General features: G+C 58.1%; 52 protein-coding genes and 1 tRNA gene (2 of these 53 cut by a window edge). 28 read left to right on the top strand and 25 right to left on the bottom strand.

The annotated features are described in order from the left end of the window. Nucleotides 1-117 carry the start of a class I SAM-dependent RNA methyltransferase gene (locus tag R2940_09855; GenBank protein MEZ4600074.1) on the bottom strand. 996 nt of this gene lie to the left of the window's left edge, so 117 of the gene's 1,113 nt are visible here — the first part of the coding sequence; it begins with the start codon at nt 115-117; the stop codon falls past the left edge of the window. A gap of 109 nt (nt 118-226) precedes the next feature. Here R2940_09855 and R2940_09850 point away from each other — a divergent pair, with 109 nt between their 5' ends. Together R2940_09850 and R2940_09845 are read left to right on the top strand one after the other, a co-directional pair. Beyond that, entirely contained in the window at nt 227-1,135 is a 909-nt protein-coding gene (locus R2940_09850) for an ATP-binding protein (protein ID MEZ4600073.1), read from the top strand. A 186-nt stretch (nt 1,136-1,321) separates the two neighbouring features. After that, a complete protein-coding gene (locus tag R2940_09845) occupies nt 1,322-2,053 on the top strand; it encodes a PilZ domain-containing protein (GenBank protein ID MEZ4600072.1) in 732 nt (243 codons plus the stop codon). A gap of 488 nt (nt 2,054-2,541) precedes the next feature. On the opposite strand, the gene aat is transcribed toward R2940_09845, so the two are convergent. From aat to clpS, 3 genes are all read right to left on the bottom strand, one after another. Then, entirely contained in the window at nt 2,542-3,231 is a 690-nt protein-coding gene (aat, locus tag R2940_09840) for a leucyl/phenylalanyl-tRNA--protein transferase (protein MEZ4600071.1), read from the bottom strand. Nucleotides 3,232-3,353: 122 nt separating this feature from the next. Beyond that, nucleotides 3,354-5,597: an ATP-dependent Clp protease ATP-binding subunit ClpA gene (gene clpA / locus R2940_09835; GenBank protein MEZ4600070.1), complete on the bottom strand. Its 2,244-nt coding sequence runs from the start codon at nt 5,595-5,597 to the stop codon at nt 3,354-3,356. Between the two features lie 11 nt (nt 5,598-5,608). After that, nucleotides 5,609-5,923: an ATP-dependent Clp protease adapter ClpS gene (gene clpS / locus R2940_09830; GenBank protein MEZ4600069.1), complete on the bottom strand. Its 315-nt coding sequence runs from the start codon at nt 5,921-5,923 to the stop codon at nt 5,609-5,611. 181 nt (nt 5,924-6,104) lie between these two features. Here clpS and hflK point away from each other — a divergent pair, with 181 nt between their 5' ends. Further along, entirely contained in the window at nt 6,105-7,127 is a 1,023-nt protein-coding gene (hflK, locus tag R2940_09825; GenBank protein MEZ4600068.1) for an FtsH protease activity modulator HflK, read from the top strand. Continuing rightward, complete coding sequence (gene hflC, locus R2940_09820) at nt 7,124-8,056, top strand: protease modulator HflC (protein ID MEZ4600067.1); 933 nt, start codon at nt 7,124-7,126, stop codon at nt 8,054-8,056. Before hflK ends, hflC begins: the two co-directional genes overlap by 4 nt. A 140-nt stretch (nt 8,057-8,196) precedes the next feature. On the opposite strand, the gene R2940_09815 is transcribed toward hflC, so the two are convergent. Then, complete coding sequence (locus R2940_09815) at nt 8,197-8,808, bottom strand: DUF502 domain-containing protein (protein ID MEZ4600066.1); 612 nt, start codon at nt 8,806-8,808, stop codon at nt 8,197-8,199. A gap of 288 nt (nt 8,809-9,096) precedes the next feature. Here R2940_09815 and R2940_09810 point away from each other — a divergent pair, with 288 nt between their 5' ends. Further along, nucleotides 9,097-9,744, top strand: a complete 648-nt coding sequence (locus tag R2940_09810) for a sugar transferase (protein ID MEZ4600065.1) — start codon at nt 9,097-9,099, stop codon at nt 9,742-9,744. Nucleotides 9,745-9,746: 2 nt separating this feature from the next. Then, a complete protein-coding gene (locus R2940_09805) occupies nt 9,747-10,967 on the top strand; it encodes an endonuclease/exonuclease/phosphatase family protein (protein ID MEZ4600064.1) in 1,221 nt (406 codons plus the stop codon). On the opposite strand, the gene R2940_09800 is transcribed toward R2940_09805, so the two are convergent. Further along, nucleotides 10,913-11,764: a rhodanese-like domain-containing protein gene (locus tag R2940_09800; GenBank protein MEZ4600063.1), complete on the bottom strand. Its 852-nt coding sequence runs from the start codon at nt 11,762-11,764 to the stop codon at nt 10,913-10,915. The genes R2940_09805 and R2940_09800 overlap by 55 nt on opposite strands. 66 nt (nt 11,765-11,830) lie before the next feature. Then, complete coding sequence (locus R2940_09795; GenBank protein ID MEZ4600062.1) at nt 11,831-12,964, bottom strand: FAD-dependent oxidoreductase; 1,134 nt, start codon at nt 12,962-12,964, stop codon at nt 11,831-11,833. A 290-nt stretch (nt 12,965-13,254) separates the two neighbouring features. Between R2940_09795 and R2940_09790 the strand changes: the two genes are divergently transcribed. From R2940_09790 to R2940_09780, 3 genes are read left to right on the top strand one after another with little or no spacing between them, the layout of a single operon-like run. Then, nucleotides 13,255-13,845, top strand: a complete 591-nt coding sequence (locus R2940_09790) for a LemA family protein (GenBank protein ID MEZ4600061.1) — start codon at nt 13,255-13,257, stop codon at nt 13,843-13,845. Nucleotide 13,846: 1 nt separating this feature from the next. Continuing rightward, nucleotides 13,847-14,569 carry a TPM domain-containing protein gene (locus R2940_09785; protein MEZ4600060.1) on the top strand — a complete coding sequence of 241 codons (723 nt, stop codon included), beginning with the start codon at nt 13,847-13,849 and terminating at the stop codon, nt 14,567-14,569. A gap of 34 nt (nt 14,570-14,603) precedes the next feature. Next, nucleotides 14,604-15,233: a hypothetical protein gene (locus tag R2940_09780; protein MEZ4600059.1), complete on the top strand. Its 630-nt coding sequence runs from the start codon at nt 14,604-14,606 to the stop codon at nt 15,231-15,233. Between the two features lie 62 nt (nt 15,234-15,295). Here R2940_09780 and R2940_09775 read toward each other — a convergent pair whose 3' ends face one another. The 13 genes from R2940_09775 to R2940_09715 all read right to left on the bottom strand — a co-directional run bounded on the left by R2940_09775 (nt 15,296) and on the right by R2940_09715 (nt 28,895). After that, nucleotides 15,296-16,543, bottom strand: coding sequence for a nucleotidyltransferase (locus R2940_09775; GenBank protein MEZ4600058.1), 1,248 nt, complete (start codon nt 16,541-16,543; stop codon nt 15,296-15,298). Next, nucleotides 16,525-16,698: a hypothetical protein gene (locus R2940_09770; GenBank protein ID MEZ4600057.1), complete on the bottom strand. Its 174-nt coding sequence runs from the start codon at nt 16,696-16,698 to the stop codon at nt 16,525-16,527. Before R2940_09770 ends, R2940_09775 begins: the two co-directional genes overlap by 19 nt. Nucleotides 16,699-16,710: 12 nt before the next feature. Then, on the bottom strand, nt 16,711-17,403 hold the full coding sequence (gene sfsA, locus R2940_09765; protein MEZ4600056.1) for a DNA/RNA nuclease SfsA: 693 nt from the start codon (nt 17,401-17,403) through the stop codon (nt 16,711-16,713). Next, on the bottom strand, nt 17,400-18,599 hold the full coding sequence (serB, locus tag R2940_09760) for a phosphoserine phosphatase SerB (GenBank protein MEZ4600055.1): 1,200 nt from the start codon (nt 18,597-18,599) through the stop codon (nt 17,400-17,402). The genes sfsA and serB overlap by 4 nt, the downstream gene beginning before the upstream one ends. 341 nt (nt 18,600-18,940) lie before the next feature. Next, entirely contained in the window at nt 18,941-19,591 is a 651-nt protein-coding gene (locus R2940_09755) for a DUF5666 domain-containing protein (protein MEZ4600054.1), read from the bottom strand. Between the two features lie 234 nt (nt 19,592-19,825). After that, on the bottom strand, nt 19,826-20,395 hold the full coding sequence (locus R2940_09750) for a phosphatase PAP2 family protein (GenBank protein MEZ4600053.1): 570 nt from the start codon (nt 20,393-20,395) through the stop codon (nt 19,826-19,828). 264 nt (nt 20,396-20,659) lie between these two features. Then, nucleotides 20,660-21,841, bottom strand: a complete 1,182-nt coding sequence (locus R2940_09745) for a glycosyltransferase family 1 protein (GenBank protein MEZ4600052.1) — start codon at nt 21,839-21,841, stop codon at nt 20,660-20,662. 26 nt (nt 21,842-21,867) lie between these two features. Then, nucleotides 21,868-22,002 (bottom strand): hypothetical protein, encoded by a 135-nt coding sequence (locus R2940_09740; protein MEZ4600051.1) that lies wholly within the window; start codon nt 22,000-22,002, stop codon nt 21,868-21,870. 119 nt (nt 22,003-22,121) lie between these two features. Continuing rightward, nucleotides 22,122-23,171, bottom strand: coding sequence for a prolipoprotein diacylglyceryl transferase (locus R2940_09735; GenBank protein MEZ4600050.1), 1,050 nt, complete (start codon nt 23,169-23,171; stop codon nt 22,122-22,124). 145 nt (nt 23,172-23,316) lie between these two features. Continuing rightward, nucleotides 23,317-24,345: a phosphatidylserine decarboxylase gene (locus R2940_09730; GenBank protein ID MEZ4600049.1), complete on the bottom strand. Its 1,029-nt coding sequence runs from the start codon at nt 24,343-24,345 to the stop codon at nt 23,317-23,319. Beyond that, nucleotides 24,320-26,764 carry a hypothetical protein gene (locus R2940_09725; GenBank protein MEZ4600048.1) on the bottom strand — a complete coding sequence of 815 codons (2,445 nt, stop codon included), beginning with the start codon at nt 26,762-26,764 and terminating at the stop codon, nt 24,320-24,322. Before R2940_09725 ends, R2940_09730 begins: the two co-directional genes overlap by 26 nt. A 27-nt stretch (nt 26,765-26,791) precedes the next feature. Continuing rightward, the gene (locus R2940_09720; protein ID MEZ4600047.1) at nt 26,792-26,977 is read right to left on the bottom strand and encodes a hypothetical protein; all 186 of its coding nucleotides are present in this window, start codon (nt 26,975-26,977) and stop codon (nt 26,792-26,794) included. Between the two features lie 61 nt (nt 26,978-27,038). After that, nucleotides 27,039-28,895 (bottom strand): lysophospholipid acyltransferase family protein, encoded by a 1,857-nt coding sequence (locus tag R2940_09715; GenBank protein ID MEZ4600046.1) that lies wholly within the window; start codon nt 28,893-28,895, stop codon nt 27,039-27,041. 229 nt (nt 28,896-29,124) lie between these two features. Between R2940_09715 and ppk1 the strand changes: the two genes are divergently transcribed. Next, on the top strand, nt 29,125-31,206 hold the full coding sequence (ppk1, locus tag R2940_09710; GenBank protein ID MEZ4600045.1) for a polyphosphate kinase 1: 2,082 nt from the start codon (nt 29,125-29,127) through the stop codon (nt 31,204-31,206). Continuing rightward, a complete protein-coding gene (locus R2940_09705) occupies nt 31,196-32,107 on the top strand; it encodes a hypothetical protein (protein ID MEZ4600044.1) in 912 nt (303 codons plus the stop codon). Before ppk1 ends, R2940_09705 begins: the two co-directional genes overlap by 11 nt. A gap of 173 nt (nt 32,108-32,280) precedes the next feature. On the opposite strand, the gene R2940_09700 is transcribed toward R2940_09705, so the two are convergent. Further along, nucleotides 32,281-32,871, bottom strand: a complete 591-nt coding sequence (locus R2940_09700) for a peptidoglycan-binding domain-containing protein (protein ID MEZ4600043.1) — start codon at nt 32,869-32,871, stop codon at nt 32,281-32,283. Between the two features lie 426 nt (nt 32,872-33,297). Here R2940_09700 and R2940_09695 point away from each other — a divergent pair, with 426 nt between their 5' ends. Further along, a complete protein-coding gene (locus tag R2940_09695) occupies nt 33,298-34,233 on the top strand; it encodes a hypothetical protein (protein ID MEZ4600042.1) in 936 nt (311 codons plus the stop codon). Between the two features lie 176 nt (nt 34,234-34,409). Continuing rightward, complete coding sequence (locus tag R2940_09690; GenBank protein ID MEZ4600041.1) at nt 34,410-35,606, top strand: hypothetical protein; 1,197 nt, start codon at nt 34,410-34,412, stop codon at nt 35,604-35,606. Here the strand turns inward: R2940_09690 and R2940_09685 are convergent. Then, on the bottom strand, nt 35,581-36,516 hold the full coding sequence (locus tag R2940_09685; protein MEZ4600040.1) for a DMT family transporter: 936 nt from the start codon (nt 36,514-36,516) through the stop codon (nt 35,581-35,583). The genes R2940_09690 and R2940_09685 overlap by 26 nt on opposite strands. Before the next feature lie 227 nt (nt 36,517-36,743). Between R2940_09685 and R2940_09680 the strand changes: the two genes are divergently transcribed. From R2940_09680 to hcp, 14 genes are all read left to right on the top strand, one after another. Beyond that, nucleotides 36,744-37,823, top strand: coding sequence for a calcium/sodium antiporter (locus R2940_09680; GenBank protein MEZ4600039.1), 1,080 nt, complete (start codon nt 36,744-36,746; stop codon nt 37,821-37,823). Nucleotides 37,824-38,035: 212 nt separating this feature from the next. Further along, nucleotides 38,036-39,928 (top strand): anaerobic carbon-monoxide dehydrogenase catalytic subunit, encoded by a 1,893-nt coding sequence (gene cooS / locus R2940_09675; protein MEZ4600038.1) that lies wholly within the window; start codon nt 38,036-38,038, stop codon nt 39,926-39,928. Further along, nucleotides 39,925-40,431, top strand: a complete 507-nt coding sequence (locus R2940_09670) for a 4Fe-4S dicluster domain-containing protein (GenBank protein MEZ4600037.1) — start codon at nt 39,925-39,927, stop codon at nt 40,429-40,431. Before cooS ends, R2940_09670 begins: the two co-directional genes overlap by 4 nt. Further along, nucleotides 40,428-41,669, top strand: a complete 1,242-nt coding sequence (locus tag R2940_09665; protein MEZ4600036.1) for an FAD-dependent oxidoreductase — start codon at nt 40,428-40,430, stop codon at nt 41,667-41,669. The genes R2940_09670 and R2940_09665 overlap by 4 nt, the downstream gene beginning before the upstream one ends. Nucleotides 41,670-42,019: 350 nt before the next feature. Next, nucleotides 42,020-42,916 carry a M28 family peptidase gene (locus tag R2940_09660; protein MEZ4600035.1) on the top strand — a complete coding sequence of 299 codons (897 nt, stop codon included), beginning with the start codon at nt 42,020-42,022 and terminating at the stop codon, nt 42,914-42,916. A gap of 211 nt (nt 42,917-43,127) precedes the next feature. After that, complete coding sequence (gene dmeF, locus R2940_09655; GenBank protein MEZ4600034.1) at nt 43,128-44,096, top strand: CDF family Co(II)/Ni(II) efflux transporter DmeF; 969 nt, start codon at nt 43,128-43,130, stop codon at nt 44,094-44,096. Between the two features lies 1 nt (nt 44,097). Then, a complete protein-coding gene (locus R2940_09650; GenBank protein MEZ4600033.1) occupies nt 44,098-44,511 on the top strand; it encodes a MarR family transcriptional regulator in 414 nt (137 codons plus the stop codon). A gap of 57 nt (nt 44,512-44,568) precedes the next feature. After that, entirely contained in the window at nt 44,569-47,055 is a 2,487-nt protein-coding gene (locus R2940_09645) for a heavy metal translocating P-type ATPase (GenBank protein ID MEZ4600032.1), read from the top strand. A gap of 254 nt (nt 47,056-47,309) precedes the next feature. Then, the gene (locus R2940_09640; protein ID MEZ4600031.1) at nt 47,310-47,546 is read left to right on the top strand and encodes a FeoA family protein; all 237 of its coding nucleotides are present in this window, start codon (nt 47,310-47,312) and stop codon (nt 47,544-47,546) included. Nucleotides 47,547-47,548: 2 nt separating this feature from the next. Next, entirely contained in the window at nt 47,549-49,711 is a 2,163-nt protein-coding gene (gene feoB / locus R2940_09635) for a ferrous iron transport protein B (protein ID MEZ4600030.1), read from the top strand. 6 nt (nt 49,712-49,717) lie between these two features. Next, entirely contained in the window at nt 49,718-49,870 is a 153-nt protein-coding gene (locus R2940_09630; GenBank protein ID MEZ4600029.1) for a FeoB-associated Cys-rich membrane protein, read from the top strand. A gap of 25 nt (nt 49,871-49,895) precedes the next feature. Next, on the top strand, nt 49,896-51,014 hold the full coding sequence (locus R2940_09625) for an LbtU family siderophore porin (GenBank protein MEZ4600028.1): 1,119 nt from the start codon (nt 49,896-49,898) through the stop codon (nt 51,012-51,014). Between the two features lie 308 nt (nt 51,015-51,322). Beyond that, nucleotides 51,323-52,045 (top strand): N-formylglutamate amidohydrolase, encoded by a 723-nt coding sequence (locus R2940_09620; GenBank protein MEZ4600027.1) that lies wholly within the window; start codon nt 51,323-51,325, stop codon nt 52,043-52,045. A 189-nt stretch (nt 52,046-52,234) separates the two neighbouring features. After that, nucleotides 52,235-53,905, top strand: a complete 1,671-nt coding sequence (hcp, locus tag R2940_09615) for a hydroxylamine reductase (GenBank protein MEZ4600026.1) — start codon at nt 52,235-52,237, stop codon at nt 53,903-53,905. 93 nt (nt 53,906-53,998) lie between these two features. On the opposite strand, the gene R2940_09610 is transcribed toward hcp, so the two are convergent. Next, nucleotides 53,999-56,275, bottom strand: coding sequence for an EAL domain-containing protein (locus tag R2940_09610; GenBank protein MEZ4600025.1), 2,277 nt, complete (start codon nt 56,273-56,275; stop codon nt 53,999-54,001). A 284-nt stretch (nt 56,276-56,559) separates the two neighbouring features. Here R2940_09610 and R2940_09605 point away from each other — a divergent pair. Then, a tRNA-Thr gene (locus R2940_09605) sits at nt 56,560-56,635 on the top strand. A gap of 349 nt (nt 56,636-56,984) precedes the next feature. Here R2940_09605 and R2940_09600 read toward each other — a convergent pair. Then, nucleotides 56,985-57,377, bottom strand: coding sequence for a group II intron maturase-specific domain-containing protein (locus R2940_09600; GenBank protein ID MEZ4600024.1), 393 nt, complete (start codon nt 57,375-57,377; stop codon nt 56,985-56,987). Beyond that, on the bottom strand, nt 57,353-57,671 hold the 3' end of the coding sequence (locus R2940_09595; protein MEZ4600023.1) for a reverse transcriptase domain-containing protein. 341 nt of this gene lie beyond the right edge of the window; only the last 319 of its 660 coding nucleotides appear in the window; the start codon falls outside the window, past its right edge — the gene reads right to left on this strand; its stop codon occupies nt 57,353-57,355. Before R2940_09595 ends, R2940_09600 begins: the two co-directional genes overlap by 25 nt.

Genomic DNA, 57,671 nt, shown 5'->3' with positions numbered 1-57,671 from the left:
TTCCACGCCGCCCGGAACAATCCGGTTTGTCAGACCCAAAAGGGCAAGCTCCTCGGCACAGACCGATTCCAGGCCGGGCGCCGTGACAGCAAAAAGTTGGTCAATTCGATTTTTCAAGTTCAGCTTGCCTCTTAAAAAGGACAGCAGGGACACAAAGGGCAATTTTCCACAGGGACCTTTTCTGCTATCATTGGCTCTCTTAATCTGCGAAAGGAGCCGCCGTTTTATGACACTCGACAATCTGGACATCGATTGGGAATACCTTTTGGAACGACTTGATCATCTCATGGAGCTCGGGGTGGAATATCTTTCCCGCCAATTGGCAGAATTCCATTTCGATCCTCTCCTTTTCGAAAAACATATGGCCTTCCGCTGGCGCCGCCAGGGGGAGGCGGGGTTCCTGGCCGAAGTCCCCTATCCCGATCTACCCGACCACGGGGATCTGCTGGGGATAGATCGTACCTTGAACCGGCTGCGCGACAATACGGAACAGTTTGTCCACGGCTTTCCAGCCAACAACGTCCTGCTTTGGGGAGAACGGGGAAATGGCAAATCCTCCGCCATCAAGGGACTTCTTCTGCCTTTGGCCCCCCTCGGGCTCAGGCTGGTGGAGGTACAGAAGGAAGACCTGTTCCAACTTCCCGAGATAACTGGCCTGCTAAGGCCCCTTCCCTACCGTTTCATCCTGTTCTGCGATGACCTCTCGTTCAGTGAAAACGACCCGGGTTACCGGGAGCTCAAAGCCCTTCTGGAAGGCAGCATCGAGGCGAGGGCTGACAACATTCTGGTCTATGCAACCAGCAACCGGCGTCACCTGTTGCCGGAACATCTGGCCGAAAACACTGGAGAACAGGAGATACACCCGGAAGAGGCGGTTGCGGAAAAGCTTTCCCTTTCCGACCGGTTCGGCATCACGCTGGGTTTCTACCCCATGTCCCAGGATACGTTCCTTGCCATTGTCCGGCATCTGGCGACCTCCCGCGGACTCGCCATCCAACAGCAGTCGCTGGAATCGGCAGCCCTGCAGTGGGCCATGGAACGTGGCGCCCGCTCCGGGCGGGTTGCCCGACAATTCATCGATGACCTTTCCGGAAAACTGGCCCTGAGGCAGCTGAGCCGAAAAGAGGGCCGTTGACGCAACTGGCTTCTGAGACTGGTGCAACGCGTCGTTGGCACAGAATCCCGGCGTCGGTATGCATCTTGCTCTGGAAAAGAGCCTGTGCAATAGGGGTTGTCAAAAGTCCTGGGGCCATCCCGGCCCTGCATCCGGCTATCACAATCGATTCCTTGGAAACAATCGATTCCTTGGGAGGTTCCATCAATGTACACCCGATATTTTCTGCCTGGCCAGAAAGTTCTGCTGAAAACGTTTCAACCCGATACGGATTCTCTCCGTATTGAATCGGTCAATACAAGACTTGTCAGCTATGATGATGGCAGGTTTGAGCTTTCCCTGGTTCATCCCTGGCAGATCAACGAACCTTTTTTCGCCTCTGAAAATCAGGAGATTGAAATCATTTCCGAACGCTTCGGCATAGGTCTACGTTCAACGGGGAGTTTTCGAGGGATTGCCAAGGGAAAATTGTTACGGCTGCAAGCCAACTACGATCTAAATCTTTTTCGTTTAAAGCCGAAACCGCGCATCAACACCCACATCGGTTTCCAGCAGTTTTCGGCCAAAACCGGTTCCAGTATCTTTTACAGGAAATGGATACAGCAGATCGAGAAAATGAAGGATCTTTCTGCCGCCCTCAGCGCCCCGATACTCCCCCTGGGCGAGGTCAACATCAGCAGTACCGGCCTTCGCGCTGCCCTGAAAACCCCTGTTGCCAACCACGACCTGTGCCTGATGATGCTGGAACTCCACCCCGATGAAAAGCCGATCTGTACCCTGGGTGAAGTCGTCTGGTCATCCCCCTTGACTGGAACCGAGCGCTATCTGGCCGGCCTGCAGTTTCTCAATATTCTTAAAAACGATCAGGAACGGATCGAGGAGTTCATTAAAAAAGACCTCGCTGCTGCAACCATGAAGTCAACTCCGGCCAGGGCATAACAAGCCAGGGGACCGCGTACCGGGACCGGATCGGCAATCCCTACAGACAGCCCCAGGCCCCTCGAGGAAATATTTGGAGAATAGACGTTTTTGGGCTGAAATCCCCGCCTTTTGACCACTTTCTAGAAAAAAGGTTTAATCTTTTTCGTCAACCTGACATATTCAACGTGACCTTCTGCGGCACCTCGCCGTCCTCTGATCAGAATCGGTAATCTTTTGAAAAATATAGCAAATTCGGCTCCATCCACAGCTTCGTGGAAAACCCTGTGGGGAACACCCCCAAGGCAGTTCGCATATGCCGACTGGACCTGGGGTTGTAGCTCATTGCCTAATTTTTAGGCAAAAAACACACCCTTTTTTATCCACATCTCCTTCCTGATTTCAACAATTTTTAACTGGAAAAACTGCTCGCAAGTCAGCTTCCTCATAGGTTCGGAGTCGGGATCGAAAAGACTGTTTCACCTCGACACGATCAGGAAAAAACTGTATCAGGCAGGAAAAACCCCGCGGGATGGATGCCGGCTCGGCCTGACCTCACCCTCAGCCAGCCTCCTCAGAAACTCCCGCCGGGTCACCCCTGCGGCCCCGAGCGAGAACAGATGTTGTGAAGAGATCTGGCAGTCGATCAGCCGATAGCCCAGTTCGGCAAGGCGCCGGGCCAAAGTGCAAAATACAACTTTTGATGCATTGGTGACACGAAAAAACATCGATTCGCCAAAGAAGCAGCGACCGAGGGCAACACCGTAGAGCCCACCGGCCAGGAAATCGTCCTGCCATGCTTCTACGGAGTGGGCATAACCGAGTTCATGCAAGCGGCCATACGCCTCCGCCATGGAGGCGGTGATCCAGGTACCCTGCCCCTGTCCGCGGCGCAGGTCGGCACAACTGCTGACAACCTGATGAAAGGCCTGGTCAAAGGTGATCCTGAAAGGATTGCTCTTCATGAACCTGGCCAACCGCCTGCTGACCCTCACTTCGCCCGGTTCGAGAATGCAACGGGGATCCGGGCTCCACCAGAGGATCGGTTCGCCCTCGTTGAACCAGGGGAAGATACCCATGGAATAAGCGAGCAGCAGTCTTTCTGGAGAAAGATCCCCGCCAACAGCCAGCAACCCCTCGGGCTCGGCCAGTTCAGGGTCGGGAAAAATCAGCCGGTCTGTCAGACGAAAGATGGGCATAAGAGAGTCGGGGATTCTGAAGCAGGGGCATGACCAACCATCCTCGCCATGAAGCGGCAGCGGAGCGGTCGTCGTTGCCGTCAATAGATGAGGCGGTTAACGGCAACGACGCCCGGCTTGGCTCAGCTGTAACGGAAGGTCAGTGTATCCTGGCGGCAGCCGACATTCACCGTCCCCCCCCTGGACAGATGGCCAAAGAGGATTTCGTTGGCGATGACATCGCTGATCTCGGTCTGGATGAGGCGCGCCAACGGCCGGGCGCCGTAAACGGGATCGAAGCCTCGGCGGGCCAGCAGGGTGCGCGCGGGAGCGGAAAGCTTGATCTCGACCTTCTGGTCTACCAGCCGCTTGCGCAACTCCTGAATAAATTTGTCCACGATCAGGAGCATGGTTTCCTCACTCAGGGCGCGGAAGGAAATCATGGCATCCAGCCGATTGCGGAATTCGGGGGAGAAAGTGCGCTCTACAGCATTCTTGTTGCTGCCCGTAATGCCTCCCTGCCCGAATCCGATCGGTTTCGCACTCAGGTCACGAGCGCCGACGTTGCTGGTCATGATCAGCACCACGTTGCGGAAATCGGCATGCTTGCCGTTATTGTCGGTCAGAGTACCGTGGTCCATGACCTGGAGCAGAATGTTGAACAGGTCGGGATGGGCCTTTTCGATTTCATCGAGAAGCAGTACGGCGTAAGGGTGCTTGACCACCGCATCGGTCAACAATCCTCCCTGCTCGAACCCGACATAACCGGGAGGAGCCCCGATCAGGCGGGCGACGGAGTGCTTTTCCATGTATTCGCTCATGTCGAAGCGCAAGAACTCCACGCCGAGTTGCTCCGCCAGCTGCCGGGCGACTTCGGTCTTGCCGACCCCCGTGGGTCCGGTGAAGAGGAAGGAACCGGTCGGCTTGTCGGGATGGCCCAATCCGGCCCTGGCCCTCAATACTGAACGGCACATGGCATCGATGGCTTCGTCCTGGCCGAAAACCTTACGCTTGAGATCCCGGGCGAGATATTTCAGCCGTCTCCGGTCGTTGGTGGAAACGGTCCGCTCGGGAATCCGCGCCATGGAGGCGACAACTTTTTCCACATCGGCGACGGTAACCGTCTGCTTCGGAACCGGGGCGAGGCGACAGGCCGCTCCGACTTCATCGATCACATCGATCGCCTTGTCCGGAAGATGGCGGTAATTGATATGGCGGGCGGACAGTTCAGCCGCGGCCCGCAAGGCGTCATCGGTGAATTGAACCTTGTGGAAGGCTTCATACTTGTCCCGCAACCCACTCAGGATAGCCACAGTCTCCTCGACGGTTGGCTCGACGATATCGATTTTTTGAAAACGTCGGGACAGGGCCCGGTCCTTGTCGAACAGGTTCTTGTATTCCTCATAAGTGGTGGAGCCTATGCAGCGCAATTCACCGCTGGCCAGCATCGGCTTGAGAATGTTGGACGCATCCAGAGAGCCCCCGCTGGTCGCTCCCGCTCCCACGATAGTATGGATCTCATCGATGAACAAAATGGCATCCCTGCGGTTTTCCAGGGATTTCAGAACCCCTTTGAGCCGCTCTTCGAAATCGCCGCGAAATTTGGTGCCGGCCAGCAGCGCACCCATGTCGAGCAGGTAAATGGTGACGCCCTGCAACAGGTCGGGGACCCGCCCTTCGTGGATCATCAATGCCAGGCCTTCAGCCATGGCGGTCTTGCCGACCCCCGGCTCGCCGACATAAATGGGGTTGTTCTTACGTCGCCGACAGAGGACCTGAACGGTGCGCTCCAGTTCAAGGCTTCGTCCGATCAGAGGATCGATGCGACCCTGGCGCGCTCTCGCCAGCAGATTCACGGTGAAAGCCTTCAGGGGATCGGTTTCCGGACCCTTCGGGGTTTCCTGTTCGGCCGGCTTGTTCTGCTCGTCGCCGGGCTTTTGCTGATTCTTTGCAGAAGCCTTGCTGATACCGTGGGATATGTAGTTGAGGACGTCAAGCCGGCTGATCCCCTGGGTCTCGAGAATATAGACGGCATGGGATTTCTTTTCCTCGAGCATGGCGGCAAGAACATCGCCGAGGGAAATCTCCTTCTTGCCTGCAGAATGAAGGTGGAGCACGGCTCGCTGCAGAACCCGCTGCAGGCTGATGGTCTGTTCCGGAATCACTTCCTGGTCGCCCGGCAAGCTGACCATCTGATCCACGAAAAACTCCTCGAGCAGATGCTTGAGAGACTCCAGATCTCCGCCGCAGGCCGCAATAATCTCCTGGCCATGCTGTTCGAGAAGCATGGCGTAAAGAATATGTTCCGTGGTCAGGTATTCATGGTGGCGCTTCTGCGCCTCACGAACAGCCAGCGAAAACGTGATCTGGACTTCCTGTGCAAACATAGGTTTTCCCTTCAAACCTCTTCCAGGCTGCATTTCAGGGGAAAGCCGGCCTGGCGGGCCAGGTTGTGCACTCTGGCCACCTTGGTTTCAGCGATCTCATGCGGATAGATACCGCAGATCCCCACTCCCTGGTTGTGAATGGTCAGCATGATGCGGTTTGCCTCTGCAGAGGGCTTGCGGAATACCGACTCGAGGGTGCTCACCACGAATTCCATGGTGGTGTAGTCATCGTTGTGCATGAGCACCTTGTAACGAACGGGCGGCGCCGTCCTGACGCCTGTTTTCCTTTCGACCCTTGCCCCTCCAGACGGAATCTTTTCGCTCACAGGTCCGTCCTCCTCAAATGCATGATTTTGAAATTATCCTAGCATAACTTTTCGTTATCTTCCAAGGGTTGAGACTGCAGGTTTTTTTCAAACGGGTTCTGACCGACCATGTGCTATAGTGCACAACTAGCAGCGATTTTTTCATGAAATGAGAGCCTAAAGAATCCCACAAGGAGGACTTATGAACCAGTCACGGGGACCCTCTTCCCCCCATTCGCTGGAACAGAAAGTCAGCAACATGGCCCGGCACTTCAAGGCCGGCAGATCGCATCGAAGCCTCTTCCTGTTCCTGCTCATCCTGCTGCTGCTGATCCTGATCCTCACCAGCTTCTTCAAGGTGGATACGGAGGAAACCGGGGTTTTGCTGCGCTTCGGCCGATACAGCGGCACCGCTGAACCGGGGCTGCATTTAAAAATCCCCTTCGGCGTCGACCGCGTCTACAAGGTGAAGACCGGGAGGGTCCTCAAGGAAGAGTTCGGCTTCCGGACGCTTGAGGCGGGCGTGCGCACCACCTACACCAAAAGGAATCTCGAGGACGAGTCCCTGACCTTGACCGGAGATCTCAACGTCAGCGATGTGGAATGGATCGTTCAGTACCAGATCGCCGATCCTTTCAAGTACCTCTTCCGGATCGTGAATCCCGAGGAAACGATCCGCGACCTATCCGAGGCCGTCGTGCGCAAGGTGGTGGGCAACTCCAACGTGACCGAGGTGTTGACCACCGAACGGGCAGTGCTGGCCGACAGAATCTACAAGGAGTTGCAGGAGATCCTCAATACCTACGACAGCGGCATCCGCATCGTGACCGTGAAGTTTCAGGACGTTAACCCGCCTGATCCGGTCAAGGCCGCCTTCAACGAAGTCAACGAGGCGGAGCAGCAGAAGGAAAGCCTGATCTTTCAGGCGCGGGAGCAGTACAATCGCGAGGTCCCCAAGGCCCGAGGCGTAGCGCGACGCACAATCCAGGAGGCAGAGGGGTATGCCGTTGAACGCACCAACAGGGCACTGGGCGAAACCAGCCGGTTTCTCGCCCTGCTCACCGAATACCGCAAGGCCCCGGAAGTGACCCGGCAGCGGCTCTACCTGGAAACCCTGGAAAAGATCCTGCCCCAGCTCGAAGAAGTCTATGTCATGGACCAGGCCGGCTCCGCGGCCCTGCCCCTCCTTCCCCTGAGGAGCGAAAAGAAAGGAGAGCAGCCATGAGATTGTTTCTGATCGTTCTGGTGGCCCTGTTGGTGGTCGTGGGTTACGTCAACTCGCCGCTGGTGGTCGTCCGGGAGGGCGAGCAGGCATTGGTCACCCAGTTCGGCAAACCGGTGGGCGGGGTGTTGACCCCCGGCCTGCACCTGAAGATCCCCTTCATCCAGACGGTGCACCGCTTTGAAAAACGGATCCTGAAATGGGACGGGGATCCGAACCAGATTCCGACCAAGGACAAGCGCTACATTTTTCTCGACACCACCGCCCGCTGGCGTATCGCAGACCCGCTGCTTTTCTTCAAGACCGTGGCAACCGAACAGGGCGCCCAGAGCCGTCTGGACGATATTATCGACTCGGTGGTGCGGGATGCGGTATCCGGCCACCTTCTGGTCGAACTGGTTCGGGGCAGAGACTACCGTCCCCCCGGTGGGGCAGCTGAAGAGATCGAAATCGAGGGGATCCCGGTCCCCACCGATCAACTGACCGGCCATGAACAGATCCTGACCGACATTCTCGAAAAAGCCCGGGTCAGCACACCTGAATACGGTATCGAACTGATCGACGTCCAGATCAAACGCATCAACTACGTGGAGCAGGTCCGTCAGCGAGTCTATGAGCGGATGATCTCCGAGCGGAAGAAGGTCGCTGCCGAGTTCCGTTCCGAAGGCGAAGGAGAAAAAGCCGATATTCTCGGCCAGATGGAAAGGGAGCTGAAAACCATCAACTCGGAGGCTTACCGCAAGGCGGAGGAAATCCGGGGCCGGGCCGATGCGGAAGCCGCCGCCATCTATGCTTCGGCCTACGGCAAGGACCGTGAATTTTACGCCTTTATGCGCACCCTCGAATCCTATCACAAATCCATCGGCAACAACGGCAGGCTGGTGATCTCCACCGACAGCGATTTCTATCGCTATCTGCAGAAAAGCCGATAGCTCTGGGGAAAATAGCAACAACGTGAAAAGCGGGGCCGTTCTCATTCGGCCCCGCTTTTCAATTTTCAGGAATGACAAAGTCAGGAGCAGGATTTTCCTCTATGCCCTCTGTGAGCTCTGTGGTGCAAGACATGACCCGGTTAGAGGTTTTGATCTTTCACCACCGCCGGGCCGCGCCCGACGCCTTTCTCGGCAATCATACCGCCGGTGAGGACGAATCCCATGGCGCGGTGCGTGGAAATATCAACCGGCTTGACCAATTCCTTTGAAAGAATCACCGTGTAACCGCCTATCTGGTAGCTCAGGGGAAGATAGACGGCAATCTCCCCGGGACCGCCGATTCCGGACGGAAGCCCTTCGAAATCACTGCGGGTAACGAACCCGAGCAGACGCATCGGGACTCCTCCAAACTCAAGTTCTACGGTTACTACCTGGTTGAATTCCCGCCGGCTCTGGGCAGCGAAAAACCCGATGAAATCCTTGACTGAGCCGTAAAGGGTTTTGATCAGAGGCACGCGGTTGAGAGCGCCTTCGGCGAACGAGACCAGCTTCCTGACCAAAAAGGCTCTCAGGCCGAGACCGACCAGAAAGGTCACGAAAAGTCCCGCCAGCAGTCCCATGCCCGGGATGTACCAGCCCTCCGGAAGCAGCGCAATAAAAACCGCCCCCAGCACCGTTTCCGCAGACCAGATCAGCCAATAGAGGATATAGAGGGTCAGCAGAGCCGGCAGCATTGCCAGCAGTCCTTGCATGAGAATCTTTCCAATTTGCTTCCATGCCGATGTCATGATTTTCCTCAGTTGAATGAAGATTGCAGGCATTTTACATCAACACAGCTCAGGCTAAAATCTTTTTCACTCGTCTCGCCCCGAGGATCTCCTCCAAACTTTTCAACTGGCAGAGATTGTAAGATGCCAGGTTTTTGTTATTCCTTTTGGCTGCACACAGATCGTTTGCCGAATCCATGGCCCCTTCCCGGGCGTCGGCAGAAAAAGGGATTTTTCGAAGCGTATCATCCTCACAAGGGATTGAGGTGTCGCATGATCGGCAGAAGCAGTGCTTTCAAGGTAAAGCGGGTCATGGATATTCTTCTGGCCCTGGTCGCCCTTGTGCTTGCCGGCCCGCTGATGGTAATTCTGGCCGGCCTGGTTCGTATCCATTTCGGGACTCCGATTTTTTTCCGGCAGGAGCGGCCCGGACTCCGGTGCCAGCCGTTCACGATCATCAAATTCCGCACCATGACGGACGCGAGGGATCTCCATGGCAATCTTTTGCCCGACGCGCAGCGCTTGACACAGTTCGGAAAATTCCTTCGCAGCAGCAGCCTGGATGAACTTCCGGAGCTCATCAATGTCATCCGAGGTGAAATGAGCCTGGTCGGGCCTCGGCCTCTCATGATGAAATATGTGAAGTATTTCCGCCCGAACGAGCAAAAACGTCAGGATGTCAGACCCGGCATGACCGGCTGGGCTCAGGTCCGGGGACGAAATTATCTTCCCTGGGACGAGAGATTGGCTTTGGATGCCTGGTATGTGGAAAACTGGTCGCTCTGGCTGGACATCAAAATTCTTGCTTTGACGGTTTGGAGAGTGTTAACCCGTGAAGGAGCCGTAGCGGACGCTATTACGGTTGAAACAGATCTGTCGCTGGAAAGGTCCGCAGACGATAGAATCACGGGCAAGCCTTGAAGATGTCCAAACGACCCTGGTCCCGCAAACCTTTCTCCGGCGACGGTGACCCGCCAACAGAGAAGCATGCCGGAGACGGAAATTCTGCTGACCGAATGCTATCCGGGATTCTTTGGCACGGGCTCTGGTTCTTTGCCCTGTCCATGACAGCCTTACTTTTTGCAGGGTGGGTCTGGGGGGACCGCCTGCTTGCGGTTCGTCTGACCCAATACCTGCTGCCATGGGTATTTTTCGGCCTTCTGGCCGCGATGGTCCCGTCCGTCCTCACTCGCCGGGGTTGGCTGGTGCTGGCTCTGGCGCTTCCGGCTCTGATCATTGCCTACCATTACCTGCCGGTTTTCCTCCCCAAAAAGATCCGTCCTTTTGAAAATCATCCCGAACTCAAGGTTATGAGCTTCAATGTCTGGTCGGAAAATCACTCTCTGCAGTCAGTGGCCGAACTGATCGAAAGGGAAAATCCCGACATCCTGCTGCTGCAGGAAATTGAACCTTTCCAGATGAAAGAGCTTCAGCAATTTTTGGCCGCTTCAACCGGCCTTGAAGACAGCCCCTGGGATTTCGCCTACGCTCCACTTATAATGCAGGCGACGGGCAGCCGTTATCCGGTCAGCGAGTTGGCGACCAACAGACGGAAAGGAAAGATGCAGGCCGTGAGGGTGGAAACGCCCGCCGGCGGGATTACCGTTTTCAACGTCCACCCCCTGCGGGGCAACTGGCAGCGGCGGCACCGGCAGATGCAGACCCTGTTGCGGGAAGATATTCTGGTAACCGATGAACCGGTCATTCTTGGCGGGGATTTTAACACCACTGACATGAGCGAAACCTACGCACTGCTGTCCCGATATTTGGACAATGCCCACTGGGAGGCCGGCTGGGGTTTCGGCTTTTCCTACCCGGCCGAACGCCACGCCTGGCAAAGGTTTCTGCCCTCATGGCCGCTGGTGCGTATCGATCATATTTTCTACAACTCGCACTTTGCCGCGCTCTGCGCAGAAACCCTGGACGAATCGGCAGGGTCCGATCATTTCCCGGTAGTGGCTAGGCTCGTGCTGACAAAAGGGCCGGGCTTGACTGCCATGACCCCTCGAACAATTCCTCCCCAACCGGCTGCAGCCGCAGAAAAAAGAGAGACGCTGCAGACCGGTTTTAATAGCTTTATCAAGCAGGTTCAAACCGGGTTTTCCAGAATTCTGTCAAGTCGGTCCGAAAGAAGCTGCAGGTGAATCTTTTCCTCCTCGGCCAGGTGATTGAAAATGGAGCGACTCTGCTCATCCCCAGCCTCACGCCGCATTAACAGGTAACGGTCATAGGCGTTGGCTTCAAGAGCAACGGCCAGCTGCAGCACCTGGTGCAGACTTTTCCCCTCCACCCATTGCAGGGCCTCGGTCAAGGGCACCCCGCCTTCAAGCATTGTCCGGGGCGGCAGTTCCGACACCACTGCTTCGGGAAATTTCCTGTGGGAATGGTTTTCGTGGAGTCCCTGGTAAAGGGTTCGCAAGGATGATTTGTGCTGCTCTTCGGCCGTCACCAGTTCCCGGAAAAAGCTTTTGAAGTCGTCATTTTCAGCCGTTTTTTCCAATTCCGCATAAAATTGCCGGGTGCCGTCTTCGAGCAGCCAGGAGAGACCGATATAATCTTCCGGAGAGCGCGCAGTGGAAAACCATGCCCTGTTCAGTTCCAATTCCCCCTCTGCCACCATCCCTTTCCAGCCATGGATTCCTCCGGACATGCTGACGACCTTTTCGAAGCCGGCGTTCTGCAGAATCGAGGTACCGGCGCGACTGCGCACTCCCGCAGCACAGTAGGTAATAGTCTGCTTTCCGGGGTCGAGCTCACCGAGACGGCCCTCCAGTTCCTTCACCGGGATCAGTTGTGCTCCCGGCAGGTGCCCTTCCCGGTACTCCCCGGGTTGGCGAACATCGACCAGATTGTAGTCCTGCGGCCTGTGGGTATCCAGATACTGCCGCACCTGTTCGGCACTCCAGGTTTGCACCGGCTTGAAATAATCCAGCAACCCCATAATATCCTCTCCTTCAATAACCTTTTCTCGGGAGCATTCGGGCATGCCGAGTCAATTGCAAAAACATCAATTCCTGTCGGCCTCGGTCAATTCTCCAACCCTTTGAAATCTGCCCATGAACCTTCGGTCGATCCAATCCTTCAAGGTGAAAGCCAGACGCCCCTGCCATACCCAGCGATTTTTTATGAAGAGCCCCTTTCCGTCACCCAGATTGAAAATCAGCATAAAATGCTTCTGGGGTTCGAAAGTCGTCAGGTTACGCCCTTCCAATGCTGCAAGCAGGTTGTGGAAAAGTATCGGATTCTGCCGCACCGCATAAACCCCGACCTTCTGCAGAGAGCGGTCCTGGAAGCTGATGCAATCCCCGCCGCCGAAGAGCTCCGGCCAGCTGACCGATTGCAGCCGGTCGTTCACCAGGAGGCCGCCGTCCTCCCCCACGGGAAGCCCGGATTCTCGAAATAGTGACCCCGGTTCGACACCCACGGCCACCAATGCCCTGTCGTAGGGGATTTCACTGCCATCGTCGAGATGGGCAAGGCCTCGGCTGACCTCAACGGCTCTCGCCCCTTCGATGACCCGAATCTCCCGTCTCGACAGCGACATCATGGCCATGCGTCTGGCTTTTTCCGGAAAACCGTTCAGCAGGTGACGTCCGGCCACCAGAGTAATCCGCGCCTCCCCTCCGGCCTGGCGTACCAGCCGCCAGAGGTTGCCAGCCAGTTCCACTCCGGCGGGGCCGCCCCCCACCACCAGCAGATCGAGAGAGCGAATCCGCATCTGATCGAGAATCCAACGGCGAATCCTGGAAAGATTGTGAATCGGCTTGACCGGAACGGCGTCATCCCCCAGAGCGCCGACCCTTTCCATGGGAACTCCGCTGCCGGTGTTGAAGGAGGCTACGTCGTACTCGAGATGTCTTCCGGATGCGAGCTCCAGCCGGTGTTCGGGAGCCAGAACCCTCGTCACCCGATCCTCGACAAATACCCCCCCACGCTTTTCGACCAGCTTTCGGATGTGAAACCGCACCTGCTGTGGACGGTAGAATCCTCCCAGCATGCCCGGGCCCATGCCGGAATAGTAATGATAGGGGCTTGGACTGACCAGGGTTACCTGATGGCCCCGCTCAACATACTCAGCCAGGCGCAGCATGACGGTCATGTGGGCATGGCCGCCTCCGACCAGCGCCAGACGCTTCCCCATGAAGATCCCTCCTTTCCATCAGGAAAGACAGGAGTCCTGAAACTAAAGCAAGGGGGCTGAGGCCCTTCCCGACTGCTCCTCCAGAACTGCGGTATCCAAATTCATACCGAAATCGAAATTCCGATGTGGAAATTTTCCATTCTGCTAAAGAGGATAGATTCAATCCGGGTCTTGTCAAATCTCACCTTCTGCCTGCAGGGCGGCGATGGAGAACGACCTTTACAAACCACCCGGTGTCCTCTAATATTTACGGGTACTTGACCTGTATCTGACACCCAGGAGATTCGATCATGCGAAAACAAAATCTGTTGGTCCTTTCCCTGCTCCTCATGCTTCTGTCTGCCCTTTCCGGCTGCGGCTATAACCAGATTCAGGAAAACGAGGAGGCGGTTTTCTCCGCCTGGGCCGATGTCGAAGCCACCTATCAGCGTCGCGCCGACCTGATCCCCAATCTGGTGGAAACGGTCAAGGCCTACGCCGCCCACGAAAAGGAAACCCTGCAGGCGGTCACGGAAGCCCGGTCGAAAATCGGCCAGGTGCAGGTCGATGCCGCACAGCTCGACGATCCGGCCGCCCTCGCCCGCTTTCAGCAGGCCCAGGAATCGATGTCGGGTGCCCTGTCGCGACTGCTGGTGGTTGCCGAACAGTACCCGGATCTCAAGGCCAATCAGAATTTCCGGGATCTGCAGCACCAGCTGGAAGGTACGGAAAACCGCATCAACGTCGCCCGGCAGCGCTACAATCAGGCCGTGCAGACTTTCAACAGCTCGATTCGCACCTTTCCCGGCAACCTGACCAACAAGTTTCTTTTGAACCTGGAGCGCAAAACTCCCTTCAAGGCCCAGCCGGGTGCCGAGCAGGCCCCTCAGGTACAATTCTGACATGGCCGTTTGCCGACTCATTGCACTTCTGCTTTTTCTTTGCACCGCCCTGCCGGTTTGGGCTCTCGAGGTGCCCAACCCGGACGGTTATGTGACCGACCGTGCAGGAATGATCAGCTCCGAAACCGAGGGACAGCTTGAGGATTTCCTGCGCTCTTTTGAAGCAAGCGATTCCACCCAACTCGTCGTTCTGACCATGCCGGCCCTGAATGGCGAAGTTGTGGAGGAATATGCCCTGCGGGTGGCGGAAACCTGGGGCGTCGGGCAGAAGGAGCACGACAACGGCGCTCTGCTGCTGGTCGTCCGGGACGACCGTCAGATTCGGATCGAGGTCGGATATGGCCTCGAAGGGCGCCTGACCGATCTGCTGGCGGGACGGATCATCGACGACGAGATCACACCCCGGTTCCGTCAGGGCGATTTTGATGGCGGCATCAGCGCCGGTGTTCAGGCCATGACGGAAGCGGTTCGAGGGGAATATCAGGGAAAACCCCAACGGAATGGGGAGAGAAAACGAAGCCCCTTCGGCCTGCTGTTTTTCCTGTTCTTCGTCGGCCCGACCCTGCTACGGCTCTTCCTGCCCCACTCCCGCTCGCGGCGCGGCGGCCTTTTCGGCGGCTATGGCGGAAGAGGGGGCGGCTTCGGCGGCGGGAGCTTCGGCGGAGGCGGATTCAGCGGAGGAGGAGGCGGCTTCGGCGGCGGCGGGGCTTCGGGGCGTTGGTGATGCAGGTGGCGAGGAGCCAGGAGCGAGGTGCAGCGTGAAACGAACGGGTGGTTTTTTTTCTGATGAAGAGAAACGCCGCATCGAGGAGGCGGTGGAAAAGGCGGAAACCCGCACCAGCGGCGAAATCGTGCCGATGGTGGTGGAAGCGGCCCATGATTACCCCCGTGCCGAGATTATCGGCGGCGGTTTCTTCGCCCTCGGGCTCGCCTCCCTCATCAGCTGGTACTGGTGGCACGCTTCTCTGTGGTCGTTCCTGCCTGCCTTTCTGCTACTCTATCTGCCCTGCAAATGGCTGATCCGCTATCTTCCTCACCTCAAACGCTGCTTCATTGCCAATGAGGAAATCGATGCAGAAGTCAGGGAACGGGCTCTGGTCGCTTTTGTCGAACAGGGCCTTCACCACACCAGGGACGAAACCGGCATCCTGATTTTGATCTGCCTCTTCGAGCACCGGGTGGAGGTGCTGGCCGATCGCGGCATAAACGCCGTCGTGCCGCAACAGACATGGCAGGAAATCGTCGATATGATCATTGACGGCCTGCACCAGGGCCAGGCCTGCGAGGCCCTCTGCCGGGCCATAGGCCGCTGCGGCGCCATCCTGGCGGAACAGTTTCCGTTGCAGGCAGGCGACCGCAATGAACTTCCCAATCTGATCATCGAATAAAAACGATGCCCTAAGGGCGATTCTCAGCGTACCGGCGATTCGCGTCGCCCCTTCCTCCCGCTTCAAACAGATAGAACTTCCCGGAAAAAATCGAGATTGCGGTTGCCGCCCTGCCATCCGCGCAGCATCAATGTATAGTTTCTGGTGGCCCGCAGATCGAGTTCCAGCATTTGCGAGGCCAGCCTGAAAAAGTGTGTGTCAGCCCCGAAAAACCTCTTCAGAATCGCCGGGACCCGGGAAAGGTTGTCGAGAATCGGCAGACTCCGCTTCTCGCGGGTTGCCGCCAGAAAACGCCGCCCCTGCTCGCCGGCACCCAGCAGGCGAAGATAGCGCGGACCCGCCTCGATGCACTCCTGCATGATCTGCCCGGATACATCGTTGAGGACATAGCAGAGGACCCGTTGAATCCGGGTGCGGGTCAACTGCCGGACCTTGAGGCGGTCGAGCAGATCCTCCCAACCGCTGCTTTCCACGGCGGCATCGACGAGTCTTCGGTCCAGGCCCTGTTCCACTTGATAGATGTTTTTCAGTGCATCGCGGCCGCGGAATATCTGGTTGAGCACCAGCCGATGCAAAAGATCGAAGTCGACAACCTGCCCCGCCGCCATGGCCTCCTGCAGCAGAGCCCCGCTCCCCTCAGGAAGAAAAGCCCTGACCGGCCGCCCCTCCGCCAGCATGCGGCGGATGCCCGTGGCGCTGGCAATTTCACCCGACGCCTCGGGGTCGTGATAACCGGGACCCAGTCTGCGGATGGTCAGGGGCTTGATCGGGCTGCCGATGTTCGTCAAAACGTGCAGATACTCCAGGCCGAGGATGTTGTTGGGCGAGCCGAGCAGGGAATCAGCGGCAGAATTGCCCGTCCATTCGGCCATCAGGTCGGCCCTGGCGGCGGGATAAGACACCCCTTTCCGCAGCCTGGCGGCCGTGCCCTGCCTGAGCTCAGGTTGTCGCCCGGCGATCATTGCCGCGGCTTGTTGCAATGAGGGCAGATCCCCGGCCTCGCTGCCGAAACAGAGGGCATCGACGCCCCCCAGGGCCTCCAGGCACTGCACCGCCCCCTTGGCGAAATAGGGCGCGCTCTGGCAGGCGAAGGCGAAAGGCAGCTCCAACACCAGATCAACCCCCGCCCCCAGCGCCATGGCCGTACGTCGCCATTTGTCGACCAGGGCCGGCTCCCCCCGCTGCAGAAAATGCCCGCTCATGACTGCAACGGCCACGTCTGCCCCGGCGATTTTTTTGCTCTCGCGAAGGTGGTGGAGATGGCCGTTGTGAAAAGGGTTGTACTCGGTGATCAGGCCGACGGCGCGCATAGAAAACCTTTGTGGACTTTGTGGACTTTGTGGACTTTGTGGACTTTGTGGACTTTGTGGATTTGGTGAACAACCCGGTCCACGCCGTCCACGCCGTCCACGCCGTCCACGCCGTCCATCACGTCCATCACGTCCATCACGTCCACATCGTCCACACCGTCCACTTTTCACAACACCACCGGCAGCCGCTTCCCCACCCGGTTCTCCTCGGGGGTGACCACGCTCCGGTAGGCCAGCACCTCCACCCCTGAGGCAGAGGCCTCTCTGAGCAACCGGCCGTAGATTGGGTCGATGGCGTCGGCCGGGGAGAAGGCGGTCGCTTCCCCCCGCTGCACGAGAAAAAAGATTACCGCCCGAAAACCCTTCCCTACGGCGGTCATCAATTCCCGCAGGTGCTTCTGCCCGCGGGTGGTGACGGCGTCGGGGAAACAGGCGGTTCGGGGGGGATCGCAGAGGGTGACGTTCTTGACTTCAACCAGAACACGCCCCTCTTCCTTTTCGAGCAGAAAATCGAGCCGGCTGTCGTTATAACGATACTCGGGCGTGACCCGGTACCCAGCCAAATCGGCAATCCATCCTTCCCGCAGCGCCTCCTCCACCACCCGGTTGGTGCGATGGGTATGGGTATCGACCCAGTGACCATTGACCTGGATCAGCTCCAGGGTATAGGCGAGTTTGCGCAGGGGGTTTTCGGCCCGGGAAAGGAGCACCCGGTGGCCTGGGACGGCGCACTGTTTCATGCTGCCGGTGTTGGGGGTATGGGCAGTGATCAGGGTGCCGTCCGACAGTTCGACATCGGCCAGAAAACGCTGATAGCGCCGGACCAGCCGGCCTTCGATCAGCGGCGACGGCAACTTCATGCCGACAACTCCGCCATCTCCCACTCGGCAATACCGAGCAGGTAGAGGATCGAGTCCAGACTATTTTGGCTGATGTGATAATCTGCCTGTTCCCGCACCCGGGCCTTGGCATTGAAGGCGATACCCAGGCCCGCCTTGCCCAGCATCGGCAGATCGTTGGCGCCGTCGCCGATGGCGATCACCTGACTGAGGGCGATGCCTTCGTTGGCAGCGATCTCCTCGAGCAGCTCAGCCTTGCGCAAACCGTCGACGATGCGCCCAGACACCTGGCCGCTGACCCGGCCATCGACGATCTCCAGGGCGTTGGCGAAGGCGTAGTCGAGACCCAGTTCGGCCTTGAGGCGATCGGTGAAGAAATCGAATCCTCCGGAAATGACCGCCGTCTTGAAACCGAGACGGCGCAGGATCGCAACCAGATTGCGGGCGCCGGGGGTGAAAGGAATCTCCCGGTAGACCTGCTCCAGGGTATCGGCCGGCAAGCCTTGCAGCAGGGCGACCCGCTCCCGCAGAGCCTGGCAGAAATCGATCTCCCCGTTCATGGCCCGGTGGGTGATGGCCGCCACCCGTTCGCCGACACCCGCCAGTCGCGCCAATTCGTCGATGACCTCGATCTGGATCAGGGTCGAATCCATATCCATCACCACCAGACGCTTGGCGCGCCGGTAGAGGTTTTCCTTCTGGACAGCGATATCGACCCTCAGCTCCCCACCGGCCTTCAGCAACTGCCGGGTCATCCCTTTGATGTCGGTACCGTGGGGCACGTTGAGAAAAAACTCGACGCAGCGCAGATGCCCTCGGGTCAGCTTGTTGATCCGTTCGATGTTGATCCCGCAATCCGCCAGCAGGGAGGCTACTTTGTACAGGGGGCCGGCATCGACCCGGTTGCCGAGCATGGTCAGCACGTAGCCGTAACGGGAGGACTGCAAGGCCTGATAGTCCTCTTCCTCGACCACCTCGAAATCGAGTTCGAGGCCGAGTTCCTTGGCCAGAAAAAGCAGGTCCTTGATCAGCGGTTTCTGATCGCTGCCCTGGGCGGAAAAATCGATCAGCAGTGACAGCAGCATCAGCCGGTGGGTCACGCTCTGTTCGATATCGCGAATGCAGGCGCCGGTAGCGGCGATGCAGCCGGTGACTGCGGCGAGAATCCCCGGCCGGTCAGGGCCGATCAGGGTGATGAGAACCAGTTTGTTGTTCATAGGGCCACTCTCCGAAAGCACGTTCGAAAAAAACGGCCCCATATTAACCTGAATCCTCAGCAGGCCACAACCATCTCCTTGCTCGGTCAAAATCCCTGTGACTTGTAATGACGGCTTTCAGCCGGGAGATCTGCCGGGCAGTCCGCCCGTAAAAGGATTTTTCAAGTTTTTTATCCAAATCGAAATCGGGATCGGGATCGAAATCGGCCTTTGGCTCTGAAAACCGGAAGGCTGACCCCCGATTTCGATTTCGATAACGATTTCGATTCGGAAAAACCATAAGTTTAATATGGGGCTGGCCCTTTTCAGCCCTGCCTGGTTCCCTCCAATTTGGCTGGACTCTAGTCCCTGAGTTCGATCACCGAGCCGGCCACCAGTTCCCGCCCCTCCAGAAAATCGTCATCGATATAGCCATTCACCCGCACGAAATCCCCCGGTTCCACTTTCTGATAACCTTCGTCATCCAGGGGATTGAAGGCCATCTCGTCCACCTCGACGGTGACCCTCCGCTCGCCGGTATTGATCATAAACTCTTCCCGGCCCACGGCGGTGACGGTCCCCTGAACTGTTATGCCGGTCAGGACGACGGGGTCGGCGTTGTGGGTCAGGTAATCCTCCTCGTCGGCGCTGCTGGCGAAAAAGATGGTGCCGAGCTTGACCACAAAGACGCTGCTGGCCTCTATGGTGGTCCTTTCGAAAAAATCATCGTCGATCTTGCCGTTGACCGTCACCTGGTCCCCCGCGACCAGTTTATAACCGTCGGCATCCCGGTCACCGTCGTCCATCTCCACCAGAATCGTCCCCTTGCCATAGTTCAAAGTGAAGGCATCGGACCTGACTTCCTCCACTGTTCCGCTGATACTGATCCAGCTTTCATCCGGTTTGCCATAGGGGTTTTGCGCGAAGGCGGGGATTGTGACGATCGCCATCAGGACGAAAAGCAGGCAGGCTGCCGGGAACCGACAACCTGTTATTCTTTGTGGCCGCTTCATACCTGCCTCCTTTGTGGTTGTCATTCATACCCGTACTCTTGATAGAAGAATAAAACCTTCCGCAAGCCCTTCAAGGCCTTCTAATATCCAGGGACGAGGGCTTTTGGAAAAAAACGGCCGACCTTGTTCGGTCGGCCAATTACAGAGTGGGAGGCGCTTTGGGTGGGGGGAAGCGCTATCCGGGGGTTACCCGGACCTTGGGACATCGGAAGAAAATTACGTTAGAAATCCCGATCAGTAGACCAGGAAAACCGTTACCAGGGCTACCGAGTGGCCGATGACGATGCCCAGCACCCCTCCGATAACCACGTCGCTGGGGTAATGGGCGCCGATAAATACCCGCGAAACCCCGATCAGCAGCGCCGGAGGGAAGAAATACCAACCGGAGCCGGGAAGGAGTGTGGCAAAGGTGCCGTACATGGAAAACGCCGTCATGGTATGACCCGAGGGAAAGGAGTAACGATCGGGGGGCTGCACCAGACAGGAGATATCCTTCCACAGTTCGCTCGGCCGCGGCCTTCGAATCAGCTTTTTCAGGCAGGTAAAGAGGGTGATCGACAGCAATGCCACCACCGCTGCGGCGGCCACGGCCAACCGCTCCCGACCCTGGCCGAAGAGCAGCAGAAACACACCCACCGCTCCCCAAAGGGGCCCGTCTCCCATCCGGCTGATCACCTTGAAAAGATTGGTCAGCCAGGGATAATGACGCAGCAGGCATATCTGCCGGATAAAAACGGCTTCACAGGCGGTCAATCTTTGAACATACCCTGGAGGAGCTTGCTTGAGCAGACAGGAATTATCCATCTCCGCCTCCTTTCGGCCTACTTAATGATGAATCCGTCTGAAGGCTAACCTCGGCTCGTTAGACCCAGGTTAAACGACCGTCAGATCTACATAAGAAAGTTGGTCGGCAGATCGGCTTCGGAGGGCGAGAAAAGCTTCAGGAAGATTGAAATTGGGCCGTTGTACCCTTCGGGCCATAACGGCGATCGACGAAAAGTCCATTGATGACTTTGAGGTGATCCACCAGAGGATCGACCTATAGGGAAATGGGATTTGCGTTGGCTATCATGCAAAATGTCGGTCAGCATGAGCGGATCGTTCCCGGCATCGGGTTCGACAAAGGGCGAAAGAGAGGTAATGCTCACGGATCTGCTCCATAATGTGGGACCAATTCTGATTCTCGGCAAAGACCCTCGCCTGGTGGCCCATTTCGCCAAGGAATTCGGGATTTTTCGCCAATTCGTCGATCGCCCGTGTCAGGGCCTGGGCGGTAATTTTCCGAACCAGGATGCCGGTCCGGCCGTCGGTCAGGACGTCTTTTGGTCCGGATACGTCAAAACCGAGGACGGGCAGACCGCAGGCCATGGCCTCGAGCATGACGTTGCCGAAGGTATCGGTCAGGGAAGGGAAAACCAGCAGATCACCGACTGCCAGCATGTTGGCGAGATCTTCCCCCTTGCGGTAACCGGCGAACACCGCCCTGTCTCCCGCCATCCTTTCCAGCCGCTCCCTCTGAGGCCCGTCCCCAATCACCAGCAGGCGAATGGGCGCCTTTTCGGGGAGCTGACGCCAGGCGTCCAGGAGCATGTCGATGTTTTTCTCCACAGCCAGGCGGCCGAGATAGACCAGCACGATGTCACGATCGTTGAAGCCCAGGGAACGGCGAAATTCCGGGCTCCGCCGGCGCGGATGAAACAGCCGGCTGTCGACCCCTCTGCTCCAGAGATCGACATTGCGGAACCCCTTCGCCTCGAGCATGTCCCGGATGGAAGGTGTAGGGCACAAGGTCATCAGGGTGGAATTGTGAAACCAGCGCAGATATTTCCAGGCGACAGGAGTCATCCAACCGGCCCGGTATTGGCCCAGATACTGTGGAAAGTTGGTGTGATAGGAGCTTATTACGGGAAGGCCGAGATTGGCGGCCGCCTGCAGCGCGGACCAACCGAGGGGTCCTTCGGTGGCGATATGCAGCAACTGACTGCCAAAGCCCTGCAGCCGGCGACGGATATTTCGCGGAGAAACCAGGGGCAGAATGATCTCTCGATAGAAAGGGAGACAGAACCCGCCCAGTTCGTTGCGCACTTCCCCGGGTCTCGATGGCCCGATCGGCTCATCGTAGTGCGGCACGATCAGCTGTACCTGGTCGCCCTGATCAAGACAGTGCCCAACCAGCTTGTCCAGAGTCCGGGAAACGCCGTTTATCTGCGGGAAATAAGTTTCTGAAACAATTGTCAGGCGTAAGTTCATGACGTCACTTCCCGGTCAGGCACCGCTTATTTTCCGGAAAGATTTTCCTTCTCGCAGATCTGCTGCAGATTCCGGGCGGACCGCAGGATGTGCCGGTAATTGAAATGGCCGAAGACAGCCAAACCGACCAGCAGCAGCAACAAGGCGGCGCTCTCCATCATCTCGCTCCCTGAAATTGAATGATGTGCAGATTAAAGTTGCAACCGGTTAGATTACGGTTAGCCGGATATGTGATCTTCGTCAGATTCCCGCCTTAGAGGGCCTTGTCGCTGGTGCTGCTTCAGATGCGATCATGCCTTATGAAAAAATTGAGATGGGCACCGGTCACTTCGCTGCGGCCGAATAGGGCGAACATGACCAGCCAGGTGGCCTGCAGGACCAACAGTACGGCAGGATGCCAGAAGGCAGAAAGGCCCGCGGCCAGATCGGGCAGGGCATGGACGGCGGAAAAGTGGAAGGCCAGCCAGACTGACCAGGGCACCAGCAGCAGCCCCATCACCTGGTAGGCCGACAGCTTGCGACCGCCCCGAAAGTCCGCCCGCAGGGTCTCTGAAAACACCCGCCAGAGCTGGGTCACAAGACTGGCCAGCAAAAAGGCAGCGGCATACCACCCGGAAAGGAACAGATACGCGCTAACCAGCCCGGTCAGACAGTAAATCACCGCTGTCAGCGCCTGGACGGGGACCACTTCCTCACCTTCCAGACCGGATGCATAGGCGATCTTTTTGGTCTCCCCCGAAAAAACGAAGTGACATCGACGAAAAATTTTTCTTACGCGCGGCCCGCAACCCCGCAGCGGTTTTCCATAGCAGCACCCATAGCTGATGCAGGCGAGGCGCCCGATCCCTTCACCGAAGGCATAACCGATCGCCAATGCCGCCAGGGTCGGCAGAACCGGCAGGGGATGATCGCCAAGGCCCGGCAGCAAGCGGCCCATGCCGAGGGCAATCCAGGGGGCCAGGAGAAAGCCGACGAAAACGGCGCCGCCCACGGTAAAAGTGTGGTTTTTGCCTTCGACCAGGCGGGCCGTCCAGCGGGCAGCGGGCACACAACCGGACAGCAGCAGGCAGGCCAGGGCCAGAATGGCGAGGGGGGAGATGCCGAGACTTCCCAGCAGACAGAAAACAACCCCCATCGCCACCAGATTGGCCGTAGCAGTGAGGACTCCGTACCAGGTCAGGTTGGTCCCCTGCCAGGTTTCCGAATGACGGTTGTAGCTCGGCACCGTAGCCCAGACCTGCCACTGACGGTCCGGCAGGTAACGGAACCCCCAGGCCAGCAGGATGGTGCAGAAGAGGGCCAGGGCCAGCAGAAAGATCACGTTTATCATCTGTTGCTCCTTTCAATATCGGGGTTGCCAATCCCTAAAATCCTGATTTTGGCCGCTGATAGAATCTGATGCTTCGCATTCGCTGATCAAAACCTGCAAATATAAACAAAGTTGGGTTTACAGGATGTCTTGTCCTTATCAGCGTTCATCTGCGTTCATCTGCGTCCGTTACGCAGGTACTTCTGGCGATCAGCGACCTCACCTGTACGTCCGTTTCCACCAGTGGGCGTCCGAAACCGCTGGAAAACCTGCTGTTGACGTCGCAACGAACCTGGTTGCGCAGCAGATCATCTGCGATACGCACCCTGTTCGGCTGGAAAATCAAAACGTCGGTGCTGCTGCCGGGGCGATACAGACTTTTCGGGCATCCCGCGCGGAGAAACTGTCCTGCACTCACCGGCACAGGATCGTCGTAGCGGTGTTCGCTGTAGCACTGGACGATTTCACCGATCATCAGCGCCACGATTTCGATCATGGCCACCAGGCCGACTCCGGTCCCTCCCGGCACGTCGGTGTCGATGACCGTGACCACCCGGCGGTTCTTGGAATAGGGGGTCACCTGGTGGACAATGGCGGAAGGATTGCAGCTGTGGAAAGTGCCGTCGATATCATAGAAATCGACCACCTTGCCGCTGACCGGGACATGATTGTAATGGTACTTGTCCGGCGTCAGGCGAAAGATGGCGAATTCCCCGTCGGTAAATGCTTCCAGCCAGTTCTCCCGATCACCGAGGAGTTCCTCGAGATCGAAGAATTTTCCCTTCAGAAACAGCTGGCGCTGGTTGCAGAAGCATCCGGTCAGCACCCGGGCGTCAGCCGGCGAATACACCCCACCCGATGCCTCCGGGAGGGGCCGGCAGTCCCAGTAGCGGATTTTCCGTTCGAAAACCTTGCGGGCCGTGTCGAGCTGCTCAGGGGGATCGAGACATTCACCGAGATCGACCCCGCATTCCTGCAGAAACCGGTCGTTACCAAGCAGACGCCGGCCGAGGGTCAGGTCGTAATTGAACAGGGCCAGAATTCGCGTGCTCCGTGCCCCGGTCAGGGCCCTGAAGAGCAGAGGAGCATTTTCGCGCACCGGGGCGTAAACCAGCCGGATGATGCGGTCGCCGAACAGGGTTTCGTTCCTCACGGCGCCGCTGGTCCGTTCAATATACTGATGCGGCTGCAGCATGGCAGGGTTGCTCCTCTCGCAGTTCTTCGGCAGCCCGCAGACTGTCCTGGTAAACCGAACACAACGTCAGACCTATGACCTGTCCGAGTGTTTCCCGGGGCAGCCTTTCGGCCAGCAGATCAGCCCTCACCGATTGCAGAAACCCGGCGGCATCCCGCCCCTGCAGCAACCGATCGAGGATCCCGCGCAGACGGCCGTCCCCGGCGGGCTGTCGTGCCGTCAAGATAAAATCCTCGCAGAGGATATCCAGCCCTTCACAAACATGCTTTCGACGAAGCTCGTCCCGGTAATAGTTTTCCGCCGCCATATTGAACTCCCCGGCGGACAGGTTCATCGGGGAGCGTGCGCCCGCCGATTCCAGAATGCCCTGCCGCAGTTTGGCAGCCGCCCCGTAATGTTCGGGGGCTTCCAGACGCAGCCGCAGATCGTTCAGCGTCTCCCGCACGTTCAGGCTTTCAACCAGATCGGCACCGTCCTCAAGCAGGGTTTTCAGCAGACCTTTACGGTACTCGGCTACCGGGACCCGCAGATAGCCGGGATAACGCCGGCTGGCCCGAATCCCTTCGGTCCGCTTGAGTATGCGGCTCAGCAACAGATTGCGGCTCCTTTTTTGAACGAAGAAGGTGGGAATACCGAGGGCCGCGCCGAAAAACATCTGCCGGCGTTCGCTTTCAATGAAGGGGTTGTCCGGAATGTGCCGATGACTCACTCGGCCCTGGGCCATGTACTTGAAAGCCAGAGCGGTGACGAGGGCCTGCAGGTCGGCCGCCCGCCCCATATCCTCTTGGAAATCGGCAAACAGACTGTAGTGTCTGGCTTCGAAACCGGTAAAACCGATACCGGCAAACTCCCGCAGCTTGATCAGGGTGTAAAGAGACATCCGCTGGTCGAATACCCCCATCTCCGCCAGATCCTGCTTGAGCTTGTCCTGATTGCCGATACGGCCGTTCCAGGCCGGGCTATGCCAGGTGCTCAGCAGCCAGGCAGGATAGTCCACCAGCCGAAAATCGGCGACGTAGTCACCCTTGAGCCCGAACAGCCCTGCAAAGAGCCGGTCGAACCAGGGAGGACCGAAAGGCGTTACCGAGCGGCCGAACATCGACAAACTGGCTTTTTTCCGCCAGCGGCGCCAGAGCATGCGAAGATGCGTGTAATCCAGTTCATGGGCCAGAAAACCGAGCGCCTTTTCAGGATGGAAATCTGCGAAGCCCAGCCGCTGGGGAGCGGCACTGTAGGTGCCGACAAACAGCGGCAGGAAATGCTCGCTGATCTTGACCGCCAGATCGCCGACATATTTTTCCTCGGCGGCACCGAAACCGCGCAAACCGGCAGAGCGCAGGGCAGTCAACATCCGGCTGCCAAGGCTGACATGGGTCCCGTTGTTGGCCAGGCTGGTATTGGAGACATTGGGCAGGACCACCAGGTTGTTGGCGATGATGCCCGCCTCCCGCAGTTTGGCCACGGCGTTGAGCTGACTGCGGCTCAGTACCTGGTGGCAGAGATGCATGTAGCGATGCTTGTCCTCGCCGCGATCCCATCCCGACAGGCAGGGGCTCATGAACAGGTCCCGGTACAGGGCATCGGGGATCAGCTCGTTAAGGGCCCTTTGCCGCAGGGGAGGCTGAGGGGCCGAGTAGATCATCGCCCTCTGGCCGGTGGCTGCCAGTGCAAAACGGTCGTTGGCGTACTGCACCAGCAGTTGGGTGAGGACAAAACGTTTGGCCGCTTCCCGCGCCGCCGCCCGGCCCAGCCTCTGGTCCGGCTTCAACGGGATGACATGGAAGGAAAAGGTTTCGGGGGATGTATTGTCGTTGAGGAAGTGATTCATCAGCCCCCGACCGAACCTCCGCAAATGCTCCGGCAGCTTCGGACCCCTGTCCAGCGCATCGGCCAGGGCCAGCTTGATCAGATAGCTGATTGGCAGCCGAAGCAGTTCCTCACCGCCCGCCCCTGCAAAAATGAATCGCCCCCGGTCAGAACGCAGCCCCTGCTCGGGATTCGCTTTGTCTGCCAGAAGATCGCGACGGAACACCTGATCGGCCTCGGCTCCCAGCAGATGTCGTGGGAACTTGACCCAGCTGTTTTCCCAGATCTGCTCTTCATTCCCGGCCAGATACCGTTCCAGGTCGTTGATCAGCCGAGCCGGGCTGTCACCGGTCCTCGCACGGCGGGCGATTTGTGCAAAATAACTCGATTTTTCGATTGTTTCCGGCAGATCGACCATTTCCCGCCGACCGGCAACCGCCGCCTGCAGTTCCATTTCCGACCCGGCGGTCATGTCCGTGCCGTTAAACGGCAAAGAACTGCAGGGCGTGGACCGGCCGAAACCGAGGGCCGCAAAAATCTGTTTAAGATCGGGCAGCGGCTCCTCCGGACGGGAAACCAGATGAAGTGCCATTCCCTGTCCATGTCGCTCCATAGACTGTCCTCCTTGATGTCATCAAAATCAGCCCCGGCAGGACCTCTCTGCCGCAAAACTTCGGCTCTGATGCCGGTGAATCCGCTCGCGGAGCAGTTCGCACTCCCGGTCCAGGGCGTCGAACTCCCTCTGCCATCGACGATCTTCGATGCACACCCCGGCCCGTTTGGTCCGCAAACCGCCCCCCCGTAAAACCCGTTTGAGTAGCTTCATCATATACCTCCGGTTAAAGCGGTATCAGGTATCAGGACCCTCAGCCCTCGGCCCCTGCTTTTCATGCACACAGAGCCTCGCTCTGAATGCCTGCCAGGTTCTGGTAATTGAGGAAAGCCTGGGCGCCTGTCTTGCCGAAATAGCGCTCCAGGGTCCGGATTTCGGTTTTGGTCAGATCGACCAGGATAAGACCATCCAGCACGTCGCTGAATTCCCGGTCCACGTTGAAGGCCAAAAGGTTGCCTCCCAGGTTGAGGTAGTGCCGAAGCAGCACCGGAATGCCTTTCTGCTCGATTTCGATATCGGCGATCAGGGCGGAAACCTCCTCGATATTGGAGCAGAAGGTCTGAGCCAGACCGGTTTTGCACCCCTTGACCCGCACCTTTTTGATCGCCAGGGGCACCCGCGGTTTGACCAGCCGGGCCAGTTGGGGCAGCTGCAGGGAGTGGCGCAGCGAACCGGCGATCAGCTGGCGGGACATGTCACTGTAGTCCCGGCTGATGCTGACCGGACCGAACAGGATCCGGTATTGGGGATTGGCCACCACGAAACGGCCGATCCCTTTCCACAGCAGCAGCAGAGGCGCATAGGAACGCTGATATTCGCAACGGATGAAACTGCGGCCCAGCTCCAGAGCCGGACCCAGCCGTTCAAACAGTTTGCTGCGATACTTGAACAGAGTGCTGGTGTAAAGCCCCGCCTTTCCCTGGGTGGCGAGGATTCGGTCGCACCGTCCGATTCGATAGGCGCCGACGACCTCCCGGCGCTCCTGATGCCAGAGAAAAATATGCAGATAGTGCCGGTCGAACCGGTCGAGATCGAAAGGCCGGCCCGTCCCCTCCCCCACGGCCCGAAACGTTTCCTCCCGCAACCGGCCGATTTCAAGCAGCAGGTAGGGAATCTGGACCGCTTCCGCCTGCCAAACCTGCAGATCACCGTTTTCGGCAAGTTTCTGAGCATTCGGCAGGCGCGACAACTCATCGGCAAGCAGATCGGGGTCCTGTGTCGCGATGAGCCGGGCCGGATCATCGGCCGAACCCTCCGCCGGACCGGATTTGCCGGGATCCTCCCGCGGAGGGCGGGGAGCGCAGCCTAGCATGTAGGTGCGCAGACGCAGATAGTCGGTCAACTCCTGATCGGAAGCAAATCGACTCAGCTGCTTGGATGGCAGCAGGACGCCGACCTGAACGGAAAGCTTCCTGCCCTGTTTGTTGAGAAGCTCCCGTGCCAGCAGGGCGGTACGCAGGCGGGGATGAATCAGGCCGGCGCACTGAAAAAACAGGCTGTTGCGTCCGGGCAGGAATACCGGCAGCACCGGAGCACCGCTGCGGCGCACGATACGGGCCAGGGTGCGGCTCCAGGGCGGATCGGCAATCGCCCGGTGGGAAGGTTGGTAGTGGGACACTTCACCTGCCGGAAAAATCAGTAGAAGGCCGCCTCTTTCCAGCCACTGCAAACTTTCCCGCAAAGGAGCAAGGTTGCGCCTGGCGGCACCGGTGCCGCCGAAAGGATCGACGGCGATGACCAGCTCCTGAAGCTGGGGAATCCGCGACAGCAGGTAGTTGGCCATGACCTTGACATCGGGACGGACGCGGCGCAGCAGGGCCAGCAGCATCAAACCCTCCACGGCTCCGAAAGGATGATTGGCGACGACCACGACCGGTCCCTGCCTCGGAATGCGGGCCATTTCGGCCTCCTCGACCCGACAGGTGACGCCCAGTTCGACCAGCGCGTTCGCTGAAAAATCGACGGAAGACTCGCCGCCGGGAAGCTTTTCGTAGAGTCGGCGGCATTGCTTCAGCCCGAGCAGCGATTCAAAGGCGGGACCGACAACGGCCGCAAGCAAGCGTTTTGGCAAGGGAGCATTTTTTGGACAGGACAGACGAAAGATATCCGCCGGATTCTGATTCTCGGTCATGGCAATCATCCTTGGCTGAAGGCCCGGGTCGGCCTCGATTTGATGTTGCCAGGCTTTTAACGTTCTTCTGTTAGCCGCGAGTTAAAGATGAATTAATTGTTTGTGACCTCCAGAAAGTGCCTTCTCTGCATTAAAATAGCTCTCAAGCCTCCTGCTTAACACAGTCCTAACATTTCTCTGTTAGCTTCGGGCCCCTGGATAATCAGGACTCGAAGGGAAGGCAAACATCATGGAAAACGCGTATATCAGCAAGGAGGTCAGCTGGCTGGCTTTCAACGAGCGTGTACTGCAGGAGGCGGCAGATCCGCGGGTTCCGCTCCTGGAGCGATTGAAATTCCTCGGCATCTATTCGTCGAATCGGGATGAATTTTTCCGGGTGCGGGTGGCGACCCTGAAGAGGCTGACCCTGCTCGGCGCAAGGGCCGAAAGGCTGATTCACAATGATCCGGCGCAGATTCTCGAGGATGTCCAGGAGAAGATCCTGAAACAGCAGAAATGGTTCGAAAGCCTGTATGCCGAAATCGAGAGAGAACTCCGTCACGAAGAAATTTATTTCAGTGATGGCACCGAGCTGAATGATGAACAGCGGGCGTTCATCGCAGATACTTTCCACCGTCAGGTTCGGCCCTTCCTGATACCCATTCTCCTGAAAAGCAAGGGGCCCTTCCCCCGCCTGCCCGACCATGCCATCTACCTGGCGGTGGCGATGCATCGCCCCGGCCAGAAGAAACTCGACCATGCCCTGCTGCGGATTCCGTCGAACCATTGTGCCCGCTTCCTGCAGCTGCTGGAACAGGGCCGCAGCAAAAAGCTGATTCTCCTGGACGACGTCATCCGCCTCTGCCTGCCGGACCTGTTCGCCGGCTTCGATTATGACCGGTTCGAAGCCTATTCCTTCAAAATCAACCGGGACGCCGAACTCGACCTCGACGACGAGTTGGACAAAAGCTATACCCAGCAGCTCGAGGACAGTCTGCGGCGGCGCAAGGAGGGAGCGCCGGTCCGGCTCACCTTCGATCGCAAGATGCCACGCAAAATGCTCAAGCTGCTGACCGAGCGGATGCAGATGGCAAGCAACGACACCCTGATTCCGGGAGCGCGCTACCTCAATTTCAAGGACTTGATGAAGCTGCCCAACATCGGCCGGGCCGAGCACTACTATCCGCCCTTCCAGCCCATGGTTCACCCGGACCTGCCCTCACGAAAAAGCCATCTGGCGGTTTTGCGGGAAAAGGATGTGCTGCTTCATCACCCCTATCATTCCTTCGGCAGTTTCATCGATCTGTTGCGGGAAGCGGCCATCGATCCCGATGTCCAGTCGATCAAAATCACCGCCTATCGTCTGGCGAAACGCTCGAGCGTCATCAATGCTCTGGTGAACGCCGCCCAGAACGGCAAGAAGGTCACTGTGGTGATGGAACTCCAGGCCCGTTTCGACGAGGAGGCAAACCTGCGCTGGTCGGAGATGCTGAGCGACGAAGGGGTCCGGGTGGTTCATGGCGTTCACGGACTGAAGGTCCACGGCAAGTTGTGCCTGATCAGCCGCAAGGAACAGGGCAAAAAGCGCCATTATGCCTGCGTCGGGACCGGAAATTTCAACGAGGATACCGCTTCGCTCTATACCGACCATCTTCTGATGACGACGGACAAGAGAGTCACCGCCGAGGTGGCCAGGGTTTTCGACTTTATCGACAACCATTACCAGATCCCCTATTTCCGGCACCTGATCGTGGCTCCCTTCCACCTGCGCGGCCGAACGCACCGGCTGATCCAGAACGAAATCAAGGCGGCCCGGGAGGGGCGTCCGGCCTGGATCAAGGTAAAAATCAACAACCTGTCCGACTTCGACACGGTAAGACTGCTGAATCGTGCCGCGAGGGCGGGGGTCAGGATCCAGCTCATCGTGCGCAGCATGTTCTCCCTGGTACCGGACCAGCCCTCATTGATGGGCAATATCGAAGCCATCAGCATCGTCGACAGGTTTTTGGAGCATTCCCGTTTTTTCATCTTTTGCAATAACGGCGATCCCCGTTACTATATTTCCTCGGGCGATTGGCTGCCGCGCAATTTCGATCGGCGGATTGAGGTTGCCTGCCCGATCTACGATGCCCGGCTTCGACAGGAGCTCAGCCGGTATTTCGAGATCCAGTGGCAGGATAACGTCAAGGCCCGAGTCTGGAACGGAAACCTCGACAATCATTTTCGTCCTGCCCAAAAACCTGTGGTTCAGGCCCAACTGGCCTTGACGGAATACCTGCAGGGTGCGGCCGGAGAAGTTTCACAGCCCCCGGAGACGGTTTATGCAAAGTGATCGCTACGCGGCCATCGACATCGGCACCAATGCCGTCCGCCTGTTGATTGGCCGCGTTCTGCTGCAGGGCTCGCCGCGGGTCGAAAAGGAGCTGCTGGTGCGCATCCCCCTGCGCCTCGGAACGGATGTTTTCACCCGCCGGGAACTCAGCAGGGACACGACTCGCCAACTGACCGAAACCATCAAAGCCTTCCACCATCTGATGAAGGTGTTTCGTCCCCGCGCCATTCGCGCCTGCGCCACCAGCGCCATGCGTGAATCACGCAACGGGGGAGAGGTGGTCAGGGAGATCGCCGAATCAACCGGCCTGCGCCTGGAAATTATCGACGGCAAGCAGGAGGCCGAGCTGATCTTCGGCAACCGCATCGACCGTCAATTCTTCGACCACGACTCCTTTCTCTACATAGATGTAGGCGGAGGCAGCACGGAGCTGAGCCTTTTCGCCGAGGGATTGCGCCTGGCATCGAGTTCTTTCATGATCGGCGGGGTCAGGACCCTCAACAATGCCGTTCCCGAGGGGGAGTGGCAGCGGATGCAGCATTGGGTACAGAAGAACTGCCGGGAACTGGATGCGGTCGCTATCGGCAGCGGCGGAAACATCGGTCGGTTGCATCGGATGGCCAAACTGGATGAAAAGCGCCCGCTGACCCGCAAGAAGCTTAGCCAACTGGTTGAGACCCTGGCCAATCTGGACATGGAGGGCCGGATTCGCGAATTCAAGTTGAAACCTGACCGTGCCGATGTCATCGTGCCGGCAGGAAAAGTCTATTCTGCGATCATGGAATGGGCTGATATCAGCAGGATCTATGTGCCCAAATTTGGGCTTGCCGACGGTCTGATCCTCAACATGTATCGGGAGTACGAAAAGATCGACGACCGATTCCCCTGCCTCTCATCCTGAAAATCCTCCTGAATTCTTCTAGCCCTAAAAAATTCAAGGTCACCTGGACTCAACGAAATTCAAAACCTCCAAACCCTTTCCTGGCGCCTTTGCGCCTTTGAGCCGGATTTCAAAAGAAAAGCCAGGGCGAATTTCGCCCTGGCTGATCTCGTGGGTGGGTCTGAAAATAAGGGTTAGTAAGTGGACCCCTGAGGTTCGGATTCGCCAATCCCGCCATCCTGGGGCTGTTCCTGCCCCATCTCCTCAGGCTGCATCGGCTCCTGCATCTGATCCTGCTGCATCTGATCCTGGCCGAACTCCGGAGAAATACCCAACATTTCCTGGGTTTCCGCATCCGGAGCCAAGGCCCTCAGGGTTTCCTCAGTGGGCTCGCCGGAGGCGGCCAGGCCCTGAGATTCCTGGAAATTGCGCAGTGCTTCCTGGGTCTGAGTCCCCATCACGCCGTCCGTGGAGCCCGGGTCATAACCCTGCTCCTGGAGAAGTCTCTGTACTTCGGAGATCTGGCTGCTGTCCAATTGAACTGCAGCCGTGGTTGGATCCATTCCGGACATCCCCTGGTCCATGCCCGTGGCTCCCTCGTCCATACCCGTGGTTCCCTGATCCATGCCAGTCGTTCCCTGATCCATGCCAGTCGTTCCCTGATCCATTCCCGCAGCATCTTCTGAGACTTGATCTTGCCCGTACTCGCCGGCTCCCAAACCCTGGCTGACAGTGAAGAGCCCGGCAATGAAAGCCATTGTGGTAATCAGGACTATACGTCTCATCTTTGGTTCTCCTTTCGGAATTTTTCTGAAAAACCACCCACTCATTTTTGACCTGCAACATGGTGCGAGTCTGCAATTTCGGTTTTCTGCCCCAACCGATTGATAAACACTTGTAGCATCCCAAAAAGGGTTGTCAATCGATAAAAATGGACGCAAAACCAATGAGTTGGATACTGATTTATTAAAACTGCGCAAATATCCGTGATCACTTCAGCTTATTCAGACAGCCACTCAATCCGCCTTTTTCGAAACAGCTTTTATGGGACGGCCCTGAGCTTCCGCTACTGGCATGGTTGGTGCAAAAACCCATAAAAATCTTATCCGGCCCTGCACATACCCCCTCGCCACACGCAATGAGACCCGGCCCTCCTCCTCACAACCACGCGGTAGGGACAATTTTTTGACAGTTGAAAAGGAAGGATTGAGATGTTCTCAAATCTGCGCAATTTTTGCATTCTTGTTTCACGCAACCTTTGCATCCCTATGGTGTTCCCGGCATTGTTACTGGCCTCTGTCATTACACTGACCTCGACGACGGAGTGCATTGCTGACAGTTTTTCTGAGGCCACGGCCGAAGGAACGGCCCCGAGGCACCTTGTCCCTTCTGAATACGGCCAGGTCATCTACCGGAAAAACGCCGAATCCCCCAAACAGCTCTACATTATCGGGCAGAGTCATCGCAGCGCCATAACCGGCCAAAACTCCGAGGATATTATCAAGGTGCAGGCCGAAATTTTTCGTATCGGGGAATGGCTCATTCAGGAACAGAATGTCGGCATGCTGCTGCCGGAAGGTTTTTTCAAAAAATTGACACCCGGCGAGGATTCAGCACCGGCGGAAGTGGTGCGGGAAAACGTCGGCCTCGACAATCAGACCCTGGAAACCAGACTGGGAGAAGCGCGATTCGTCAACGCCGACATGCTTCTCAATGCCAACTACAATATTCCCCTGGGACAGGTGGAAAACGAGGAGCTTTACCGGACCATTCGCGGCCTGCTGCAGAAAGCGACCAGAAAGGGAGACCTATCCGTCCTTCCCAGAATTCACGGGCTTCAGGGCGAACGCACCATCGTCATGCTGCAGAACATTCCCGACACCGTCGAGGAGGCGGTGGCCAACGGCCGCATTAGCCAGCACAGGGCCATCTTCACCATCGGCCTGAACCATGTCGGTGAAATCATCGACATTCTGAAAAAGGGGCGGCTGCCCTCCAGGGAGCATACCGATTTATCGGCAGGTGAAATGATGGGAGAAGCCGGCCTGAAGCTTCTGGAGCAGGGCTACGGCGTCACCGTCATTATCCCCAAGACCCTGGCCGAAAACGAAGACTTTCTTCGCCTTGCCCGGTTGGAAATAAACTGACCAGACAGACCGATCTGCAGACATGCCGCCCGCGTGGAGGCGGCATGTCTCTTTTCCGATCCTTTCAGCGCGCCTCCTTTAAAACATCAGGCTCAGTCTGTCCCCTCATCCTTCATGACATCCTATAACCTCTTCGGTAGAATTAAGAAAAATCCCGTTGCAGGAAGACATCCGAAATGATGACCTCCCAAACGCCGTCCGAACACCAGCGGCTTTCCCGTCGTATCGATCTTGGTTGGTTGATCCCAAGAGAACTGGAAGCCGCCGACCTGGATGCCGTCGTGGCAGCCAGGGATTGCATGTCAGCTCACCTTGGGCAGGTTTTTCCGGAGTTCGATTGGCATATGCCCCTGGTCAGACGAACCGAAGCGCTGCGGCAGGGGTCGATCGAACCAACCCGGCTGCTGGCGGAGGGCGTGGAGGAGCGGGATATCCGCCACTGGGATTTTGCCTTCGTTTTGACCGGTGACGACCTGCAGACCTATTACAAACCTTTTGCCCTGGCTGTCCCTTCCAGGACCATCGGCGTTGCGGTTATTTCCCTGGCCAGGCTGGGCTTTGAGGAAGAGGGGCAGGATCGGCCCGCCCGCCGCCTCTGCTCTCTCGGCATGCACCTGTTCGGAGACCTGAACGGCCTGCCCCATTGCACAGACCCGGCCCGATACATGTTTGCACCCGGTCATCGCGACAATCTGGAAAATATGGTTGGGTTTTCCGAAAAGGAGTTGGGACAACTGGACGCCGAACTGCAGGATGTGGCGGACCTGAGATTGGAGGAAAGACCGGCCGCGGCAAAATCGGGATCCTGGGCCTTCTATCTGAAGGGCATCTGGATCGGCCGCGGAGATATTCTCAGCGCCGTGGTTCAGGCCAAACCCTGGGAGTTTCCTTTTCGGCTGAGCCGGCTCACCACCGCAGCTCTCTCGGCGCTGCTCGTGCTGCTGATGACGGCCGAGGTCTGGGACCTGGGCATGAACCAGGCCCCGCTGTTTGTCGGGATTCTGTCCGGCGGCAGCCTTATCTTTACCACCCTGTTCGTCCTCAAACGGCAGAATCTTTTGCTGCATCGCCGACGGAGGCTGACGGAACAGATCGTCTTTACCAACCTGGCCACGGTGCTGATTGTCCTGCTGGGCATGACCACGACCTATGTGCTGATGTTCGGCTTGGTGGCGGTGATCGGCCTGACCATTTTCCCCCATCGTCTGGTCGAGCAGTGGGTGGCGTCCCTGCCCCAGGCCATCACCTGGCCCGACTACATTCTGTTGGCCGGCTTCGTGGCCTCGTTGGGGATCCTGATCGGTGCCCTCGGCGCCTCCTTCGAAGGCAACCAGTATTTTCGCCACATCACTTATGTCGATGAAGAAATCTAGCCTCCAGGCGACGAATTTCCTTCAGGTTAAACAGCACGATGGCCGCGCCGATGCAGATCATGCCGATGACCGGCCAGAAGGCAGGGGATTCCTCCGGCAACAGCAGCCAACTGAAGAGGGCTCCGCAAACCGGGATGAGGAACTTCCACAGGTTGAGATCCGAAACCCGAACCCCCGGCCGCCTCAGCAGGACGAACCAGATGGAAAAGGCGGCCGCGGACAAAAACGCCAGCCATCCCAGGGCGGCGAGATAGGGCCAGGTCATGACCGGCAGATGCCGCTCCTCCAGGGGCAGAGAGAGCAGCCAGAGCCAGAATCCGCCAAGGAAAATCTGCGCCGAGTTGAGAAAAACAGGATCGAGTTCCGCGCGATGCCGGGCCACCAGAATATTCCCCAATCCACCGGCGACGTTCGCCAGCAGCAGGACACCGATTCCGGCGAGTTGCCCCCAGCCGGATGGATCGATCCAGGGCTGCCGGCTGACACTGAGGACGGTTACTCCCGCCAGTCCCAGGCCCAGGCTGATCATCTTGATGACCGTCAGCCGGTCTCCGGGCATGCAGTAATGGGCCAGCACCGCCGCCACCAGCGGTGAGGCGCCGATAACCATGGCCGCCAGAGCCCCGGGCACCAGGGTCATTCCCCAATAGAAAAAGCCGTAAAGCAAAAAGGTCTGAAACAAGGCGACGGTCAGAATGAGTCCGGCCTGCCCGGTGACTGCCGCCAGGGTCGGTCGCCTGCGCCACCAGAAAGGCGCCAGCAGCAGTCCGGAAAGCATGAATCGCTGCCCGGCAAAGGCCAGGGGACCGGAATAGTGCAGGCCGACCTTGATGCCGACAAAGGCCGTGGACCAGAGAAGACAGGCCGCAACGGCAAGGGGGATGGTGGCCGTGAGAGGATTTCTGGACATGGCGATCTACCTTGTGAGGATCAACAGTCATCGATAAAAACAGCAGATACTCTTTTCCCCAGGCAAATACAAGGATCAAAATTTCCAACTGAAATCGAAACGGCATTCGATCTTGATTCTCAACCTCCTCACTCCTCACCTCTCACCCTAGACCACCCTCGGGGTTGCGCCCGACCGGCACATCCTTTAGTATCGTGTGATCTTTCATTCCCGCAAAGGGGCTGTTCATGGACTGGCAGATCATCATGTTTCTGTTCCTCGGCTTCGCCATTCTTATCGGCGGCGCCGAGTTCCTGGTCGGGGGGGCCTCGCGTCTGGCTCTGGATCTGGGCCTGTCTCCCCTGGTGGTCGGATTGACCATCGTTGCCTTCGGGACCAGTTCTCCGGAGCTGGCGGTCAGCCTCTTTTCTTCCCACGGTGGACAGTCCGGCCTGGCATTGGGCAACGTCGTGGGAAGCAACATCTGCAATATACTGCTGATCCTGGGGGTCTCCGCCCTGATCGCCCCCCTGGTGGTGTCCCGCCAGATCATTCAACTGGAGGTGCCGATCATGCTCGGCGCTTCCCTGGTGATGTTCCTGTTCTGTCTCAACGGCAGTATCGCCCCATGGGAAGGGCTGCTGCTGTTTGCCGGGGCGATCGTCTATACGATCTGGACGATCCGTCGCTGTCGGCGGGAACACCTGAAGGCCCTGGAAGCGGATCCGGGCATTGCACCCGAACACAAAAGCAGGAAATCTTTCCAACTGCTGAAGATCCTCGCCGGCCTGATCATGCTCGGCCTCGGCTCCCGTTGGCTTGTTTCCAGTGCCGTGGATATCGCCCGGTTTTTTCAGGTCAGCGACCTGGTCATCGGCCTGACCATTGTGGCCGTCGGCACCTCTCTGCCCGAACTGGCCACCTCGGCCCTCGCCGCCCTGCGCGGGCAACGGGATATCGCGGTAGGCAATGTGGTCGGCAGCAACCTCTTCAATATCCTGATCGTTCTGGGCCTGACCGCCGGAGTCACACCCGGGGGTCTTCCTGTCCCCCCCAGCGCTCTGCTGCTCGACCTGCCGGTCATGCTGGCGGTGAGCGCCGCCTGCCTCCCGATCTTTTTCACCGGCCACCGCATCGCCCGCTGGGAGGGCGGCCTGTTTTTCTGCTATTTTCTGCTCTACAACCTGTTCATCATCCTCAATGCACTCGAAGACCAGCACCTCGGCCTCCTGGTCCAGGCCACCACCGTTTTCATCATCCCCCTGACCCTGGTGACCCTGGTGATCTCCCTCTGGCGCCACCTGCACCGTTCCCGCATCTCTTCCTGATTCGCTGTTTTTTCCCATCGGACCGATTTGTCGGATACGATCGATGGGACAGATGGGACAGTTAACGAATCTACCCCCCACCTAAATTCTATTCCTCCAAAAAAACTTTCTTGACAAATCCCTCTCGATACATTACCTATTTTGTCGTCATTACCGTTTTGGTCATAATTCAGATATCGAGTGACAACCCCATCACCAGGAGGACCCAACCCATGGCTCGTTCAATTTCCGCCGACACCCGTCTGACCGATTACCTCAACAGCCGAACCGACATCAACACCGCCTTCGACCGCTTTGCCGAACAGAAAGTGAAATGCGGCTTCGGCAAACTCGGCGTCTGTTGCCGGCTCTGTTCCAACGGTCCCTGCCGCATCACACCCGATTCGCCCAAAGGGGTCTGCGGGGCAACCGCCGATGCCATCGTCGCGCGCAATTTCCTGCGCACCGTGGCGGCCGGCTCAGCCTGTTACCTGCATGTGTGTGAAGCCACGGCACGTCGCCTCAAGGCGATCGGCGAAGGCATCTCACCCCTGCCGATCCGTTCCAGGAAGTCACTGGACGAACTGGCCGAGTTATTCGGCGTCGAGGCGGACACCACGGAAGAAAAGGCCAGGCTGGTGGCCGACAAGGTGCTTGCCGACCTGTACAAACCTCGTGACGAAAAGATGGAACTGGTCCGGTTCCTGGCCCCCCAGGAGCGCCTGGACACCTGGCAGGAGTTGGGCATTCTCCCCGGCGGCGCCAAGGCCGAAGTCTTCGACGCCCTCGTGAAGACCAGCACCAATCTCAATACCGATCCCGTCGATCAGATGCTGCACGTGCTCAATCTCGGCATCAGCACCGGACTCTACGGCCTGGCCATGACCAACCTGATGAACGACGTGATCATGGGCGAACCGGAAATCCGGACGGCCGCCTGCGGTTTCTCCGTCGCCGATCCGGACTATGTCAATATCGCCGTTCAGGGACACAGCCATTCGGTCTTTGCCGGTTTGATCGCCTTTCTGGAGACGGAAGCCGGCCAGGCCATCGGCAGAGAAGTCGGTGCCAAAGGAGTCCGGGTGGTCGGCCTGACCTGCGTAGGTCAGGATATGCAGCTGCGTGCCGCTGCCAGCGGAACATCCGTTTTTGCCGGTCAGGCCGGCAACAACTTCACACAGGAAGCTCTGTTTGCCACCGGCGCCATCGACATGGCCATCAGTGAATTCAACTGTACTTTTTCGGGTACTGAAGCGATTGCGGAAAAGCAGGACATCAAACTGGTCTGCCTGGATGATGTGTCGAAACAGACCACTGCCGAACTGCTCAAGGATGAAAGGGGCAAGGAACTGGAACTGGCGGAAAAACTGGTCCGAATGGCCGCGGACCAGCACAGGCGGCGTCGCTTCACGGTCAACGCCGGTATCGTGATCGACATTCCGGACCACGGGTTCAGCGACGTTATCACCGGTATCAGTGAAAAATCGCTGGTGAAGTTTCTCGGCGGTTCGGTCCAGCCCATCATCGACCTGATCACCAGCGGCCGAATCAAGGGGGTAGCAGGCATTCTGGGCTGCTCCAACCTGGCCGAGGGAGGCCACGACATAACCACTGTCTCCCTGGCCCGTGAGCTCATCAAACGGGACATTCTGGTTCTCTCGGCCGGTTGCACTACCGGAGGACTGTCCAATGTCGGCCTCTGCTCGCCAAGCGCCGCCTCCCAGGCCGGTCCCGGCCTCAGGGCGGTATGCGAATCCCTCGGCATTTCCCCGGTGCTCAACTTCGGTCCCTGTCTCAGCATTGCCCGCGTCGAAATGGTGGCCAAGGCACTGGCCGAAACCATGAACATCTCCATGCCGGAACTGCCGGTGGTCATCAGCGCCCCCCAGTGGCTGGAGGAACAGGCATTGGCGGATGGCGCCTTCGGCCTGGCCATGGGTTTGACCCTGCACCTTGCCCAGTGCCCTCCGGTGGCCGGTTCGCCCATCGTCACCAAACTGCTGACGGAAGACCTGCCGAACATTACCGGCGGCCGGCTGTTCATTGAGCCCGACCCGGTCAAGACCGCTGAAATGATGGTGGAAATCATCACCGGAAAACTCCAGGCTCTGGGGGTGGCGGCATGAGAAAAAAAACCATCGATCTGTCGAAGTGCAGCGGCTGCAGAAACTGTGAAATTGCCTGCATTGTCGCTCACAGTCCTGATGAAAACCTGCAGCAAGCCTACCGGGATGGAGGGGCCGCCGCCGTGCGCTCCCGCACCCGTGTGGCCCAGACAGACGACGGGCGGTTCTTTCCCCAGCACTGCCGCCACTGCGAGGATCCCCAGTGCGTGCAGGCCTGCATGAGCGGCGCCCTGAGCAAGGGGGAGGACGGCTACGTGGTCTGCGATGCCGATATCTGCGTCGGTTGCTACATGTGCGTGATGAGCTGTCCCAACGGCGTCGCCCGCCCCGCCGCCGGCGGTCAACGGGTCATGCTCAAATGCGACGCCTGCGCTTCGCGAGAGGAGATGGCCTGTGTGGCGGCCTGCCGAACCCACTGTCTGTCGGTTTCCGAAGACGACCTGCCGGGGGATATTGTCGAATACATCAGCCAGCCTGACAACGGGAAGGAGGGACGGTTATGAAATACCTGATCATCGGCAACAGCGCCGCGGGGACCGCCGGGGCGGAGGCGATCCGCCGCCAGGATCCGCAGGGCGAAATCATCATGATCAGCCGGGACACCCGCTTCTATTCCCGCTGTCAGCTGCATCTGGTCGCGGCCGGAAAACGAACCGCGGAACAGGCCGATTTCCTGCCGGAAAACTGGGCGGGCAGATACCGGGTGGACCTCCAGCTCGGAATCAGCGTGACCGGGATCGATGCCCTGGGAAAACAGGTTCACTGCGACGACGGCCGAAAGATTTCCTACGACCGGCTGCTGTACACCACCGGCTCCCGCAGCGCCCTGCCGCCGGTGGACGGGATGCAGGGCCCGGGCGTCTACGGCCTGCGCGATTTGGCCGATGCCGAGCAGTTGGGCGAAATCTTCCGGGAGAAAAAGCATATCGTCATCATCGGCGGGGGACTGGTGGGCAGCGAACTGGCCGAGGCCCTGAAACTGGTCGGCCATCCATCGGTCAGCCTGGTGGAGATGGCCCCCTACCCTCTGCCTCTGCAGCTGGAAAGCGTCGCCGGCGGGCTGCTGCGCCGCCTGATGGAACAGAACGGGGTGGCGATGTACTGCGGCGACGGCGTGACCCGGGTGGAACGCTCCGCCGACGGCCAGGTGGTGGCGGTTCATCTGAAATCGGGCAACCGCCTGCCGGCCGACCTGATCGTCGCCGCCGCCGGGGTCCGTCCCAATACCGAATTGCTGGCCGCTCTGGGCGCCGACTGCAACCGCGGCATCGTCATCGACGAACACTGCCGCACCAGCCTCCCCGATATCTTCGCCGCCGGCGATGTCACCGAATGCCGGGATACCACCCTTGACCGGGTCATGGGGAGCGCCATCTGGCCGGCGGCGCGCAAGCAGGGCCGGGTGGCAGGAACCAATATGGCGGGCGGGGAAGCCTCACTGCAGGACCATACCGGTCTGCGAGCCTCGGTCACCCTGTTCGGCACCAGCTTCGTATCGGTCGGGGCCATATTCAATCCCGATCCAGCCTGGCAAAAGGATGTCTACCAGTATACCGACAGCCGCGGGCGGCTCTGCGGCAAGGTCTGCTTTACCGACGACCGGCTAATTTTGAAAGCCGCCATCCTCTGGGGCGATGTCAGTCAGGCCGGCCTGTACGGCGATGCGGTCATCAAGCGCCGGAAGCTGGGGGATCTGGCTCCTCAGGCGGCTCCCGATTACCTGCTGGCGGAGGTTGGTTGACATCTGGATAGAACAGGAAACAGGGCCCGGCAGATTTTTCTGCCGGACCCTGCTTGCACCATTCAAGAGGTTGGCCTTAGCGGTTGTATTTCGTTGTCGTTGTCGTAATCGTTGTCGTAGTCGTAATTTGGGTCGCCAATTCCGATTACGATTACGACAACGACAACCGTTCCGCTGCCGCTTCACTGACAACGAGTTGATTTGATTGCGGACCAAAGTCCTGTTTGCTATGCTTGCAGGGCTTGTTCAAACCAATGCAAGTGGTTTCGGGGTCGAAATTGAAGATCTTAATTCTGGTCTGGCTCTGTCTCTTTACATTGTCATGCGATAAAACAGGAACCCGTCCGACCATGGAAGAGTTGCTCGCCGAAATATCCACCGCCCGCATCAAAGATCATATCGCCCATCTCGAAGGAGTCCGCCATCCGCAGGCCGCCCCTGACAACCTTGAACAGGCCGCCCTCTATATTGAGACATGCCTGCGAGGTTACGGGTACGACGTCGAGCGACAGCCTTTTTTCGACAACGGAGAGGAATACCGCAACCTGCTCGCCACTTTGCCGGGAAGCGAACAGCCGGAAAAACGGCTGCTGGTGGTCGCTCACTACGACACGGTGGCCGTATCGCCGGGAGCCGACGACAACGCCAGCGGCGTCGCCGTGCTGCTGGAACTGGCCCGGGTCCTGCACAATTCCGGCCCGGCTCTCACCCTTCAGTTTGCAGCCGTGAACCTCGAAGAAAACGAGCGGCTCGACCCTCCCACCGGCAGTGGTTTGCGGGGCAGCAGTGCCTTGGCAAAGCATGCCGCCGACCAGGGCTGGCTTATCAACGGTGTCATCGTCCTCGAGTCGGTCGCCTATGCCGGTCCGCAGGCAGTCCAGACCGCTCCCAAAGGTTTGCCCCTCGAGGTGCCGGAGACCGGTGATTTCATTGCCGTGATTGGCAATACCCTGTCCGCCGGGCTGGTCCAGTCTTTTCTGCAGGCAGCGGACCGCCATCAACCGGATCTGCCGAAACTGCCCCTCATCGTACCCGGCAACGGCGAGGTCGTTCCCGATACCCGCCGCTCCGACCATGCACCCTTCTGGGACGGCGGCTATCCGGCCATCATGCTGACCGACACCACTAATTTCCGCAATCCCCATTACCACACCCCCGGCGACACCCTGGACACCCTCAACCTCGATTTCGCCACCGCCGTCTGCCGGGCCACGGCAGGTCTCATCCTGAAGCTGACCGGAGATTGATCCGCCTTCCCCGCGGGTACGATTTTTCCATCCCCCTGGTCCATTCGGCCCGCTTGGCCGTGTCCAACGTCCGACCTGTATTGCCATTCAAATAGCTTGATTTTCAAATTACTTGACAATCCAACCAGAGTTGCGGCATTTTGAGCTGCATTCGCCCCCGTCGAATCGGGATACTGTTATAAATAGATAGCGTCTCCAAGGATTGAAAATCATGCACATCCATAAACTGGAAGAGTGGCGGCACGGCCACAATTTCTTTGAACACCGCGAAGAAAATGAGAAAAACACTCAGAAAGTGATGGGCCTGACGGCCTTCACCATGGTCATCGAGATCGTGGCCGGTCTGGTGTTCGGCTCGATGGCCCTGCTCGCCGACGGCTGGCATATGGGGACCCACGTGGCGGCTTTCATGATCACCCTGTTTGCCTATCGTTACTCTCGCAAAAATGTCAATAATCCTGCCTTCTCCTTCGGAACCGGAAAGATCAATGTCCTGGGGGGGTTTGCCAGTGCCGTCGCTCTGGCCGTGGTGGCCCTGATCATGGCGATAGAATCGGTCAGCCGGTTTTTTGCTCCAGTGGACATCCATTACGGCCAATCGATGCTGGTCGCCGCAGGCGGTCTGGTGGTCAATGTCGTCTGTGCCTTCCTGCTTCACGGTAACCACGGCCATCATCACCACAGTCACGATCATGACCATGAAGACGAACCTCACGACCATCATGAAGACCACAACCTCAAGGCCGCCTACTTCCACGTCCTGGCCGATGCCCTGACTTCGGTGCTGGCCATAGTCGCCTTGCTGTTCGGCAAAATGTTCGGCTGGTGGGCGCTGGATCCGACGATGGGGATTGTGGGGGCACTGGTAATCACCCGCTGGTCCTGGAGCCTGCTCAAAGAGAGCGGCGCGATCCTGCTCGATGCCAGTGTCCCTTCCGGTCTGCGTAACAAGATCCGCCAGGCCATTGAAGCGGAGGCGGACAACCGGATCACCGACCTGCACGTCTGGAAGATCGACCCCCATCATATGGCGGCCATCATCACCCTTGTCACCCACCATCCCCGCCCCACCGACGAGTACCGGAAGCTTCTGGCGGGATTCGAAAAACTCAAGCACGTCACTTTCGAGGTCATCAACTGCGAGGACAAACCCTGCATTACTGTTGAACAGGCGGGATGATATGGAAGTCAAAAAGCTGGCGCGACAGATTGTCGAATTCTACGAAAAACTGTCCAACTGGGAACACGAGGTGGTGCGGGGCAGCGACCTGACTCCCGGGCAGATGCATGCGATTGAAATCATCGGCCATGAAGAGTCGCTGCGGATGAAGGAACTGGCGGAAAAACTGGGTGTGACGACCGGGACCCTGACCGTCACTGTCGACAGGCTCGAACGCAAGGGGCTCCTGGAGCGAAAACCCCATGAAAGCGACCGCCGCTCCTATCGGGTGGTGCTCACAGAAGCCGGGCGGGAACATTTCGCCTTGCACCATCAGTATCACCTCAAACTTACCGAAGAAATCTCTTCCGCTCTGTCCAAGGCTGAACTAACCTTATTCGGCCAGGTTCTGGAAAAGATGATGCGACAGTTTTGAATTCCTCCGGAGAGACAGAGGACTGTAATTGCCTCGAAAGGAACAAAGGTGAAACCTGTGAGTCGTTCGAATGATTCCGCCATTTTCACCATCGGCGGCATGCACTGCGCCGCCTGTGTGCGCCGGGTTGAAAACGCCATCAGGGAACTGGAGGGGGTCGAGGAAGCCGCGGTCAACTTCGCCTCCGAAAAGGCCTCTGTCATCTTTGACAGCACGAAAATTTCGCTTGAGGAGATCCGCGGCAAGGTGCAGGAACTCGGTTTCAAGGTCGGCGAAATCGCCAAGGACCTTCCCGCCGGCGAGCGGGAGATTGTCCTGGCCGTCGGAGGCATGAATTGCGCAGCCTGCGTCCGCCGGGTGGAAGGGCTCCTTGGAAATCTGCCTGGAGTTCGTCAGGCAGAGGTCAATTTCGCTGCCGGCACCGCAATCGTACGCTTCGACCAGGGCGCAACGAATCCCGAGCAGTTCCGCGCGGCCCTGGAGGGAGCGGGATACGCCTGGCTCGGCATCCGCGAGGAACTCTCCACCGACCGGGAACAGGAGGCCCGCCGCAGGGAGATGCGCCGGCTGACCGCTGAATTCATCCTCGCCGCGGTCCTGTCGGCCGTCATCATGGCCGGGTCCATGCCGCACATGTTTTCCTGGTTGCGGGGAATCCCCCATCAGCCCCTCCTGGTCGTTCTCTTCGCACTGACAACCCTGGTGCTGGCCGTTTCCGGAAGGCGATTCTATGTCGGCGCCTGGACCTCCCTTCGCCACGGCACCGCCGACATGAACACCCTGATCGCCATCGGCACCTTTTCCGCCTGGCTCTACTCGACCGCGGTTACGTTTTTGCCCGGCGTCTTTGCCAGCCCCGGCGGCGAGAGGGAGGTTTATTTTGACAGCGCGGTCATGATCACCGCCCTCATCCTGCTCGGACGGCTTCTGGAAGCCCGGGCCCGATCCCGGACTTCGGACGCCATCCGCAAACTGATGGGACTGGCCGCCAAAACGGCCCGGGTCATCCGGGAGGGCGAGGAACTGGATGTGCCGATCGATCTCGTCGTCAAAGGGGACAGAGTGGTGGTTCGTCCGGGGGAAAAGATTCCGGTGGACGGGGTCGTCACCGACGGCGCTTCCAGCGTGGACGAATCGATGCTGACCGGCGAACCGCTGCCGGTGGAAAAAGGTCCCGGCGACGAGGTCATCGGCGCCACTGTCAACAAGACCGGATACATCACTCTGCTGGCGGGGAACGTGGGCGCGCAGACCGTCCTGGCCCAGATCGTCCAGATGGTGGAGAAGGCCCAGGGCTCGAAGGCGCCGGTGCAGCGGCTGGCCGACAAGGTGGCCTCCGTCTTCGTCAGGGTGGTCATCGCCATCGCAGTGGTAACCTTCGCCGCCTGGTACGCTTTCGGCCCGGAACCGGCCTTCATTCCGGCCATGCTCAGCTTCATGTCGGTCCTGATCGTGGCCTGCCCCTGCAGCCTGGGTCTTGCCACACCCACCGCCATCATGGTCGGTACCGGCAAGGGTGCCGAACTGGGTATCCTGATCAAGGACGCCGGCAGCCTGGAGCAGGCCCACCGCCTGACCACCGTGGTGTTCGACAAGACCGGCACCCTGACCCGGGGCAAACCCCGGGTGACCGATCTTGTCACCTGCAAGGGGGTACAGGAGGACGCCCTGCTGAAACTGGCCGGGTCGGTGGAAAAGGCGTCCGAACACCCGTTGGGGGAAGCCCTGGTGCAGATGGCCGAATCCTGGGGACTGAAGCTGAACCTGCCCGAGCGTTTTCAGGCTCTGTCCGGTTTCGGTGTGGAGGCGGAACTGCAGGGATCCGCGGTGCTGCTCGGCAACGCCCGACTGATGGCCGAACGGGGCATCGCCATCGAAGAACTGGAGCAGGAAGCCCGGCAGCTGCTGGAAGCAGGCAAGACCGTTCTGTTCATCGCCGAAAACGGCCGCCTGATCGGCCTCGCAGCCCTGACCGACACCCTCAAGGAGCACTCGGTGGAAGCCGTGGCCGCGCTGAAAAACATCGGCCTTGAAGTGGTCATGCTGACCGGTGACCAGCGACGCACGGCGGAAACCATCGGCCGCCAGGCCGGCATCGACCGGGTGGTGGCGGAGGTTCTGCCCGGCGGCAAGGCCGACGAGATCAAGCGTCTTCAGGAGCAGGGCCGCATCGTCGCCATGGTGGGCGACGGCATCAACGACGCGCCGGCTCTGGCCCAGGCGGATATCGGGATCGCCATCGGCGCCGGCACCGATATAGCCCTCGAGGCGTCCGACATCACCCTGGTGCAGGACGATCTGCGCTCTCTGGTCACCGCCATCGGGCTCAGCCGGAGGACCATGCGCACCATCAAACAGAACCTCTTCTGGGCCTTCATCTACAACATCCTGGGCATCCCCATCGCCGCCGGCGTCCTCTATCCCTTTTTCGGCCTGCAGCTCAAGCCGGTTTTCGCCGCCATGGCGATGGCCTTCAGTTCCGTCTCCGTGGTCGCCAACTCCCTGCGCCTCAAACGCTTTCGTACAGAATTATCCTCCAGGTAAGATAAGCATTTTTTGCTACAGTTTCACAGAACACCTTTTTTGTTTTTCGGATTGCCAAGCCACCCGCTTGATTAGCAGCCATCGCAGCCCTGCCCCCCTAATAAAAAATGATTTCCGTTTTCATTTTTGCCTTGACCGAGTCGATCATTTTCTCTATTTTTGAAAACCGAATTCAGTTTCATGATCCAGCCTACCTGGATGGTCGTTCCTGACCGGTCAGGGAAAAGACCATTTTCTTTTTCGGGGAGACAGAGATGTTAAAACTCAGCATGCGTCAGATGAAGGAGAATCAGAAGGGGGTCATTGCGGCCGTGCGGGCGGGTGGCGAGCTCGGCAAGCGGATTCGGGACATGGGGCTGGTTCCGGGAACTGAAATCCGGATCCAGGGACGGGCACCTCTCTACGATCCGGTGGCGATCAGGATCATGGGCTTTACCCTGACCCTGCGCAACAACGAAGCCGACTACATTGACGTGGCCGTGGAGGACTGACCATGAGTGCGAACATCACTATTGCCCTGGCAGGCAACCCGAACTCCGGTAAAACTACTCTTTTCAACGCCCTGACAGGTGCGCGGCAGCACGTCGGCAATTACCCCGGTGTCACGGTGGAGCGGAAAGAGGGTCAATATATCGAAAACGGCGAGACCTTCCATCTCATCGACCTGCCCGGCATGTATTCCCTGACCGCCTACTCCCTTGAGGAAATGGTCGCAAGGGACTTCCTGGTGCAGGAGAAGCCCGCAGCCGTCGTAAATATCATCGACGCGGCCAACCTGGAGCGCAACCTTTACCTGACCGTCCAGTTCATGGAACTGGGTATGCCCGTGGTCATTGCCCTGAACATGGTGGATGCCGCCCAAAAACGGGGAATCGCCATCGACGGCACGAAACTCTCCGAATTGATGGGCGTGCCGGTAGTGCCGACCGTGGCCCGCAGCGGCCAGGGCAAAAAGGAGCTGATGCAGGCCACTACCGACCTGATCAAGCGGGGCAAATTGAAGGCGCCCCTCATCATTTCCTATGGCGAGGACATCGACCACGCCCTCGACGAAATGGCCGAAGACATCGGCAGATCGATGCCGAATGCCGTCTATCCGGCCCGCTGGCTGGCCCTGAAGTTTTTGGAAAACGACGAACAGATTCTTGAATTCGGCAAGAAAGAGGATCCGGCCCTGTTCACCCGCCTCGAAACCATCCGGGCCCGGGTCGCCCGCCATACCCAAAGCACCCTGGCCACCTGCCCCGAGGCCATTATCGCCGATCACCGCTACGGCTACATCAAGGCGCTGATCAAGCAGGGGATTATCACCCACAATATCGACCAGGACCGGCTTTTCCTCTCCGATCGCATCGACCAGGTGCTGACCAACCGCTTTGCCGGTCCGCTGATCATGATCGCGGTGATCATGGGTCTTTACCATTTCACCTTTACCTACAGCGAACTGCCGGTCGTCTGGCTGGAAAGCCTGTTCGGCTGGATCGGCGGTGTCGCCGATGCTGCCCTTCCCGACGGTCTGCTGAAATCTCTGATCATCTCGGGCATCATCGACGGGGCCGGTGGGGTGATCGGTTTCGCGCCAATCATCATGTTCATGTTCTTCGGCATCGCCATTCTGGAAGACTCCGGCTATCTGGCGCGGGTCGCCTTCATGCTTGACCGGGTGTTCCGCAGCTTCGGCCTGCACGGCGCATCGGTTATGCCGTTCATCGTTTCCGGCGGCATCGCCGGCGGCTGCGCGGTGCCCGGCGTCATGGCCACCCGCACCCTCAAATCGCCCCGTGAGCGCCTGGCCACCCTGCTCACCGCGCCTTTCATGAACTGCGGCGCCAAGCTGCCGGTCTTCGCCCTGCTGGTCGGCGCCTTCTTCGCCGAGCACGAGGCCAGGGTCATGCTCATCATCACCCTGATCGCCTGGTCGGGTGCCCTGCTGTCAGCAAAACTGCTCCGCATGACGGTCATCAAAGGGGAATCGACCCCCTTCGTCATGGAGCTGCCTCCCTACCGCCTGCCGACCTTCCGCGGCCTGTTGATCCACACCTGGGAACGGACCTGGCAATACGTCAAGAAAGCTGGCACCATCATCCTCGCCATCTCCATTCTGCTGTGGGCCCTGATGACATTCCCCGGCCTGCCGGAAAGCCAGCAGCAGATTTTTGAACAGCAGCGGGCGGCCGTGACCGCCACAGCAGCTGGGGATATGGAAGATCAACTGGCCCTGATCGATGCCCGCGAAGCCGAAGCCGGACTTCGCCACTCCATCGCCGGCCGGGTAGGCACCGCCCTGGAGGATGTAAGCAGCCTCGCCGGCTTCGACTGGCGGACCAACATCGCCCTGGTCGGTGGTTTCGCCGCCAAGGAAGTCGTGGTGTCCACTCTCGGCACCGCCTATTCCCTAGGCGAGGTCGATCCGGAGGAGACCGGCTCCCTGTCCCGGACCCTGGCCAACAGCCCGCACTGGAACCCGGTGGTGGCATTTGCCCTGATCGTCTTCACCATCTTCTACGCACCCTGCTTCGTCACGGTGGTCTGCATCGCGAAAGAAGCGGGTTCGTGGAAATGGGGAGCTTTTTCCATCATTTTCAATACCATCCTCGCTTTTGGTCTTGCGGTCCTGGTCTATCAGGTCGGATCGAATCTCTTCCTCGGAGCTTAATCTGTCATGGAAACGGTACTGGTGACCGCAATCGTTTTGACTGCAGCCCTGCTCGTCACACGGCATGTGTGGAAAAAATTCAGGGCACCGGAAAAAAATTGCTGCGGCGGTGGTTGCTGCAGCCGCAATAACCCTTTAAATCAGAAGGAGAAGAGTTGAAATGCATTCTTCAGAGGAGACAATAATGAAAAAAACCATCAAAGGGTGGGTCATAGTGCTGGCTTTGAGCCTTGGACTGGCTGTTCCGGGGGTGTCTCTCGCCGTGGAGTCGTCGAAGACACTCGGTCTGTCGGAGAGAATCGAAATACTGGAAAAAAAGATGGAGGAAAAGGACGGCCTGGGCCGCTGGCTCGACCGGATCAGCATTGCCGGCCTGATCGAAGTGGAAGCCGGTTATGAGGATATCGACTTCGACGACCCCGCCGTCGAGGACGAAGACTCCAGCGATCTGACCCTGGCCACGGTGGAACTCGGCATCGACGTCGATTTCATCAAGCATGTCAGCGGCCATGTGCTGCTGCTGTGGGAAGAGGACGACACCGAGCCCCTGGACGTGGACGAAGCCTACATCCGCCTCGACGGCGAGGACGTACTGCCCCTTTACCTGCAGGCCGGCAAGATGTACGTGCCCTTCGGCAAATTCGATACCCATTTCATCAGCGATCCCAACACGCTGGAACTGGGTGAAACCCGCGAATCGGCGGCCGTAATCGGCTACGCCAACGAGATGGTCGAACTCTCCTTCGGCGTCTTCAATGGCGACATCGACGAGGCGGGGAAGGACGATCATATCGACAGCTTCGTCGCCGGCGCTGTCTTCACTCTGCCTGAGGAAGCCGTTCCCGGCCTGGCCCTGGCTGCCGGCGCGTCCTGGATCTCCAACATTGCCGACAGCGACGTGCTGACCGATGAAATAGCCGTTGACGGCATTGCGGACAAGGTCGACGGCATCAACGCCTTCCTCACCGCCACCCTGAACGAGCGATGGACTCTGATTGCCGAATACCTCGGAGCCCTCGATGAGTTCGAAGCTGGCGAACTGGCCTTCGACGAAGGGGAAGCCCTCGAACCCAAAACCTGGAACTTCGAAATCGGCTGCGCGGTGACCGACGCCCTGACCCTGGCAGCCAAATACGAAGGCGGCGACGACCTGGGCGGCCTGCTCCCCGACTCCCAGTACGGCGCCGTGGCCAGCTACGCCCTGTTCGAAAACACCACCCTGGCCCTCGAATACCTGCACGGCGAATTCGAGAACGACGACGAGCGGGATCTGGTTACCGCCCAGCTCGCCTTCGAATTCTGATCACAGCTACACAACCTCGCACCACCAAAGAGGGGCGGCTGAATGCCGGCCCTTTTCTTTACTGAATTACAGTTTTTGATATCGTCGCCTTTATAAAGATCGCTAATGGACAGGAATCATTGACTGCAACCCTGTCGGAATAGCCGGATCATTCCCTTGATTCCGTAAGCGATCCACTGTAAAAATCGACAGGAACAATTCCAGCGGAATCTGAATGTTTTTCTGGTCAGTCACCAGATAGACCCGGTTCAGCGGCTCGGCGCGAGGGTGGAATTTTTGAAAACAGAAAGCAGGGGAAATTGCAATCGGTGACAAAGGATTTGCAGATACTGATCAGTTGTGAACATGGCGGCAACCGCGTCCCCGAAAGATACCGCCATCTGTTCCACGGGTTTGAACCTTTGCTGCAAACCCACCGAGGCTATGACATCGGCATTTTGCCGTTTGCCGAATTCCTCGCCGCCGAATTCGCAACGCCGCTGATTTCAGCGGATGTGACCCGCCTGCTGATAGACCTGAATCGCTCCTCGGGCAGCCGGACCCTGTTCTCGGAGATCTCCCGTCATCTTTCTCCAGAGGATAAGAAAGATATCTTGGCCCGCTACCACGATCCCTACTGGAGAGCGGTTGCGGATATGGCCACCGGCATCATCGCTTCCGGTCGTCGTGCCCTGCATCTCTCGATTCATTCCTTTACACCGGTTTTTTCCGGCGAAATTCGCAACGCCGGCCTCGGTCTTCTCTACGACCCGAAGCGTTCTGAAGAAAAAGTCTTCTGCCTGGCCTGGCAAACGGAACTGTACCGAATCGATCCGACCCTCAGAATCCGTCGCAACTACCCCTACAAGGGAAACGCGGATGCCTTGGTGACCGCCCTGCGCAAACGTTTTTCGGCCGAAGATTACCTGGGCATCGAACTGGAAATCAACCAGCGCTATCCCCTCTCGGGAAGTGGATCCTGGGTACAACTGCAGGAACAACTGGTTCAAACCCTGCGCCGTTTGCTTGAATCCAAATTCACACGCGCCTGATCAGGCGTCCCGTTCTTTTCCAATATATGCTCCCGCATATTCTCAACAGCTCCCGCAAAAACCACCTAAATTGATCACCATCAACTTTCCCCGGCAAAAAAAAGCGTAGTCTGTGCTCAAGAAACGGTCACCACTAAGCGTTTTAAAGAGCGCTGAGCATAACGACAACAATCACCAAGGGAGGAAAGTATGAGCATGTTCTGCAACCAATGTGAGCAAGCAGCCAAGGGGACAGGATGCACCGTAAGCGGAGTCTGCGGCAAACAGCCGGAAGTGGCGGCCCTGCAGGATGAGCTGATCTACGGCCTGCGCGGCCTGGCCTGCTACGCCAACGAAGCCCGCAAACTGGGGGCGAAGGACAAACAGATCGATCATTTCGTTCTCGAGGCCCTGTTCGCCACCGTCACCAACGTCGATTTCGATCCTGCCAGACTGAAGCAATTGATCAAAGAGTGTGCGCAGATGAAGGACCGGGCCCGGGATCTGTTCCTCAAGGCGGGGGGCAAAGAGCAGGGCAACTCCTTCTTCGACAAGATCAAGGCCATTTTCGGCGCAGGCGGTGATGCCCCGAACGGTCCGAAAGCCTGGACGCTGGCCGCCGACCCGGTCAAGCAGGGCCAGGAGCACGGTCTCAACACCCTGCATCAGGATGCCGATGTCCGTTCGGCCATCGAGATCCTGCTCTATGGCCTCAAGGGGATGGCGGCCTACTCCGAGCATGCCCAGATTCTCGGCAAGACCGATGACGAAATCTTCGCCTTCTATCATCGCGCTCTGGCCGCCACCTGCGATCCTACCCTCGGCCTGATGGACTACGTCAATCTGGCCATGGAGTGCGGCAAGCACAACCTGACCGTCATGGGCCTGCTCAACGCCGGTCACGTGGAAAACTACGGCCATCCGGTGCCGACCCCGGTCAACACCGGCACCAAAGCCGGCAAGGGGATCCTGGTCTCCGGCCACGATCTGAAGATGCTCGAGGAGCTGCTCAAGCAGACCGAGGGCAAGGGGATCAACATCTACACCCACAGTGAAATGCTGCCGGCCCACGGCTATCCCGGACTGAAGAAGTACAAGCACCTGGCCGGCAACTACGGCGGCGCCTGGCAGGATCAGGCCAAGGAACTGCCCAATTTCCCCGGCGCCATCATCTTCAACACCAACTGCATCCAGAAACCGGCCGACAGCTACAAGGACCGCCTGTTCACCTGGGGCTGCACCGCCTGGCCCGGCGTCAAGCACATCACCGGCTGGGATTTCTCGGCGGTGATCGACAAGGCCCTGGCCTCTCCCGACCTGCCGGAAGCGCCGGGCAAGGAGATTCTGGTCGGTTTCGGCCACAATGCAGTGCTCGGCGTGGCCGACAAGGTCATCGAAGCGGTCAAGGGCGGCGCAGTGAAGCACTTCTTCCTCATCGGCGGCTGCGACGGCGCCAAGCCGGGCCGCAACTACTACACCGAGTTCGCGGAAAAAGTGCCCCAGGACTGCGTGATCCTGACCCTGGCCTGCGGCAAGTACCGCTTCAACAAGCTCGACTTCGGCGACATCGGCGGCATTCCGCGCCTGCTGGATGTGGGCCAATGCAACGACGCCTACAGCGCGATCCAGATCGCGGTGGCTCTGGCGAATGCCTTCGAGTGCGGGGTCAATGATTTGCCGCTGAGCCTGATCCTCTCCTGGTACGAGCAGAAGGCGGTGGTGATCCTGCTGACCCTGCTGCACCTGGGGATCCAGAACATCAAGATCGGCCCGAGCCTGCCGGCCTTCGTCACCCCCAACGTGCTGAACTTCCTGGTCGAGAACTTCAACCTCGCCCCGATCAGCACTCCGGAAGAGGATCTTAAAGCGATCCTCGGCTGATCAATGATGAGTGAGTGAAAGAAAAGGCGTGGCTTCGATAAGATGCCATGCCTTTTCTTTGCCGAATCGGCCTGCCGCAAATCCTGTCACTTCTTACGACATCAAATAAGCTTCCTCGCCCCGGTCAGTCGCTCCCCATTCAATCTTCTTGCCACTCAAATTGCCGAGCAATCGGGTGGCATTCTCTTCAGTCAGAGGCCGGGAATAAAGAAAACCCTGGCCATAATCACAGCCGCACTGCAACAGATGGGTCGCCTGGTTTTCGAACTCGATCCCCTCTGCGACCACCTTCAGACCCAGCCCATGGGCCATCCTGATAATGGCATTAACGATTTCCCCTTTGCCTGAATCAAGTTCAGTGATGAAGGTTCGGTCGATCTTCAACAGGTCGACGGGCATGTGATAGAGGCGGCTCAAAGAGGAATAGCCCGTGCCGAAATCGTCCAGATACAACTGCACCCCTAGCTTTCGAAGTTCGTCGAGCCGGCAAATCAAATCCTTTTTGGCAACGGAAAGAGCACTTTCGGTAATTTCGAGCCCCAGGCAGCGTCCAGGAATGCCGGTGCGGGCAAGAATTTGACAAAGTGCCGGGATGACGTCAAGCAATTGACCGTGCACGCAGGACAGATTGACGGAAACAACCAGGGATTGTCCGATACCGAACTGATCCTGCCACCGGGCCAACCGATGGCAGACCTCTTCGAACACCCAGGTGTCGATCTCCCCCATGAAACCCCCACTTTCGGCAAGGGGGATAAAACGATCCGGAGTCAATAAACCCAAATCAGGATGATTCCATCTCACCAGGGCTTCAAAACCGTGAATCCTTCCTGTAGCCAATTCAAACAAGGGCTGATAGTAGACCAGGAGCTCTCCGCGCCGTCCCGCCCCTCGCAGATGGTTGTGCAGGGTCAGGCGCTCAACGACCCTTTCGTGCATGCAAGCGTTGAAAAGTGCGAAACCGTTTCTACCGCCCTGTTTGACCTGATACATGGCAGTATCGGCATCCCGCAGCAACTGTTCCGGTTCGGAATAGCGTTCAAGCCCCATCGCGATGCCGATACTTGCGGATAAAAACAGTCGATGCCCTTCCCAAACCATAGGTTCCTTCAAATGATTCAGTAGCCCTTTGGCAAGATCCACGGCCTCATTGGCATCGGCAAGCCGATGGAGCAGAACGGCGAATTCGTCCCCACCCAAACGGGCAAGCATATCCTCTTTCCGGAAATAAAGGCCGAGCCGATTGGCCGCCATAACCAGAAGTTCGTCCCCTGCAATATGACCGAAACTGTCATTGATCAGTTTGAAATGGTCGATATCGATAAGGAGAACGGCAAATGTCCAGTCCGCACCTTGCCGGACTTGTTCCAAGTTTTCTGAAATACATTTGAAAAGCAGGGAGCGATTGGCAAGTCGGGTCAGAGGGTCGTGAAGAGCATCATAACGCAAAGTTTCCTGGGTATCCCGCAATGAATCCAAGGTCTCATTGATGGAGACAGCCAGGTTCTCCAGTTCATCTTCGCCCTTGACGGGCAAGCGGAGATTCAGATCCCCGGAATTACGTATCTGCAGGACGCAGTTGTTCATCCTGGCCAGTCTGGCGAGAACAAGGCGGTTTACAAGCAAAAGCATCGCCACTACAACCACGATTCCCGAAACCAGCAGGTTCAGCAGTAGATATTTCTGGCTGACCCTTCCCTGCCGAAAAATCCAGCGATCGACAGGAACACGAATGGTGGCGACTTCTCGACCCAAACCGTCAAGCAGCAGGAAATATCCGGAAATATTATCAACATCCTCCACCCGGATCACCTCCGACTGCTCGAAGCTAAGGGACGAAGGTTTGTCCTGTGAAGAAACCAAGGACATAGATAAATTTGCGGAAGCAGCAGCCTCCCATAATCGGGAAGAAGAAAGATAGCGCCCCATAAGCAGAATTCCGCGAACCGGGCCTTCCCCTTCACTGGTCAGAATGGGGGCCGCGGCCACGAGTAAAGGTTGCCCTTTGACTAGAACGACGCCGTTTACGGGAGACCAATCTTCCGGGACCGAGCCCAATCTGGGGTCCTTCTGGATTTGGGAAACAAGATCCGCTGACGGGGTGACTACCTCGCCCTTGTCGTCAAGGGCAAAACCGGCAAAAAGAGATCCGTCAGTGCGAAAATAGAGAAAAAGATCGAAATCGAGGTTGGAAAAGGTGCTGGAGGAACAATTGGAACGGATATATTCCCGGTTTCCATTTTCCATAAAGGAATAGCTATCATCCCACGAGGCCCAGTCGACCACATGTTTGAGTATTTCCCCCGTCAAGATGTCTATAGCCTTTCGCCCACGAGCAATTTGCCGTTGAACCTCCTGCTGTTCGAGCATAGAAAATCCCTTAACAAGAATCGTCGAGGAAGCAGAATAGAGAGCTGTGAACAGAGCTGCCAAGGTAGCTGCAATAACGAGGAGGGTCCGAAGGCGAAGACTCAAGAGGGTTCTCCATGGCAAAGGAAACCTGCAATGACATCAGCAACAGCCGAACGGGTTCTCCGACTCAGTCTGCAAATTGGATACCTTTTGCCAAGGGCAAAAACAAGCGACTGCCTATCCAGTAAAGAGATTGACATCCTCTCGGTTTTGAGCTAAATAGATGGACTTCAAATGCTTTTGCCACCCTAGCTCAGCTGGTAGAGCAACTGATTCGTAATCAGTAGGTCGTGGGTTCAAGTCCCATGGGTGGCTCCAGAAAAAATACGGGCACTTAGAAGCAATTTCTAGGTGCCCTTTCTCTTTGGTCAAAGTGAGTCTATTACGGCAATCCTTGTCCTGTCTCCGAACCGGAGTTGGCGGGTTAGAGGACCGGGCTGGGAGTTGTCAATTTATAACTCTTATGGTATTATTTTGATAGCGATACAGGATCCTGCTCATAAATCGCCTTGGCGCGCCGGACTTTCCCTCCTGACGGCGCGTCTTTTTTTTGTGCTTAAGACATAACCAAATCGAGTAGGGTGAGGCGAACTGATCAGGTTCGCCTCATCCCTCTCACAGAACCGTGCGTACGGGCCTCGTACACGGCTCCTGTCTTTTCTTTCTCTCAGTAGTCCTGAGGCAGGTATCCGGTTTGTACCGAAGCCATCTCAAAAAGACCCAATTCCCTTAAATAGCTGTTGGGAATGGCGTAGTTAGCCAGATTGCTGGCGGCATTGCACCAAGAGTTCATCTTTATTGCCTTGAACTCCCCCTGATAGCCAAGCTGTCTCAATCTGCGGTGCAGCCTTTGGGGCTTTTTCCACTGTCTCAACTGCTTGGCTCGCAGGCGCCTTCTGATCCACTGCATCAGCGCTCCAAACTCTTTGCGGCAGTTGGCCACTCGGAAGTAGTTGGCAAACCCGCGTATCACCGGATTCAGGTCGGCAATGACCTTGGCCAGGTTGACTGGCGAGTTGCGCTGGGTGATTTTCTTCACCTTGTCCTTGAACTCGCGCACCTTCTCTCGCTTGATCCGGGTGTACTTGGTGTGGATCGTGACGCCAAGATAGCTGACGCCCTCGAAGCTGGAGACGATGCGACTTTTTTGTTCATTGACGGTAAGGCGAAGCTCCTTTCCAGGTATTCTCTTGCCACCTTGAGGGCATGGTGTGCCGCGCTTTTCGAGCGGGTGAGGATCAGAATATCGTCCGCATAGCGGACGATTCGATACCCCCGACTCTTCATGAACTGGTCGAAGGCATCGAGGTAGACGTTGGCGATGAAGGGGCTGATGACCCCGCCTTGGGGACTG

Source organism: Syntrophotaleaceae bacterium (assembly GCA_041390365.1).
Taxonomy (GTDB): domain Bacteria; phylum Desulfobacterota; class Desulfuromonadia; order Desulfuromonadales; family Syntrophotaleaceae; genus JAWKQB01.
Note: the sequence above shows the minus strand (reverse complement) of the source record. Positions and strands in the feature narration are given on the sequence as shown.

What these genes read in the sequence shown, in the direction of transcription:
- R2940_09795 (MEZ4600062.1), bottom strand. Translation starts at nt 12,964, where the DNA reads ATGGGGAAGCGTCTGGCGCTGGTCGGAGGCGGCCATGCCCACATGACC.
- hflK (MEZ4600068.1), top strand. Translation starts at nt 6,105, where the DNA reads ATGAACCAGTCACGGGGACCCTCTTCCCCCCATTCGCTGGAACAGAAA.
- R2940_09750 (MEZ4600053.1), bottom strand. Translation starts at nt 20,395, where the DNA reads ATGGATAATTCCTGTCTGCTCAAGCAAGCTCCTCCAGGGTATGTTCAA.
- R2940_09775 (MEZ4600058.1), bottom strand. Translation starts at nt 16,543, where the DNA reads ATGCGCGCCGTCGGCCTGATCACCGAGTACAACCCTTTTCACAACGGC.
- serB (MEZ4600055.1), bottom strand. Translation starts at nt 18,599, where the DNA reads ATGAACAACAAACTGGTTCTCATCACCCTGATCGGCCCTGACCGGCCG.
- R2940_09785 (MEZ4600060.1), top strand. Translation starts at nt 13,847, where the DNA reads ATGGCCGTTTGCCGACTCATTGCACTTCTGCTTTTTCTTTGCACCGCC.
- R2940_09745 (MEZ4600052.1), bottom strand. Translation starts at nt 21,841, where the DNA reads ATGAACTTACGCCTGACAATTGTTTCAGAAACTTATTTCCCGCAGATA.
- feoB (MEZ4600030.1), top strand. Translation starts at nt 47,549, where the DNA reads ATGAGTGCGAACATCACTATTGCCCTGGCAGGCAACCCGAACTCCGGT.
- R2940_09805 (MEZ4600064.1), top strand. Translation starts at nt 9,747, where the DNA reads ATGTCCAAACGACCCTGGTCCCGCAAACCTTTCTCCGGCGACGGTGAC.
- cooS (MEZ4600038.1), top strand. Translation starts at nt 38,036, where the DNA reads ATGGCTCGTTCAATTTCCGCCGACACCCGTCTGACCGATTACCTCAAC.
- R2940_09740 (MEZ4600051.1), bottom strand. Translation starts at nt 22,002, where the DNA reads ATGATGGAGAGCGCCGCCTTGTTGCTGCTGCTGGTCGGTTTGGCTGTC.
- sfsA (MEZ4600056.1), bottom strand. Translation starts at nt 17,403, where the DNA reads ATGAAGTTGCCGTCGCCGCTGATCGAAGGCCGGCTGGTCCGGCGCTAT.
- R2940_09695 (MEZ4600042.1), top strand. Translation starts at nt 33,298, where the DNA reads ATGTTCTCAAATCTGCGCAATTTTTGCATTCTTGTTTCACGCAACCTT.
- R2940_09685 (MEZ4600040.1), bottom strand. Translation starts at nt 36,516, where the DNA reads ATGTCCAGAAATCCTCTCACGGCCACCATCCCCCTTGCCGTTGCGGCC.
- R2940_09670 (MEZ4600037.1), top strand. Translation starts at nt 39,925, where the DNA reads ATGAGAAAAAAAACCATCGATCTGTCGAAGTGCAGCGGCTGCAGAAAC.
- R2940_09715 (MEZ4600046.1), bottom strand. Translation starts at nt 28,895, where the DNA reads ATGACCGAGAATCAGAATCCGGCGGATATCTTTCGTCTGTCCTGTCCA.
- R2940_09705 (MEZ4600044.1), top strand. Translation starts at nt 31,196, where the DNA reads ATGCAAAGTGATCGCTACGCGGCCATCGACATCGGCACCAATGCCGTC.
- R2940_09640 (MEZ4600031.1), top strand. Translation starts at nt 47,310, where the DNA reads ATGTTAAAACTCAGCATGCGTCAGATGAAGGAGAATCAGAAGGGGGTC.
- R2940_09845 (MEZ4600072.1), top strand. Translation starts at nt 1,322, where the DNA reads ATGTACACCCGATATTTTCTGCCTGGCCAGAAAGTTCTGCTGAAAACG.
- ppk1 (MEZ4600045.1), top strand. Translation starts at nt 29,125, where the DNA reads ATGGAAAACGCGTATATCAGCAAGGAGGTCAGCTGGCTGGCTTTCAAC.
- R2940_09800 (MEZ4600063.1), bottom strand. Translation starts at nt 11,764, where the DNA reads ATGGGGTTGCTGGATTATTTCAAGCCGGTGCAAACCTGGAGTGCCGAA.
- hflC (MEZ4600067.1), top strand. Translation starts at nt 7,124, where the DNA reads ATGAGATTGTTTCTGATCGTTCTGGTGGCCCTGTTGGTGGTCGTGGGT.
- aat (MEZ4600071.1), bottom strand. Translation starts at nt 3,231, where the DNA reads ATGCCCATCTTTCGTCTGACAGACCGGCTGATTTTTCCCGACCCTGAA.
- R2940_09735 (MEZ4600050.1), bottom strand. Translation starts at nt 23,171, where the DNA reads ATGATAAACGTGATCTTTCTGCTGGCCCTGGCCCTCTTCTGCACCATC.
- R2940_09850 (MEZ4600073.1), top strand. Translation starts at nt 227, where the DNA reads ATGACACTCGACAATCTGGACATCGATTGGGAATACCTTTTGGAACGA.
- R2940_09810 (MEZ4600065.1), top strand. Translation starts at nt 9,097, where the DNA reads ATGATCGGCAGAAGCAGTGCTTTCAAGGTAAAGCGGGTCATGGATATT.
- R2940_09790 (MEZ4600061.1), top strand. Translation starts at nt 13,255, where the DNA reads ATGCGAAAACAAAATCTGTTGGTCCTTTCCCTGCTCCTCATGCTTCTG.
- R2940_09650 (MEZ4600033.1), top strand. Translation starts at nt 44,098, where the DNA reads ATGGAAGTCAAAAAGCTGGCGCGACAGATTGTCGAATTCTACGAAAAA.
- R2940_09755 (MEZ4600054.1), bottom strand. Translation starts at nt 19,591, where the DNA reads ATGAAGCGGCCACAAAGAATAACAGGTTGTCGGTTCCCGGCAGCCTGC.
- clpA (MEZ4600070.1), bottom strand. Translation starts at nt 5,597, where the DNA reads ATGTTTGCACAGGAAGTCCAGATCACGTTTTCGCTGGCTGTTCGTGAG.
- R2940_09690 (MEZ4600041.1), top strand. Translation starts at nt 34,410, where the DNA reads ATGATGACCTCCCAAACGCCGTCCGAACACCAGCGGCTTTCCCGTCGT.
- R2940_09725 (MEZ4600048.1), bottom strand. Translation starts at nt 26,764, where the DNA reads ATGGAGCGACATGGACAGGGAATGGCACTTCATCTGGTTTCCCGTCCG.
- dmeF (MEZ4600034.1), top strand. Translation starts at nt 43,128, where the DNA reads ATGCACATCCATAAACTGGAAGAGTGGCGGCACGGCCACAATTTCTTT.
- hcp (MEZ4600026.1), top strand. Translation starts at nt 52,235, where the DNA reads ATGAGCATGTTCTGCAACCAATGTGAGCAAGCAGCCAAGGGGACAGGA.
- R2940_09665 (MEZ4600036.1), top strand. Translation starts at nt 40,428, where the DNA reads ATGAAATACCTGATCATCGGCAACAGCGCCGCGGGGACCGCCGGGGCG.
- R2940_09815 (MEZ4600066.1), bottom strand. Translation starts at nt 8,808, where the DNA reads ATGCAAGGACTGCTGGCAATGCTGCCGGCTCTGCTGACCCTCTATATC.
- R2940_09610 (MEZ4600025.1), bottom strand. Translation starts at nt 56,275, where the DNA reads ATGCTCGAACAGCAGGAGGTTCAACGGCAAATTGCTCGTGGGCGAAAG.
- R2940_09630 (MEZ4600029.1), top strand. Translation starts at nt 49,718, where the DNA reads ATGGAAACGGTACTGGTGACCGCAATCGTTTTGACTGCAGCCCTGCTC.
- R2940_09730 (MEZ4600049.1), bottom strand. Translation starts at nt 24,345, where the DNA reads ATGCTGCAGCCGCATCAGTATATTGAACGGACCAGCGGCGCCGTGAGG.
- R2940_09660 (MEZ4600035.1), top strand. Translation starts at nt 42,020, where the DNA reads ATGGAAGAGTTGCTCGCCGAAATATCCACCGCCCGCATCAAAGATCAT.
- R2940_09720 (MEZ4600047.1), bottom strand. Translation starts at nt 26,977, where the DNA reads ATGAAGCTACTCAAACGGGTTTTACGGGGGGGCGGTTTGCGGACCAAA.
- R2940_09700 (MEZ4600043.1), bottom strand. Translation starts at nt 32,871, where the DNA reads ATGAGACGTATAGTCCTGATTACCACAATGGCTTTCATTGCCGGGCTC.
- R2940_09625 (MEZ4600028.1), top strand. Translation starts at nt 49,896, where the DNA reads ATGAAAAAAACCATCAAAGGGTGGGTCATAGTGCTGGCTTTGAGCCTT.
- R2940_09680 (MEZ4600039.1), top strand. Translation starts at nt 36,744, where the DNA reads ATGGACTGGCAGATCATCATGTTTCTGTTCCTCGGCTTCGCCATTCTT.